Below are 55,177 nucleotides of genomic sequence, written 5' to 3' on the forward strand. Positions count from 1 at the left end.
AGCTCGTCGGTCACGGCGAGGAGGGCGGCCAGGTGTCCTGCGAGCTGGGTGTCCAGCGCTTCGCCACGGCTGCTGTGCGGGTAGTCGGCGCGGCCGCCGCCCATGCGGTGGACCGACTTGGTGCGGATCGGCTCGTACATGAGGGGGCCTCCTGCGGGGTCAGGAGACCATCCTACATTGGATCCGGTCTAAAGTTGAGCTGAATCCGGCTGCGGCTGCCGGTCGGCCCTAATGCTGGCTGTAGCCGTCCAGGAAGGTGCCGATCCGGGTCACCGCGTCGGCCAGGTCCTTCGCGCTCGGCAGGGTGACGATCCGGAAGTGGTCGGGCTCGGGCCAGTTGAAGCCCGTACCGTGCACGACCATGATCTTCTCGGCCCGCAGCAGGTCGAGGACCATCTGGCGGTCGTCCTTGATCTTGTAGACCGAGGGGTCCAGCTTCGGGAAGAGGTACAGCGCGCCCTTGGGCTTCACGCAGCTGATCCCCGGGATCTGCGTGAGCAGGTCGTAGGCCGTGTCGCGCTGCTCCAGCAGCCGGCCGCCCGGCAGCACCAGGTCCACGATCGACTGGCGGCCGCCGAGGGCGGTGGCCACGGCGTGCTGCGAGGGCATGTTCGCGCACAGTCGCATGTTGGCCAGGATCGTCAGGCCCTCGATGTAGGACGAGGCGTGCTGCTTGGGGCCGCAGACGGCCATCCAGCCGGAGCGGTAACCGGCGACGCGGTAGTTCTTGGAGAGCCCGTTGAAGGTCAGGGTCAGCAGGTCCGGCGCGATGGCGGCGGTCGGCGTGTGCGTGGCTCCGTCGAACAGGATCCGGTCGTAGATCTCGTCGGAGCAGACCACGAGGTCGTGGCGGCGGGCGATGTCGGTGAGCCCGCGCAGCATCTCGTCGTCGTAGACCGCGCCGGTCGGGTTGTTCGGGTTGATGATCACGAGCGCGCGGGTGCGGTCGGTGATCTTCCGCTCGATGTCGGCCAGGTCCGGCATCCAGTCGGACTGCTCGTCGCAGCGGTAGTGGACGGCGGTGCCGCCGGCCAACGAGACGGAGGCGGTCCACAGCGGGTAGTCGGGCGCCGGGACGAGCACCTCGTCGCCGTCGTCCAGCAGTGCCTGCATGGACATCTGGATCAGCTCGGAGACCCCGTTGCCGATGTAGATGTCCTCGACGTCCAGGTCGATGCCCTTGGTCTGGTAGTGCTGCATCACCGCGCGGCGCGCGGACAGCAGCCCCTTCGCGTCCCCGTAGCCGTGGGCCGTGCCCAGGTTGCGGAGCATGTCCTCAAGGATCTCGGGCGGGCACTCGAAGCCGAAGGCCGCCGGGTTGCCCGTGTTGAGCTTGAGGATGCGATGACCTGCTGCTTCGAGCCGCATGGCCTCTTCGAGCACGGGCCCGCGGATCTCGTAGCAGACATTGGCGAGTTTCGTTGACTGGATCACCTGCATGGCCGGAGCTTACGGGGCCGGGCGCCACCGCGCTGCGGGATTCGGCCCGCCGGGTGAAGGGTGAATTGCCCTGTTTCGCGGAATGGGCGGGGTGGGGGTGGGCCGCGCCCTTGGAAACGTGGGTGCGCCCGCGTTCCGGCCTGCGGAATGGCGTGGGGGCGGGTGCCGGGCGCGGACGGGTGTTGCGCTCGTCACGCCGGTGCGCGTGGCCGGTCGCCCGGCGGCCCGAGGGGAAACACGCCCTAGAGGACGGCGTACGTCGTCTGCATGAAGCCCGCGTCCAGGACCTTGGCGGCGGTCAGCTGGAGGTCGATGTCCCGGTCCAGGGCGCCGAAGAGGGGCAGGCCCTCGCCGATCAGGACCGGGGCGGTGGTGATGATCAGCTCGTCCAGGAGGCCCTCCCGCAGGAAGGTCTGGATCGTCCTGCCGCCGTCGACGTACACCTTGCGCGCCCCGTGCTCGGTCAGCCCGGCCAGCAGCTCCGCCACCGAGCGGTGGACGGTGACGCGCGGGTCGTCGGTGGTCAGCCCGGTGCTGAGGACCACGACGCGCTTGCCCTCGTACGGCCAGAAGCCGAAGGTGAGGACCTTCTCGTACGTGCGCCGGCCCAGGGCCAGGGTGTCGATCCCGGCCATGAACTCCAGGTAGCCCGTCTCCCCGGCCTGCGCGCCCCGCAGGGTGAGCCACTCGATGTCGCCGTCGGGACGGGCGATGAACCCGTCGAGGCTGACCCCGATGGTCGCGGCGGTCCGGAACGGCCGGCCGGTGGGGGCGGCGCCCGCGGTCGGCAGCTCGGCGGGGTCGATCCGGTAGCTGGTGGGATCGCCGGCGCCGTCGGCGTCGCTCATGAAGGGGTGCTCCTGGAGTCGAGGAACGGCTGTTCGAGCATTGAAGCACGCCGTCGACGGCTGTCGGTGGCCCCTGGCAGCATGGCCCGATGCAGCCGTTGAGGATCATCAAGGGGGACGCGACCAGCCCGCAGGCGAAGGGGCCGAAGATCGTCGCCCACGTGTGCAACGACCTGGGCGGCTGGGGCAAGGGGTTCGTCCTGGCGGTCTCGAAGCGGTGGCCGGAGCCCGAGGTCGCGTACCGGGCCTGGCACCGTGGCCGCAGCGGGAACGACTTCGGGCTGGGCGCCGTGCAGCTGGTGCAGGTCCGGGCGGACGTCCGGGTCGCCAACATGGTGGGCCAGCGCGGCATGCGCACCGGCAGCGGCGGCCCGCCCGTCCGCTACGACGCCGTCGGGCGCTGCCTCGCGGCCCTGGCCGAGCACGCCGTCGTCCTCGGCGCTTCCGTCCACATGCCCCGCATCGGCTGTGGCCTCGCGGGCGGTACGTGGACCCGTATCGAACCCCTGGTCACGGCCGCGCTGTGCGCCCGTGACGTCCCGGTGACGGTGTACGACTTCGACTGAGCGGGCCGGGGGCGGGATGGGGGCGGGCGGCCGCGGGACGGGCGACCCGTCCCCTCAGCGCTCGATGATCGCCAGTGGGATCTCGCGCGCGGTGCGGGCCTGGTCGTCCTCGAAGGGCGGCCACAGGGCGGTCAGCGCGGGCCAGTAGGTCTCGCGCTCCGCGGCGGTGGCCGGGCGGGCCTTGGCCTGGAAGGGGGCCGGGCCCGTCTGGACGCGGACCTCGGGCTCCGCTTCGAGGTTGCGGTACCAGTCGGGATGGTCCGGGGCGCCGCCGGCCGAAGCGGCGACGATCAGGCGGCCCTCGTCCTCGGCGTAGATCAGCGGGGTGCGGGCCGTGTGGCCGCTGACGCGGCCGAGGGTGGTCAGCAGGAGGGTGGGGACGCCGTGCCAGAGGTGTCCGTCGACGCCGCCGGTGGCCACGTACGCGCGTACGTGCGCCAGCTCCCGCTCGCCCCGCGGGTCCGCGGGGTGGTCCCAGTCGGCGTGGGGATTCTGCATGGGCGGGTCCTGCCCTCCGTGGTGCGGGTGCGTGCCGTTCGGTGCGGATGCGAGCGGATGTGAGGGGCTAACGAGGCGCCGCGCGTTCCGTCACGACGGCCGGCCCGTCCCGATGGCCGGCACCGGCACCGGCGCCCCCGCGGGCGGCGCTCAGGCCGGTTCAACCCGCTCGGCCCGCTCGGCCCGCTCGATCAGGACCGCCTCGGTCGGTACGTCGCCGTGGCCGCCCGCGCGGCCCGTCCTGACGGCGGCGATGGCGTCGACGACCTCCCGGCCCTCGGTGACCGTGCCGAAGACGGCGTAGCCGAAGCCGCCCGGGGTCGGGGCGGTGTGGTCCAGGAAGGCGTTGTCGGCGGTGTTCACGAAGAACTGCGCGGTGGCCGAGTGCGGGGCGCTGGTGCGGGCCATGGCGACCGTGTACTTCGTGTTCTTCAGGCCGTTGGCCGCCTCGTTCTCCACCGGGGCCCGGGTGGGCTTCTGGTTCATGTCCGGGGTGAAGCCGCCGCCCTGGTTCATGAAGCCGGGGATGACCCGGTGGAAGATCGTTCCGGCGTAGTGGCCGCTCTCGACGTAGGAGAGGAAGTTCGCCACGGTCGCGGGAGCCCGCTCCTCGTCGAGGTCGATCACGATGGCGCCGAAGTTGGTGGTCAGCCTGACCTTGGGCATGGGGGGTCCGGTCCCTTCTGGGGGCGTGGAGCTGGCGGGAGGAGCGGATCCTGGGTGCGGACCCTGGCGTGGATCCCTGTATGGATCTTCCTTTTAGCTTCGCAGACCTGGCAATACGTGCCAACGGGCAGGGGTGGTCGAGGGGTGGGGGTCGTGCGGAGGAGCGGAGGAGGGCGTGCGGAAGCCCCGGGGGCGGCGCCCCCGGGGCTGCTTCGAGGGGCGAGCTACGGGAGGTAGCGCTCGATGACCGCCGGACCCTCCTTCTCCATCAGCTCGCGCGCCTTTTCGAGCCGCTCCGGAGTCGGGTCCTGTCCACGCGCCATCACGAGGTCTTCGGGGTCGTAGGGCCGCTCTCCGCCGGAGAAGAGCTGGGCCGGCCGGCCGGGCTGCTGGTCCGCGTCACTGTCCATCGGTACCTCCTCCACTGCCCCCTGGCCCCATCCTGCGGCGCCCCGCCCTTGAACGCATGTCGGCCCGCGGGTACGTCGGCCCGCGTACGTCGGCCCGTGCGCGGCGGTCCGTACCGCCGGCGCCGGACGACCTACGCGACGGTCAGTGTCAGCAGCGCCCCGGCCGCCACCAGCGCCCCGCAGATGATCAGGTTGACCAGCTTGTGCTCCATGAACACCGCGACGAACTCGCGGATCGTCGCGCTCGGCCAGAAGTACGCCGCCGTCGGCGACCCGAGCACCTGTCCGTTGACCCGCGCCTTGCGCGCCATCATCGCGGCGCGGAAGGCGTGGAAGTTGTTCGTGACGACCACGCAGCGGTACCCCGGCACGGACCCGGACATGATCCGCTCGCTGAACAGGAGGTTCTCCTCCGTGGTCCGCGAGCGGTCCTCCAGACGCACGTGCTCGGCCGGCACGCCCTGCGCGATCAGCCAGTCCGCCATCGCCCGCGCCTCGGCGACCTTCTCGTTCGACCCCTTGCCGCCGGAGGCCAGCAGCAGCGGGGCCGGGCCGCCGCGGGCCGTCTGGGCCGCGTGGATCTGCATGCCCTTGCGCAGCCGGGACGCCAGCAGCGGCGGCACCCGGTCCCCGCCGATCAGGCCGGAGCCCAGCATCACCACGAAGTCGACGTCACCGCGCACCGTGATCCGCCCGTAGAGGTAGGCGTAGCCGAGGAAGCAGAGGAAGAGGAAGGAGACGTAGAGCGAGACCAGTACCACCGTGGCGACGGGGACGGCGAGCGCGTCCGACTCCGTGGCGAGGGCCAGCGCCGTCAGGACGAGCAGCCCGATGATCGCCAGCCCGGCGAGCAGCGACAGCAGGTTGGCCAGCGCGACGCCCTCCTTGCGGGCCATCGTCACGCCGTTGGCGATCAGGAACAGCGCCAACGCGACCACCCCGAGCGCCGGGACCGCGAGGACCAGCGGGGCCACGAACCGGCCGCTGCCGGCGGGCAGGCGGTCGATCTGGGACAGCACCGCCACCGAGAGGCTGATGCAGGTCAGGCCCAGGTAGACGGCGTTGCGAAAACGCCGCCGGTCCTCGCGGACGCTTATCCAGAAGAGCAGGAAGAACAGGGCAGACACCACGAAGGCGAACATGTCGCACATCGTAGGTGCCGGGCCCGTGGCGGCCGCGCCCGTGGTCGCGGCCGCCGCCCCACCACCGGCGGTCGCCGCGCCTCAGAAGAAGGTGCGGACGAACTCGGTGACCGTCCCGTCCGCCGCCACGACCGGGACCAGCTGCCACTTCTCGAAGATCGTGCAGGGGTGGGACATGGCCAGCCCCACCAGATCGCCGACCTCCAGGTCCCCGGCGCCGTCGGTCTCCAGCCAGGCGTGCTGGTCGGAGAGCTTCACCAGCCGCACCCCGTCGGCCGGGCGCTCCACCCCGTCGAGGGCCCCGCGCACCACCTCGGGCACCGGCAGCCCGAGGTCGTACGCCACGTCCCGCTTGCCGGCGTTCAAGAACGCCTGGGTGGGGGAGGGGCGGGAGACGACCTGGGCCCAGAGCCGGAAAGCGGGGAGCAGCCCGCCCTCCTCGGGCACCCGGTTGAAGGGGGTCAGCTTGGTGTACCAGTCGTGGTCGTGGGAGACGTACGCACCGGAGCGCAGCAGCTTCAGGACCGGCCCGGACAGCGGCGGCAGTTCGGCGAAGGCCTCGGCGACGGCGTCGAACCAGGAGCTGCCGCCCGCGCTCAGCACGATCTCCTCGCCGGGAGCGAGGGCGCCGAAGCGGCCCTCCGCGTCCAGGGCGACGGTGAGGGCGGTCAGGCGGCGGAGCCAGGCGGTGACCTTCGCGGGGTCCGCGCCGGGCACCTCGGCCTCGTAGCCCGCGACGCCGACCAGGCGCAGGGTGGCGGCGTCGGCGACCGCGTCCGCGACGGCGCGGCACTCCTCCTCGGTCCGGGCGCCGGTACGGGCCCCCTCGCCGGCGCCGAGTTCGACGACGACGTCCACGGGGCGGGTGGAGCCCGTCTCCGCGAGGGCCCGGTCCATCAGCTCGACCCCGCGCACGGAGTCGACGTAACAGATGAACCGGAACTCCGGGTCGGCCGCCAGCTCGGCGGCGACCCAGCGCAGGGCGGCGGCGTCGACGAGCTGGTTCGCCAGGAAGATCCGCTGGATCCCGAAGGCGCGGTACACGCGGGCCTGGTGGGGCATGGCGGCGGTGATGCCCCAGGCGCCGTGCTCCAGCTGGCGCTCGAAGAGCTGCGGGGACATGCACGTCTTGCCGTGCGGGGCGAAGGCGAGGCCGTGGCGGGCGGTGTAGCGGCCGAGCACGGCGAGGTTGTGTTCGAGGGCGTCGGCGTCCAGGGTCAGGACGGGCGTGGTGAACCCGCCCGTGTGCAGGTCGCGGCGCTGGGCGGCCAGCTCGCCGACGGTGAGGCCGGCGGCCTCGGCGTCCGGGGGCAGGCCCTTGAAGCGGTGGTCGACCGGTTCGTCGGCGAGCCGCGCGACGGCGTTCACGGCCTTCACGGCCTTCGCGGCCTCCGTGACGTCCGTGGCGTGCGCGTCGTCCGTGGCGTGTGCGTCGTCTGCGGCGGGCCTGGCGGCGTGGGCCGCTTCGGCGGGGGCGTGGGCCATGGGTGCCTCCTCGCGTTGCGGTTGATGCAACGGTCGTTGCCGGTTGTGGCTCCCGCTGTCTAACATCCCGGATGACGGCGGGTCAACGCGGCCCGGCCGCCACACCCGCCACACCCGCCACGCACGCCGCGCCCGGCCCGGGGGCGGAAGACGACAGGGGAGCCGCATGAGCCAGTCGGTCGACCGCGCGCTCGGCATCCTGCCGCTCCTCGCCCGCGGACCGGCGGACCTCGGCGGCGTCGCGCGCGAGCTGGACGTCCACAAGAGCACCGCCCTGCGCCTGCTGCGCACCCTGCACGCGCACGGCCTCGTCTACCGCCAGCCCGACGGCCGCTACCGCCTCGGCGCACACCTCTTCGCCCTCGCCGCCGAGGCCGTCGAGAACCTCGACGTGCGCGAGATCGCCCACCCCCACCTCGTCGAACTCGGCGCCCGCACCGGTCACACCGTGCACCTGGCGGTCCACCAGGACGACGAGGTCGTCTACATCGACAAGGTCGACAGCCGCTACCCGGTGCGCATGTACTCGCGCATCGGCAAGCCCGTCCCGCTGACCGTCGCGGCCGTCTCCAAGGTGCTGCTCGCCGACCTGCCGGAGCCGGAGCGCCGCGCACTGGCGGCGCGCGTCGAGTACCCGCGCTACACGGCCCGCTCGATCCCGGACGCCGACGCCTTCCTGCGCGAGCTGGACCTCGTACGGGAACAGGGCTGGGCGGCCGATCTCGGCGGGCACGAGGAGTCGATCAACTGCGTGGGCGCGCCGGTGCGCGGTGCGGACGGGCGGGCCGTCGCCGCCATGTCGCTGTCGGCGCCCGGCGTGGTCGTCACCGCGGAGGAACTGCTCGACCTGCTGCCGCTGGTGCGCGCCGGCGCCGAGACCATCAGCAGGGAGTACGCGGGCTCCGGCCCGGCCCCGCTGCCCGCGGAAGCCGGAGCGGGGCCTGAGTCGGGGGCCTGAGCCGGGGGCTTGAGCCCGGGGCTTCCGGCGGATCGCCGCGTCGTACGCTCGGGTCCATGCACGTCACCCTGACGGATCACGCCCGATGTCTCTTCGGGGACGAGTACCGAGCGACGCCGCCGTGCGAACGCCGGCACGATGAGGCTTTTTTCATCGAGGAGCTGACCTTCGCCGACGCCGACGCGATCCTGGCGATGCTGCGGGAACTGTGCCCGAACCTGGTCGACGGGTACCTGCCCGTGCGGATCCGCAACCTCGCGTACCGGCTCGTCCTCCTTCAGCGGCCGGACGAACCGGCGCTCATGCGGGAGGCGGCGCGCAGCCTCTACAGCCACGGGCCCGACTGGGACGACGTCGCCGCCGCTCTCGAACGGCGGGCCGACGCCCTGGACGCGGCAGCCTAGGTCCGGTGTCCGACGTTCGACGTCCGACAGCCCGCGGTCCCGCCGGACGGCGCTCATGTCCGACGGGACCGCGGGATGTGTGCCAGGCGTCACCAGGCCCTGCCGGGCGCTGCCGGCGCTGCTAAGCGGTGCAGTACTGCGCGGCCTTGCCGATCGAGCGGTACATGCAGTCGGCGTTCTCCAGGAGTTGGAGCACCGCGTCCTTGTTGCGCGCGGTCTCGCGGTCGATGACCTCGTCGGGCGGGTAGAACCCGCCGCCGCTGCCGGACTCGCCGGGGTACATCTCGAAGGTGTAGGTGAAGATCTTCTGCGAGCCCCACAGCCAGTCGTCGATCGTCCCGTCCGTGATGTACAGGTCGCTCGACTGCTCGGGGGTGTAGCCATTGCTCGCGGCCATGCTGGTGCCGATCTTCTTGTAGACCGCGAGGTCGTCCGCCGTCAGGCCCGGGGCGGTGTCGTTGTAGGTCCAGCCGTACGGCCACAGGACCAGCTGGCTGTAGGTGTGGAAGTCGATGGACGCCTTGATCTGCTGCTTGCCGCCGATGACCCGGCTGCGCACGAAGTCCGCGACCACCTTGACCTCGGGCGCCGACTCGGCCGCCGCGCCGCGGTAGGTCTCGGAGCCCTTGCTGCTGGAGGAGCCGCCGCAGCAGCCCCACTTGTAGTTCCAGTTGCGGTTCTCGTCGGTGCCGACGGCGGAGGAGCCGGAGTTGGGCTGCCGGTTCTTGCGCCAGGACCGGTAGGAGCCGGAGGCGATGTCGTACTCGCCGCCGTCCGGGTTGAGGTCCGGCACGACCCAGATCTCGCGGCCGTCGACCATGCTGGTGATCCGGGGGTCGGTGCCGTACTTGGACCCGAACTCCTTGAGCAGGTACAGGGCCATCTCGACGGTGAGGTGCTCGCGCGCGTGCTGGTGCGCGGTGAAGAGCACCTCGGGCTCGTTCTCGTCGGTCGCGACGTTGTCGCTGATCTTGATGGCGATGATGTCCCGGCCCTCGTAGGACTTTCCGATGACCTTCTTGCTCATGATCGAGGGATAGGCCGCGATGTCCTGGTTGATCTCCGCCGTGGCCTCGGCGTAGTTGTGGTACCGGGAGTCGGCCGAGGGGAAGTCGAAGGGGGCGGCGGCGATGCCGGGCATCGAGCGGTCCGGCGGCCCGGCCAGCGCGGTCAGCTCGTAGCCGCGTGCGCGCAGGGCCTTGGCCTGCATCGGGTCGGCGCTGACGACGACGGTGTGGTCGTCGACCTCGTCGATCGACACGCCGGTCGCGAGCAGCGCCGTACGGTCGGCGGCCGAGGAGGGGCCGTGGATGCGGTACTGGACGATCGCCTCGTCCTGGGTCTGGGTGGAGGGGGTGGGCGGTGGCGAGGCCGTGGCCGCGCTCATGCCGTAGGCGGGTGCGCCGAGCGCGAGCGCCAGCAGGGCCGCCGTGACGGCGGCCCTTCGGCGGGCGTGGAGCCGCATGCGTTCTCCTGGGTGGGGAGTGTGGGGGTAGCCGTGCGGACGCGCACAGCGTCCGCCCGTGGCATGTCCAGGTCAAGAGTCGGTATCCGGTCATGAGCCGGGATCCGGCCACCCCCACAGGTACCCGCTACGGCAGGCCGTGCACGTGCGGACCCACCGCGTTGGACCAAGCGCTACCCGCTTTGGCGTCCCAGTTGGTCGACCAGGTCATCGCACCGCGCAGCCCCGGGTAGGTCTTCGACGGCTTGAAGGACCCGCAGTTCGTGCCCTTGGCCAGGCAGTCCAGCGCGTTGTTCACGACGGTCGGCGAGACGTAGCCGCTGCCCGCGCCGCTGGGCGAGGCCGGCACGCCCAGGCCCACCTGCGAGGGGGCGAGCCCGCCCTCCAGCTGGATGCAGGCCAGCGCGGTGAGGAAGTCCACCGAGCCCTGCGAGTAGACCTTGCCGTCGCAGCCGAGCATCGCGCCGCTGTTGTAGTACTGCATGTTGACGACGGTGAGGATGTCCTTGACCGCGAGCGCCGTCTTGAAGTAGCCGCCCTGGGTCGACTGCATGTCGATGGTCTGCGGGGCCATGGTGAGGACGAAGGACGGACCGGCCTTCTGGGCCAGGGAGCGCAGCGCCTGGGTCATGTAGGTCGGGTTGAGGCCGTTCTCCAGGTCGATGTCGATCCCGCTGAAGCCGTACTCCTGCATCAGGGCGTAGGCCGAGTTCGCCAGGTTGTTCGCCGAGGCGGAGTCGTTGACCGAGATCGTGCCCTTCTCGCCGCCGATCGAGAGGACGACCGACTTCCCGGCCGCCTTCTTCGCCGCCAGGTCGGCCTTGAACTGCGCGACCGTGTAGCCGCCGAGGCCGGCCGAGTCGAGGGTGAAGGAGATGGCGCCGGGCGTGGAGGTGGCGTCGGCGAAGGACACCGCGATGATGTCGTACTGCGCCTGGACGTCGGAGAGCTTCTGGACGGTCGCGCCGTTGTTGAAGTTCTGCCAGTAGCCGGTCAGCGCGTGCTTGGGCACGGACGGGTTCGGGCCGGGGTCGCCCCCGCCGCCGGTCGTGGTGCCGTTGACGGGCGCCGAGCGCGGACCCTCGCCCGCCTGGTTGTACGCGCTCACCTGGAGGGAGTACGTCGTGGACGCGGCCAGGTTCTGGAGCTGGGCCGAGGAGGCTCCGGTGACCGTCTTGACCCGGACGCCGTCCTGGTAGACGTAATAGCCGGTCGCGCCGCTGACCGCCCCCCACGAAAGGGTGAGCGCGTTCTGGCTCTGGCCGGAAACCGCGAGGGCGGCCGGGGCGCCGGGGACCGAGGGCCCCGGATCGGTGCCGCCGCCCCCGTCGGGGCCGAAGACGCTGAAGTCGTCGGCGTAGTAGGCGCTCTGGCCGTACCAGCCGTGGGTCCACACGGTGACCTGGGTGGTGTTCGGGCCCGTGGCGAAGGTGGTGGACAGCTTCTGCCAGCCGGAGCCCGAGCCGGGGGTCCAGGTGGAGACGTCCTGGGTGCCGGTGCCGGTCGCGCCGAGGTAGACGTACGAGCCCTGGACCTGCGTGCTCAGGGTGTAGGTCGAGTTCGGCTTGACCGTGACGCTCTGGCTGCACTGGGCGTTGTCCTGGCCCGCCGGGGTGGCCTTGAGGGCGCCGGTCCCGGCGAAGACGGGGGAGGGGACGGCCGCGCCGCTGGAGCCCGTACAGCTCCAGTTGGACAGTCCGGACTCGAAGCCGCCGTTGCGGGCGACGTTCACGTCGGCGGCCTGTGCGGTGCCGGCGGCGAGGGCCGTGAGCCCGGCTGCCGTGAGGGTGGTGGCGCCCAGCAGGGCGAGCGTGCGCATGCGTTTCACGGAGGACTCCGGTGGGGGGAGTGGGACGGCGGGGATGGGGGAAGGCGAGGGGGAGCGACGGCGGCGGGGCAAGTGGGGTGCCCCGTCGTCGCGTTGGCGTCAAAGGTGGTAGCCAAGTTGGTCCAGACCAATCCCCGTGTCAAGGGTCTTTGCAATGTGGCCGGAACTGGCCAGTCGTCAGTTCCTTGTTGTCCCGGTTTCCAGCCACCTGTGACACGTGCCCGCGGCACGGGAATCGACAAGCCCCTGCCCCGCCAGGGAGGACGCGGATATGGTGCTCGAGCAGGAGGGAAACGCGTCGGTCGTTTGCGGTCGCGCAGCATGCGCGCGGACGCGCCGGACCCGTGAACGTCCGTGGCGCACGGGGTGAACAGGGGGATTCGCGTGCCGACCGCCATCGCTGTCACCAGTGCCGATCTGGTGCTGCCCGCCCCCGACCGGCACACCCCGGCGGGCGTCGTGCTGCACTCGCCGGAGCAGCTGGACCTGGAGGGCGCGCTCGCCGAAATCACGGCCCTGTTGGAGCGTCACGGGCACGTCGTGGCCGTCGTGCCGACCTGGTTGCCGGCCGCCACGGTCCGTCGGCTGCACACCGTACGGGCCATCCTGGAAAGCGACCGGATCGCGCTCATCGGCACCGATCTGCCGCCGCTGGCCACCGCTCTGCTGGTGCGTCAGCTGCGCCAGCTGAGCGTGTGCGATTTCAGTCCCGGAATCATTGCGTCCGCCGCTCGGCTGCTCTCCCACTACATCTACGCGGGCGCCCTCCTGGGCAGCGTGGCCAAGCTCGACCGGGTGCCGGTCGGCCTCAAGGCGCACGCCAGGTCCTGGAGTCCGAACGCCCAGTTCGCCGTACTGGCCAACCCCGAGCCCCACCTGGTCAAGCTCGGCGGTTCGGGCGGGGGCGGCGGGGCGCACGGCGCCGGGGGAGCCGTCCTGCCCCCCGGGCCCGGCTTCGCCACGCACCTCACCTTCGCCCGCGGTCAGCTCGCCTCCGACTGGGTCACCGCCGAACTCGCCCCCGCCTGGCAGGTCCAAGGGGTGATGGAGAATCCGCTGCCCGCCGACTCGCCCGCCTGGTGGGCCACCGGCAAGCTCGTCGAATTCGCCGCGGCCATCCCCGACATCGCCATGCTCTACCAGCTGGTCGCCTCCGTCCGCCGCGAGCAGTGCCGCTGGTGCGGGGCCGAACTCATCGGCGACCGCTGCGGATTCTGCGCCGCCCCGCTCGTCGCCCCCTCCGTCGCACCGTCCTCCGCTGCACCGTCCACCACCGTCCCCGGAGCCCGCTCCGCGGGCGGCCCCGCGTCCCGTCCCAGATCCTGACCGGCCCGAACGAAGAACGACGAGGTAGTCCCGGCCATGAACTCACGCCAGCGCCGCGGCGTCATCCTGCTGCTCCTGTCGGTCCTGTGCGCCCTCGGCGCCATCGCCGGGGTGCTGATGGTGATCGGCGACGTCAACTCGAAGGTCGGCCCCGAGGTCGTGGCGTACCGGGCCAAGGGCGACATAGCCCCGTACAGCCCGCTGAACGCGGGCCAGTTCGAGGAGATCAAGATGCCCAAGCGCTGGCTCTCGACGACCGCGATCACCGACCTGGGCGCCGTCCGGGACAAGATCGCGCTCACCACCCTGCGCAAGGGCTCCCTGCTCCAGAGCGACATGGTCGTCGACAAGCCGCAGCTCCAACCCGGTGAGCAGGAGATCGCCATCATGATCGACGCGGCGACCGGAGTGGCCGGAAAGATCTACTCCGGTGCCAAGGTCAACATCATCGCCACCTTCAAGGGGGCCAAGGACAACGACCCAGCCCGCTCGGTGATCATCGTGGCCAACGCCCGCGTCATCAACGTCGGCAAGCTGACCTCCCTCGACAAGGACAGCAGCCGCACCGGACCGGCCGAGGTCGTGCCGATCACCTTCGCCCTGAACACCAAGGACACCCAGCGCGTCGCCTACGCCGAGTCCTTCGCGGCGCACGTCCGCCTGGCCCTCGTGGCCCCCGGCGCCGAATCGGCGCCCGCCCCGAGCGATCGCACGTACACCCTCGACGGGGACAAGTGAGGCCCGGATGACCACCCGAATCCTCCCGGCGGTCGGTGACCCGGAGGCCGCCCGCTCCATCATCACCCTGCTCAGCCAGCTCCCCGAGGCGGAACCGGCCGCCCCGGTGCCGGACTCCACCTCGCTCCTGGACACCCTGGCCCGGCTGGCCGCGGAATCCCTCGACGAACTGCCCGAGGTGGTGCTGGTCCACGAGCGGATCGGCCCCGTCCCGGCCCTGGAACTCATCCGGGACGTCGCCCTGCGCTTCCCGGCCGTCGGCGTCATCCTGGTCAGCTCCGGAGCCGGCCCCGGCCTCTTCTCCGCGGCCATGGACTCCGGCGCGCGCGGCCTGATCGGGCTGCCGCTGGCCTACGAGGAACTCGCCGCCCGCGTCCAGGCCGCCGCCCAGTGGTCCGTGGGCGTACGCCGTCACCTGGGCCGCGGCCCCGACGTGCTGCCCGGCCCCGGCGGCCGCGTGGTCACGGTCACCGGAGCCAAGGGCGGGGTGGGCGCCACCTTCACCGCCGTCCAGTTCGCGCTGGCCGCGGCTGCCGCCGGGCGGCGCACCGCGCTGGTCGACCTGGACCTCCAGGCCGGGGACGTGGGCTCCTACCTCGACGTGCAGTTCCGGCGCTCCATCGCCGACCTCGCCGGGATCCAGGACATCTCGCCCCGGGTGCTCCAGGACGCGGTGTACGACGACCGCACCGGCCTCGCCCTGCTGCTGGCCCCCGGCGAGGGCGAGCGCGGCGAGGAGGTCGACGAGCGGGCCGCCCGCCAGGTCATCGCCGCCCTGCGCGGACGCTACGACCTCGTCGTCATCGACTGCGGCACCCAACTGACCGGCGCCGGCGCCACCGCCGTGGAGAGCGCGGACGTGGCGGTCCTGGTCACCACGCCGGACGTGGTCGCCGTACGTGCCGCCAAGCGGATGGTGCGGATGTGGGAACGGCTCCAGATCCGCAAGGCGGAGGAGACCTCCCTGGTCGTCAACCGCTGGACCAAGCACACCGAGATACAGCCCTCGCTCATCCAGAAGATCACCAAGACCCGGGCCACCCGGACCCCGGTCCCCGCGGCCTTCAAGGAGCTCCAGGCCGTCGTGGACGCGGGCCGCGTCCAGGACCTCGACAACCGCTCCACCGTCAAGCAGGCCCTGTGGACCCTGGCCGGGGAGCTGGGCCTGCTCGCCGCCCCGGACGCCGACGAGCCGCCGCCGACGCCCGGCGGCGCCCTCGCGGTGCGCGCGGGCGGACCGGTGGCCCGGTTGCGCGGCGGCGACCGCGGCGCGGTGGGCCCGTGGCGGCGCCGGGCCGGGGAGGGCTGAGGGGTGCGCGCCGGGGGGCGTGCGCGACGTACCGCGGTCCGCGATCGGGGGACCGGGGGGCCGGGCGGCGGCGGACGCGGGTACCGCGGCCGGGTGGATCCTTGCCGGGGTGACCGCGGGCAGGTGGCCATCGAGTTCCTGGGGACGGTGCCGCTGATCCTGCTGCTGGTGGTCGCGGTGTGGGAGTGCGTGCTGATCGGCTACGCCTTCTCGCTCGCGGGCAACGCGGCGGACGAGGCGGCGCGCGCGGGCGCGGCCCGCGGCGACGGCGCCTGCGCGGCGGCCGCGGGGCGGCACATCGGCGGCGCCTGGCGGATGACCTCCAGCTGCCGGACCTCCGGGGACCTCTACAAGGCGACCGTCACGCTCAACCTCCCCGTGCTCTACCCGGGGTTGAACATCGGGGTGCCCATCGTCGGCGAGGGCGGATCGGCCAAGGAGAGCGCGCGGTGAGGAGGGGCGAGGTGAGGAGGGATGAGGTGAGGAACGCGATGAGGTTCCCGAGGAGGGGAGCGGGGCGCGGGCTCCGCGGCGACCGGGGGCAAGTGGCGCTGGAGTACATCGGTTTCGTCCCCATCGTGCTCTTCGTCGGGCTCTGCGGCATCCAACTGGGCTGGATCGGCTACGTCCACGAGCAGGCCGACACCGCAGCCCGTACGGCCGCCCGCGTGGAAGCCCGTTACGGCGAGGGCGGCGAAGCGGCGGGCCGGGCCGCGATCAGCGGCGGCCTGGCCTCGCGCGCGCGGGTCGTGGTCTCGAAGAACGCCGATGCGGTGACGGTGACGGTGACGATCTCCGTCAATTCCATCGTCCCCGGGCTGAGCGTGCCCGATGCCACCCGCACCGCGATCATGCCCAACGACGACCCGAAGGTGACCGGACCATGAGCCTGCGTTCCCGGGTCAACACCCCCGACGACCGGCACGGCCCGCGCGAGGACGGCCGTCTGGTCTCCGCGTACCGCGCCAAACTGCTGGAGGAGATCGACCTCGCCGAGATGTCCGCGCTCGCGCCCGCCGAGCGCCGGGCGCGTCTGGAGCGCGTGCTCGGGCACATCATCAGCCGCGAAGGCCCGGTCCTGTCCACCGCCGAGCGCGCCCAGCTGATCCGCCGGGTCGTCGACGAGGCCCTCGGTCTCGGCGTGCTCGAACCGCTCCTCGAAGACCCCTCCATCTCCGAGATCATGGTCAACGGACCCGACCAGATCTTCGTCGAGCGCGGCGGCCGGGTCGAGCGGCTCCCGCTCCGCTTCGCCTCCCACGACCAGCTCATGCAGACCATCGAGCGGATCGTCTCCACCGTCAACCGCCGCGTGGACGAGGCCAATCCGATGGTCGACGCGCGGCTGCCCAGCGGCGAGCGCGTCAACGTCATCATCCCGCCGCTGTCGCTGACCGGCGCGACCCTCACCATCCGCCGCTTCCCGCGCGCTTTCACCCTGCACGAGATGATCGGCCTCGGCTCGCTCGACGAGCAGATGCTGCTGCTGCTCTCCGGGCTGGTGCAGGCGAAGATGAACGTGATCGTCTCCGGCGCCACCGGCACCGGCAAGACCACCCTCCTCAACGCCCTCTCGGGGCTGATCCCGGAGGGCGAGCGCATCATCACCATCGAGGACTCCGCCGAACTCCAGCTCCAGCAGCCGCACGTGATCCGCCTCGAATCGCGACCGGCGAACGTCGAGGGCAACGGCCGCATCACCATCCGCGACCTCGTCCGCAACTCCCTGCGCATGCGCCCCGACCGCATCATCGTCGGCGAGGTCCGCGGCGGCGAGACCCTCGACATGCTCCAGGCCATGTCCACCGGCCACGACGGCTCGCTCGCCACCGTCCACGCGAACAGCTCCGAGGACGCCCTGATGCGCCTGCAGACCCTCGCGTCCATGTCGGAGGTCGAGATCCCCTTCGAGGCGCTCCAGGACCAGATCAACAGCGCCGTCAACGTCATCGTCCAGCTGACCCGCTTCGGCGACGGCTCCCGCCGGATCACCGAGATCTCCATCCTCGACTCGCACGGCCGCGAACCGTTCCGGATCACCACGGTGTGCCGCTACGCCGCCCAGCCCCCGGGGCCCGACGGCCGCGTCCTCGGCTACTTCGAGTACCGCCCCCTGCCGCGCCGGATCGCGGACCGGCTGTACATGAACAACCAGCCGGTCCCGCAGGCCTTCGGCGTCGCGACGACCGGCGGCGGCCGGCCCTACGAGGCGCACCAGCCGCCGTACCAGGCGCACCCGCCGCAGTTCGAGGCGCAGCAGCCCCAGTTCGAGGCGCAGCAGCCGCCGTACCCGGCGCAGCAGTCGCCCCACCCGGCGGCGCTCCAGCCGCCGTACCCACACGATCCGCTCGATCCGCTCGACCCCCGGACCATCCTGTGAACGCTCTCGTGCTCCTCACCCTCGGAGCCACCCTGCTGGCCGGCCTGCTCGTCGTCCTCGGCGCGCACGCCTACGCCGCCGGACGCGCCCAGCGCGCGGCCCTCGTCGAACGGCTCACGGCGAGCGGCGAGCCCCCGCCCAGCGGCCGCAGGCGCCGCTTCCCGACCCTCGACCGCAGACTGCGCACGACCTCGTTGGGCCGCCGGATCGAGCAGAAGCTCGCCACGACCGGACTCGACCTGACACCGGGCGAGTTCCTCGTGTACGTACTGGCCGCCGTCACCGGGGTCTGGCTGCTGTCCGCCGCCTTCCTCGCGCCCTTCTTCGGCCCGGTCGCGGGCCTGATCGGCATCTGGGCGGGCAACGCCTTCCTGAACTGGCAGCGGGCCCGGCGCACGGAACGCTTCATCAACCAGCTCCCCGAGCTGGCCCGGATCCTGGCCAACGCCACCCAGGCCGGCCTCGCCCTGCGCACCGCCATCGGCATCGCCGCCGAGGAGCTGGAGGCCCCCGCCGGCGAGGAGCTCTCCCGCGTCGCCGACCGGCTGGCGATCGGGCACTCGATCGAGGAGGCGCTGGGGGAGATCGCCGAGCGGCTGCCCTCGCGCGAGCTCGTCGTCCTGGTGTCCACGCTGGTGCTCTCCGCCCGCGCGGGCGGCGCGATCGTGGGGAGCCTGCGCAACCTGACGGTGACCCTGGAGCAGCGCAAGGAGACGCGGCGCGAGATCCGTACGCAGCTCTCGCAGGTCACGGTGACCGCCTACCTGGTGCCCGCGATCGGACTGGCCTCGCTGCTCCTGGTGGACGCGATGATGCCGGGCGCGCTGGACCGGATGACCGGCGCGTTCATCGGACAGACCGCGGTGCTCGTCGCGCTCGGCCTCTTCGCCCTGGGTTTCGTCCTCATCCGCCGCCTGTCCAAGATCGACGTGTGAGGGCCGCCGGATGACATTTCCCCCGAGCCGCCCCGACCTCGCCCCTCTCGCCGCGTCCGTGGCGACCGGCGGCTGGCCCGGGCCCGTACTGGCCCTGGTCGTCGGCCTGTCCGTCTTCGGCGCCTTCCACGGCCTGCGCCTCTACCGCGCCGACACCAAGCTCCCCGGCGACCTGGCCCTCGCCCTGGAGGTCGGCGCCTCGCGCACCACCGCCGTCGGCTCGCTCGTCGACCGGCTCGGCATCCGCTGGGCGCCGCTGGTGCTGCGCCTGATGGGCCGGGACCGGGTGGCCCGCAAGCGCCGCCAGATCGACATGGCGGGCAATCCGGCCGGTCTGACCATCGACCGCTACGCGGCGCGGCGCGCGGTGTACGGCGCCCTCGGCGCGCTCGGCGCCTTCGCGATGCTGATCAACGGCCAGTTGGTCGCGGCGCTGCTGATGGTCGCGTTCGGGCTGTTCTGGATCGAGGTCGGCCTGTGGTCGGCGATCCGGGTCCGGCGCGACCACATAGAACGGATCCTGCCCGACTTCCTCGACGTGCTCGCCGTCGTGGTGAGCGCCGGACTGGGCTTCCGGCAGGCGCTGGAGCGGGTCGCGGACAAGTACGAGGGCCCCTGGGCCGACGAGGTGCGCATCACCCTGCAGCAGATGAACATGGGCGTCAGCCGCCGCCAGGCCTTCGACGAACTGCGCCGTCGCAACGACTCCGAGCAGGTGGCGCAGTTCGTCACCGCGCTCCAACAGGGCGAGGAACTGGGCTCGCCGATCGTCGACACGCTGATCGCGATCGCCGAGGACATGCGCCGCACCGACGCCCAGAACGCCCGCCGCCGGGCGGCCCGCGCGGTCCCCAAGGCGACCTTCGCGGTCACGATGTTCATGCTGCCCGGCACGCTGATCCTGCTGGTCTGCGGCTTCGTCTACGGCGCGAACGTCGACTTCGGCGCGATCCTGGGGGGTGGCTGACGACGATGGCCGCACTGTCCTTCACGGGGCCGGGGAGCGGACGCGCACCGCGCCTCGGGTACGCGCGCCGGGCCGCCCCGGCGCCGCCGCCGGCGCCGGCGATCGCCCTGCCCCTCCAGGCGAACGCCCTCCAGGCCCTGTGCCGCCAGGTCTTCGCCTTCCGGCTGGTGATGATCGCCCTCGGCGCCCCGCTCGCGCTCACCCACACCGCGCCCGGCCTGCCGCTGTGGCTGGTCTCGGGGGCGCTGCTGACCGTCTTCATGTTCTCGTACGCCCTCTTCCGCGACTGGGAGCGCTTCGGCCCGCTGCTGCTGCGCCACCCCTGGCTGCTCGCGGTGGACATGACCTTCAGCGCCCTGCTGCTGGTCACCGCGGGCCCCGAGTCCCCGCTCGGCTTCGTCTCGGTGTGCACCCCGCTGCTGGCCGGCCTGGTCCAGGGGTGGCGCGGCTCGGCCCTGTACGCAGCCTTCCAGGCGGTGGCCGTGGCCGCGCTGGCGCACCACGTGCCGGCGGCGTACCTGCTGGCCACCCTGTGCCTGCTCGCGGGCGCGGCCGGCTCCAGCCTGCGCGGCCTGCTGCTGCGGGTCGGCGAGGCGAGCCGGGCCCTGACCGAGACCCGGGCCCGGCTGGCGGTGGCGGAGGCGGTCCGCGACGAACGGGCCCGACTGGCCCGGGAGATGCACGACTCGGTGTCCAAGACCCTGCACGGCCTGGCCCTGGCGGCCGAGGCGCTGGGCCGGACCACCGACCCGCAGGCGGTACGGGGCCAGGCCGCCCTGATCGCCCACGCGGCCCGCCGCGCGGCGGCGGAATCCCGCGAGCTGCTGTGCGAACTGCGCGACACCGACGCGGTCCCCGTGCTCCCGACGGCCCCGCTGGCCGAGGAACTGGCCCGCTGTACGGCCCAGTTCGCCGGCGCCACGCTGGCGGCTCCGGCGGACCTCCCCGACTACCCCGCACGGGTGCGCCGCCACCTCCTGGCCGTCGCCGCCGAGGCCCTGGAGAACGGCCGGCGCCACGCGGGGGCGACCCGTACGATCGTGACGGCGTCCGTCACCGGCGGCCTGTTCACCCTCACCGTCCGGGACGACGGCCGCGGCCTCGCCGTGGACGCGTCGCCCGCGGCGCTGCGGTCGGCGGGCCACTTCGGCCTGCTGGGCATGCGGGAACGGGCTGCGGCGATCGGCGCGGAGCTGACCATCGCCCGAGCCACCCCGTCGGGCACGGAGGTCCGCCTGACGCTCCCGGCCCCGATTCCGGGGGAGGACACCGGATGACGCCCCCCGGCACGGCGCTGCGCATCCTGATCGCGGACGACAACCCGGTGGTCCGGGCGGGCCTGGCCGCCCTGCTGGCCACCCACGAGGACCTCCAGGTGGTGGCGGAGGCCGCCGACGGCCGCGGCGCCCTCCGACAGGCCCGCACCCACCGCCCGGACGTGGTCCTGCTGGACGTCCGGATGCCGGGCGTGGACGGCATCTCGGCCCTCCCGCACCTGGTCCGGCTGGCGCCCGTACTGATGCTGACGTACAGCCGGGAGTCCGACATCGTCCGCGAATCCCTCCTGTTGGGCGCGGCGGGGTACCTGGTGCACGGCGAATTCACCCCGGACCAGCTGGCGTCGGCGGTCCGCGACGCCCACGCGGGCCGCGCGAACTTCACCTCGACCCCGTCGAGCATCTTGCTCGCAGACCTCCGGGGGGCTTCGCAACCGCAACGAGTTGTGGCACAGTCTTCTGTGCAGCACCACAACCACGCGGCATACGGCCTGAGTTCGAGGGAGGTGGAGGTGATGGACCTGATCGCATCCGGAATGAGCAACCAGCAGATCGCCGCCACCTGCTTCATCAGCGAGAAGACGGTCAAGAACCACATCAACCGCATCTTCGCGAAGCTCCACAGCACCACCCGCAGCGAAGCCATAGCCCGCTGGCTGGGAACCGCCCGTCCAGGAGTGACTGGCCATGGGTAGACGCCGAGCGCATTGGGTCCGTAATTGGGCCCCGGGACCCTTGGGCACCCCCACCCCCACCCCGTACGGTCCGCAAATCGACAGCGGCACCGGACCGGGAGGGAACGCCCATGCCGAACAGCATGCTGCTCAAAGTGTGGATCGAGGCGAGGCTTCGGATGATGGACGGGCACGAGGAGGACCGGGGACAGACGGCCTTCGAGTACCTGGGCATCATCCTGGTGGTCGTGGTGATCATCGGAGCCATCGTCGGCTCGGGCATCGGGACAGCGATCACGGACCGCATCGCCGCCGCCGTCGCTGCCATTACGGCGGGTTGAGACCAGAGGTCGTGCGCGGTTCCCGCGACAAGGGTCAGGCGTTTCCGATCTACATCGTGACGGTGGCGGGCGTGCTCTTCGCCGCGTTCGCCTTCTTCGCCATCAGCCAGGCCGCCGTGGTCCGCAGCAATGCCCAGAAGGCAGCGGACTCGGCGGCCTTGGCTGCCGCGGGAGATGCGCGGGACCACCTGCTGCCCGGCCTGGACTTCGCGAAGCTGGGGCCCGCGGACTGGCGCAACATCCTCGACGGCCGGCTGTTCGATGGGGCGGGCGCGTGCGGTGCGGCCCGTGGTTTCGCGTCGGACAACGGGGCGACGGCGACCTGTGAGGCGGCGCTGCCCAGCTTCACGGTCGTGGCGACGACGAGGACAGGGGTGGGGAGTTCCGTCGTTCCGGGGATCGCCGGGACGAGGGGAACTGCCACGGCGACGGCGCGCATCGACCCCCGGTGCGCCCTTGGTTCGGCGCCCGATCCGGGGGGTGAGCCCCCTGCGGAGGGGAGTCCGCCGCCGAAGCCGGACCCCGTCGAGATCCTGTGCAGGGGTGGAGACGTCATCCATTTCGATCCGTCGAAACCGGACCCGTGGCGCACGTTGGCGAGGAGCCTCTTCGACGTCCGCCTGGTCCACTGAAAGCCAACGAGAGACAGGGAACCGGCGTAGATGAGCATGCGGCACACGGTGAAGGTCCGCGGGGGAGCGGCTGTCGCGGTTGCGGCGGTCCTGGCCCTCACACTGGCCGGATGCGGAGGCGGGGACGACAAGAAGCCACAAGGCGACGCGAAGCCGTCCGCCGCTCCATCGCAGGGCGGTACCTCGAAGAAGCCCACCACCGACACGGCCCCCAGTGCGGAGCCGACCGAGGTGCTCGCCACGACGAACGGCGATCCGGGCATCGTCCTGACGGTCAATGCGGCCGCTCGCGATCAGGGCGGATTCGTCACGGTGAGCGGCCAGATCAAGAACAACACCGACAAGGTGTTCACGAAGGTCACTGCTTGGCGTGGCGACGAGAAGAACGCCAGCGGTACCTCGGTCGCAGGCGCGACGCTGGTCGACAAGCCCGGCAAGAAGCGCTACTACGTGCTCAGGGACACCGAAAGCCGTTGCCTGTGCACGACGGGGATCACTCGCATCGAACCGGGCGCGACGATCCCGTTCTTCGCCCAGTTCCCCGCACCCCCCGCCACCACGGCGGAGGTCGACTTCAGCCTCCCCACCTTCGCCACGGCCACCATCAAAATCTCCGGGTGACCCCATGACCACACGCGCACGCACACACGCCCGCCACCGCGCGGCCGCCGCCACCGCGGTCTCCGCGCTGATCATCGCGGGGGGACACCTGCTCGGCGCGACGAGCGCCCACGCCGACGACAAGACCGGCGCGCCCGTCGGGGCCGCTCCCTCCGGCTCCCCGCGCCCCGGCGGTACGCCGACCGGCACCACGCCCCCCGGGACGGAGGCGTCCAGTGCCGCGCCCGTGGCCATCGACTCCAACTCGCCCGGGCTCAAGATCCCGCAGGGCGGCACCCTCGCCGCCGCCAAGGTGCTCGACATCGCCGAGGTCGTCGAGGACCTCGGTGGTGAGCAGCGGCGGCAGGAGACCAACCAGAACGTCATGATGGCGCTCCAGTCGGAGGTCCTCTTCCCCGAGAACAGCGCCGTGTTCAACGCCCAGGCCGCGGCCCGCATCCTGGCCATCGCCAACGAGATCAACCAGCAGAAGGCCACCCGCGTCCGCGTCTTCGGCTTCACCGACGACCAGGGCAGTTACGAGCACGGCCTGGAACTCTCCAAGCAGCGCGCCGAGGCCGTGCACACCGAGCTGGCCAAGACCGTCACCAACGCCTCCGTCGTCTTCGACATCCGCGGGTACAGCGAGGACTACCCCATCGCCGACAACGGCACGGAAGAGGGCCGCAAGAAGAACCGCCGTGTGGAGATCACCTTCCCGCGCGGCAGCGACAAGTAGCCCGACCAGGCACCACCCGCTCCGCGCCCTAGCGGGACCCGCTCCGCGCCAGGAGGAGTTCCGCCATGTCGCGCGCCCGCAGGGCGGGGGCCGGGCCGGGGTCCAGGGCCGCCACCGCCGTCGCGCCCTCGACCAGGATCATCAACCGGTCCGCCAGCTCCGTCGCCCCGGGGCCCGCCACCTCGCCCAGCAGCTCCCGCAGCTGCGCCTTGTGCCGCCGTACGATCTCCCGCACCCCGGCCGGTCCCGCGCCCAGCTCCCCGTGCGCGTTCAGGAAGGCGCACCCCCGGAAGCCGGGCTCCGCGAACCACTCGGCCAGCCAGTCGAAGACGGCCGTCACCGCGGCCGCCGGCTCGGGTCCGGCCGCGGCCACGGCGGTCCGCAGGCTGGTCATCCATCGCTGGTCGCGCCGGTCCAAGTAGGCCTCGACCAGCGCTTCCTTGGCCGGGAAGACCCGGTACAGCCGTTTGAGCGGGACCCCCGACCCGGTGCGGATGCGGTCCATGCCCACGGCCTGCACGCCTTCGGCGTAGAACAGCTCTTCCGCCGTGTCCAGCAGTCGGGTCCGGGCCTCTTCGTCGTCCATGAGGGCAGCGTAACCCTCTTTCGCTTGCGGCGAGAACGCTCGTTCTCTACGGTGAGAACGTACGTTCTCCACTCGTGCAGCGTCGAAAGGCCCCGCCATGCCGTCGTCCAGCCCCAGTCCCAGTCCCGGCACCACCACCCCGCGCCCGCCCCTGCCGCCCTTCACGCGGGAGAGCGCCCTGGCCAAGGTCCAGGCCGCCGAGGACGCCTGGAACACCCGCGACCCCGACCGGGTCGCCCTCGCCTACACCGAGGACTCGGTCTGGCGCAATCGCGACCGCTTCCTCACGGGCCGCGCCGAGATCAGGGAGTTCCTCGCCGACAAATGGACCCGCGAGCTCGACTACCGCCTGCGCAAGGAGCTGTGGTCCTACACCGGCAACCGCATCTCCGTGCGCTTCGAGTACGAGTGGCACGACGCGGCCGGCCAGTGGTGGCGCAGCCACGGCAACGAGCAGTGGGAGTTCGACCCGGACGGCCTGATGCGCCGCCGCGAGGCCAGCATCAACGACGTCCCCATCGCGGCATCGGACCGCCGCCTGCGCGCCGCCTGAGGCCCGTTCGACCCGGTCGCGGCCCTAGCCCTCCTCGTGGGCACGCGTGATCAGGTCCATCGCCACCTCCAGGGCGGCCAGCCGGGTTTCCTCCGGGTCGGCCTCCACGTGCTGGAGGAACATCATTCCCGCGTGCAGCGTGAAGATCGCGCTGACGCAGCGCACCTGGTTCGGCAGTGGGGCGTCGTCCGTGCGCAGCAGGTCGACGAGCTGCAGCATCCGCTTCTTGACGGTCTCGCCGATGCTCAGCTCGCGCATCGTCGCCTGGTTCTCCTGCATGAAGCGGTAGAGCTGGCGGCTGGAGAGCATCGCCTCGCTGTAGCGGCGCAGCATCTCCTTCTTCGTCGCCAGCGTGCGCGGCTGTTCCCCGGCCCACGCGATCAGCTCGTCGATCGGACGCGTCGTGTCGTCGAAGATGCTGATCAGGATCTCTTCCTTGGTCTTGAAGTGGTAGTACAGCGCCGCCTTCGTGACCTCCAGTCGCTCCGCGATCTCCCGCAGTGACGTCTTTTCGTACCCCTGCTCGGCGAAGAGCTCCAGTGCGACGTCCTGGATGAGCTGGCGCGTGTTGCCACGGCGCGGCTGCGGACTGCTGGACATGGGCACGCTCCAATTACTTACTTGACGCCCGGCTAGTTACGGGTCTAGTTTCCCCAGTGTAGTGAACTAGCCGGGCGGCAAGTAAGTGCCCGGGTGTCATCGGGGAGCGGACGGACATGAGCAAGACGACACAGGCGGAGCCCGGAGCGGGGACGGAGGCGCCCCAGGGCGGGGCCAAGCCGCGCAGCGTGCGCGTCGTGCTGCTCGCGCTCATGATCGCCATGCTGTTGGCGATGCTGGACAACATGATCATCGGCACCGCGATGCCGACCATCGTCGGCGAGCTGGGCGGCCTGGAGCACCTTTCCTGGGTGGTCACGGCCTACACCCTCGCCACCGCCGCCTCCACCCCCATCTGGGGCAAGCTCGGCGACATGTACGGGCGCAAGGGCTCGTTCCTCACCTCCATCGTGATCTTCCTGATCGGCTCCGTGCTCAGCGGCATGGCCCAGAACATGGGTGAGCTCATCGGTTTCCGCGCGATCCAGGGGCTCGGCGCCGGTGGCCTGATGGTCGGCGTCATGGCGATCATCGGTGACCTCATCCCGCCCCGCGAGCGCGGCAAGTACCAGGGCATGATGGCCGGCGTCATGGCCCTCGCGATGATCGGCGGTCCGCTGATCGGCGGCACCATCACCGACCACTGGGGCTGGCGCTGGTCCTTCTACATCAACCTGCCCCTGGGCGTCGTCGCCCTCGCGATGGTCAGTGCCGTCCTGCACCTGCCCAAGAAGAAGACGCAGGGCAAGATCGACTACCTGGGTGCGGCCCTGCTCACCCTCGCGATCACCTCCACCGTCCTCGTCACCACCTGGGGCGGTACGGAGTACTCCTGGGGCTCCGCCGAGATCATCGGCCTGATCGCCGTCGGCATCGTCTCCATCGCCGGCTTCCTCTTCGTCGAGACCCGCGCCGCCGAACCGGTCATGCCGCTGCACATCTTCCGCAGCCGCAACTTCACCCTCATGTCGGTGATCGGCTTCCTGACCGGCTTCGCGATGTTCGGCGGCGTGCTCTACCTGCCGCTCTTCCAGCAGTCCGTCCAGGGCGCCTCGGCCACCAACTCGGGCCTGCTGCTCCTGCCCATGCTGCTGTCGATGATGGTCGTCTCGCTGATCGCCGGCCGCGTCACCACCAGCAGCGGCAAGTACAAGATGTTCCCGATCGCGGGCGGCGCCCTGATGGTCGTCGGCCTGTTCCTGCTCTCGCAGATGGACACCGGCACCAGCCGACTGATGTCCGGCGTCTACATGGCGGTCCTCGGTGCCGGCCTCGGCTTCCTGATGCAGATCACCATGCTGGTCGCGCAGAACAGCGTCGAGATGAAGGACATGGGCGTCGCCTCCTCCTCCGCGACCCTCTTCCGCACGCTCGGCGGCTCGTTCGGCGTGGCCCTGATGGGCTCGCTGTTCACCAGCCAGGTCACGCAGACCATGACCGACCGGCTCGGCCCGGCCGCCGCCGCCAAGTCCGGCTCCGCGCAGCTCGACGCGGCGCACCTGGCGCAGCTGCCGGCCGTGGTGCGCGAGGCGTACCAGCACGCGGTGGCCGCCGGTACGCACTCCGCGTTCCTGCTCGGCGCGAGCATCGCACTGATCGGCTTCATCGCCGCCTGGTTCGTCAAGGAGGTGCCGCTGCGCGGCGCCGGACCCGCCGCCGGCGGTGCCAAGGACGCCGGCACGGACAAGGGTGCCGCGGCCGCGGCCGCCGCGCAGGCCTCCGTGGCCCACTGATACCTGCCGCGATGCCCGGCCCCCGTGGATGGACGGATCCACGGGGGCCGGGCTTTTTCACGTGCGGTCGCGTACCGGTTCCCGGCGCGTCGCCGGGTGAACCGCCCCGCCCGGTCGCGGGCTTGGGGCGCCGCTCCGCGGGGTAGGAGTTTCCGTACATGTGGTGCGGTTCCCCACGAGACCCGAAAAGGGACGATCAAGGACCAAGGTCACTAAGGTCCTATACGTAGATTTTATGGTCAAAGCAGCTGGAACCGGCCGCCGTTCACCGTCATCCTCCCTCACAGGACCTGCAAAGGCGGATGGGGAGTGGACGGTTCATGGAGCGCATCACGAGTCACATGGCGCAGCGAGGGGTTCGGGCCCGGATAGCCGTGGCGGCAGCGGCCGCCGCCGTCGCGGCCACGGTGTGGGGCGTGGCGACGCTCGTCGCACCCGCGCACGGCCCCGGCGACGGGCACGACCACGAGAACGTGTCCCGGCAGAAGGACGCCCCCGAGGAGCGGAACGACCCCGCGGACGATCCGAAGGGCGCCGGCGGGGCGCCGCACCCGGGTTCCGGTGGCGCCGAGCCGGGCCAGGTCCCCGACACCATCGCCCACGCCTCGGAAGCGGGCGGGAACGCCGTCAACATCACCATCGACGACGGCCCCGACCCGACCTGGACCCCGAAGGTCCTGGAGGTGCTCCGCAAGCACGGCGCGAAGGCGACCTTCTGCATGATCGGGCCACAGGCCAAGGCCCACCCGGACCTGGTGAAGCAGGTCGTCGCGGACGGCAACCGGCTCTGCGACCACACCATGGACCACGACATCGCGATGGCCAAGAAGCCGGTGGACTACCAGAAGCGGCAGATCCTGGACGCGAAGAAGCTGATCGAGGACGCGGCCGGGAACGGCGCGAAGGTCGAGTACTACCGGGCGCCCGGCGGGGCGTTCACCCCTGAGAGCCGGGCGCTCGCGGCCGCCGCGGGCATGCGCCCCCTCGGCTGGAACATCGACACGAAGGACTTCAAGAAGCCCGGCAGCGCCGCGATCGTGAAGACGGTCGAGCAGGAGCTGCACAGCGGCCCCACCGTCCTCTTCCACGACGGCGGCGGCAACCGCGAGCAGACCGTCGAGGCCCTCGACGAGGTGCTGACCCGGCTGGCGCAGCAGGGCCGCCCCACCGGCTTCCCGGTCCGCACCGCCCCCTGACCCGCCCCCCTGACCCGCCCCTGACACGCCGTCGGGTGGCGAACGGGTGAGGGTCGGCGCGCGGGCCCCGGCGCCGGTGTTCCCTGGTCGGCGTACGGGTCCCCCGTACGCCCCGCCCGTACGGACGCCCCGTACGCACACCGCCCAGGAGGCCCCCATGACCGTCTCGCCCGACCAGCTGGCCGACCCCGCCGTCCGCGCCTTCGTCACCGCCGTCAACGCGGGGGACAGGGCCGCGGTCTTCGCGGTACTCACCCCCGACGCGAGCATGTCCGACGACGGATCGGACCGCGACGTCCAGCAGTGGACCGACAAGGAGATCTTCTCCTCCGAAGGTCACATGGACGTCGAGTCCCAGTCCGACGACGGGCGTGCCCTCGTCGTGAACTACCGCAACTCCACCTGGGGCGAGATGCGCACCGCCTGGCGGTTCGTGGTCGACGGTGCGGGCTCGATCAGCAGGTTCGAGACCGGTCAGGCCTGATCGGCCGCCCGGGCCGCGGCCAGCACCGCCGCCGTCAGCGGGCCGTTCTCCGGGGAGGGGCCGCCCGGGAAGCCGAAGCGGCGGCGCGTGTAGCCGTACGCCACCTGGGTCACCGGGTCGGCGAAGCCGAGGCCGCCCGCAGCACCGCAGTGGCCGAAGGCCTGCGGTCCGACCTGCGGCTGCCGCTCGAAGCCCAGTCCGAAATGATCCTTCTCCGGCGTCACGAGGTCGTCACCCGGGGTGTGCAGCTTCGCGAACTCGGCGGCCGTCTCCGGCTTCAGCAGTGCGGGCCGCCCGGCCAGTTCGCCGATCGCCGCCGCGTACATCCCCGCGACGCCGCGCGCCGTGCCGACGCCGCCCGCCGACGCGGGACCCCGCGACTTCACCGCGGGGTGGTTCGCGTAGGCCACCAGGTCCATCGGGGGCCGGGTGTGCCAGTTGAACGCGGTCTCCATCAGCGCCGGCGGCGGCGGGCCGCCCGCCAGCGCCGCCAGCCCCGCGGCCGTCGGGACCTGCGGCAGCACCGGCTTCCAGCGCGGCTCCAGCTCCGCCGGCAGCCCGATGTACAGGTCCAGCCCGTAGGGCGCGCGGATCCGCTCCTCGTAGACCTGCTGGAGGGTCTTGCCGGTGGCCCGACGCACCACCTCGCCGGTCAGCGCGCCGATCACGAAGGCGTGGTAGCCGTAGCCCGTTCCCGGCTCCCAGTACGGCTTCTGACCGGCGAGCCGGGCGGCGACCAGCGCGTCGTCCGCGACCTCGTCGAGGGTGAAGCCCTCCGGAGTGTTGATCAGACCGGACTGGTGCGAGACCAGCTGGCGCAGCGTCAGGCGCTCCTTGCCGTACCCGGTGAACTCGGGCCAGTACTGCGACACCGGACGCTCCAGGTCCAGTACGCCGTCCTGCACGAGCAGCGCCACCACCAGGTGGGCCGCGCCCTTGGTGATGGAGTAGACGCCGGTCAGGGTGTCCGCCGCGGTGTCCTCGCCCGCCCACAGGTCCACCACGCGGCGCCCCTGGTGGTACACCGCCAGCTGCGCCTCGGGAGAGGTCTCCTCGGTCAGCGCGAAGGCCGCGAGCGCCTCCCGCACCGGCTCCCAGCCCGCCGCCACCGTTCCGTTCACCTGTACCGCCATGTCGTCCCCCTGCCGGATCCGCGGATCCGCGATCGCTTCGTACCGTCTCGTGTCAGTCGCGCCAACGAGCGCCGGTGGGGTGGTATTCCTGGCGCGCCGCAGTCCGTCACCTCGGTGCGCTCCCGTACGGGTGAACGCGGGCCCGGTGTCGTTCCGGCCCGCCCCGGGGGCCCGTTGGGCAGCGCATGAAGCGCACCCGTATCGCCGCCGTCGCCCTCGCCACCGCCGCCGCGGCCCTCGTGCCCGCTCTCGTGGACGCCGCGGCGGCCGAGGCTTCGTCGTACCTCCAGGACCCGTCCGGTGGCGAGAAGGCGATGAAGTCGCGCTGGACCAAGGACGAGATGCACAAGCTGGAGGCGCAGTTCCGCTTCCACCCCGGTGTCCAGTACGAGACGAGGACCGTCCCGGGCCCGTCCGGCGCCCCGGAGTGGGAGGCGAAGAAGGCCGACCCCAAGACGCTGGCCTGGCAGCCGAAGTTCGAGTTCGCGTGGTCCATCTCGGACTCCACGCTGGTGAAGAAGGCCGTCACCACCAAGAACGGCAAGCACCCCATCACGCTGTACGCGGTGGTGCGCAGGGCCGACGGGGTCGAGGCGGCGAAGGTCAGCAGCGACTCCAAGGGTCGCCCGGCCACCGGCCGCGCCACGGTCGGCGGGGACAAGCGGATCGCCTGCGACACGGGGGAGTACACGGTCGAGTGGTCGGCCACCCGCACCGGCTACGGCACCGTGAACGGCAGCCTGCGCTGGAACTCCAGCTGCGAGCAGTACCGCACCGCCTTCGCCGGCGACAACGGCCGGCACTGACTGTCGCGTCCCGAGTGGCCCGTCGCCCCGCGCGCCTTGTGGGCGCGGTGCGGGCGGCCGGGCTGCGGCCTCGGATCGAGTGCCGTGACAGCCATCCTGGCGCACGCGGGGGGTGGTGGAGCCGGGGCGAAGGTCCCTGATGTCAGGGCCGAACGGGCGGGACACGCGGGACTCAGTGGTGCTTGGACGCTTCGCGGGCCTTCTGCGCGATGCCCTCCAGGACGCCCTTCGGGTCGCCGGTGGGGTCCACGGCGCGGCCGATGTTGCGCTTGATGGTGTCGCTGACGGTCACCCAGGAGGGGTCGTTGACCGGGTAGAGCTGAGCACCGCGCAGGGCGGTCAGGAACTGCTCGTCGCCCTTGTCGAGGCCGCCGCCCGCCGGGGTGCGCGCCGCCGAGATGGTGGAGGGCAGCAGGTGGTAGCGGCCGGCGAAGTCGCTCAGGTTCTTGTCCTGGTAGACGAAGTCCAGGAACCGGCCGATCTGCTCGCGGTGGCCGTTCTGCTTGAAGGCCATCATCCAGTCGGCGACGCCGACGGCCGGCGGGGTCTCGCCACTGCCCAGGGCGTCGTTGACCGGCATGGACACGGTGCCGACGCCGATGCCCTTGGCCTTCGCCTCGTGGAGCAGCGAGGGGTAGCCGTTGAGCATGCCGACCTCGCCGCGCAGGAAGGCGGCGAAGGCGTCCTGGCGGTTGAGCTGGGCGGGCGGCACCGGCCCGAGCAGGCCCGGGGCGACCAGGTTGTCCTTGATCCAGCGGAAGGTCTCGACGTTCGAGTCGGAGGCCAGGCTGTAGTTGCCGCTGCTGTCGGCGTAGCCGCCGCCGTTGCTCAGCTCCCAGATCATCGCTTCCGCGTGGGCCTCTTCGGGGCCCAGCGGCAGGGCGTACGGGTACTTCACACCCTTGTCCTTGAGCGCCTTGGCCGCGCTCTTGAGCTCCGACCACGTCCGCGGGGCGTTCACGCCGGCCTTGGCGAAGAGGGCCTGGTTGTAGAAGAGCAGCCGGCTGCTCGCGACGAAGGGCAGGCCGTAGAGGGTGTTGCCGACCGAGCCCGCCTCGGCCAGCGGCGCCAGGAAGTTCGCCTCGGCGGTGACCGACAGCAGTTCCTCGGCCGAGTAGAGCTTGCCCTGGGCCGCGAAGTCGGAGTACCCGCCCATGAGGGCCATGTCGGGCGCTTTGCCCGCCTTCACCATTTTGCTGACCTCGCGGTCGATGTCCGCCCACGGCAGCAGGGTGACCTCGACCTCGATGCCCGGATGCGCGGCGGTGAAAGAGTCCGACATCTTGTCCCAGAAGGCCTTCGAGCTGGTGCTCGGGCCGTCTCCGTATTCGGCGGCGACCAGTCGCAGCGTCACGGCGTCCCCGCTGTCACCTGCGGTGGAACCACAGCCCGTCAGTGGGAGCAGGAGACCGAGCACGGCCGCGCCCGCGGCCGCGCCGAATGTTCTTCGTCGCACGAGAGAATTCCCCGAATTTCTTTTGTAGCCCGACGTTACTTATGGGTTGCTCCGGGTCGGGGTGTCCCCGCACGGCCCGTTGGCCGGAATTCTCTCCTGCTGAAGGGTGATTGATTCCATTGGGGCACTACTTGTGGGCAATGCTCCAAGCAATGGATTTCTGACTGGTGTTTTCCGATATGTGATCAACAATTCGGACGCGCGTAGACATGCCGAAAAGCCCGTTTCCGGTCGGGAAACGGGCTTTTCGGCAGGAGAGGCGTCGCGCCGCGGCCGCGGGTGGCGCGAAGCGGCCGTCAGTCGGCGAAGTCGCCCGCGTACGGGTCCGGCTCGCCCGTCTCGGGGTTGCGGCCCTCCTGCCAGCGGCGCTGGGCCTTGCGCCAGTGCACGAAGCCGAGCTGCTCGCCGTCCCAGAAGGTGATGCCGACGGGGCTCATGTCGAACTCGTCCGAGCACATCCGCAGCAGGAACTCCGCCATGCCGTACGGGTACACCGCGAAGACGTCGGCGGTGTGCCGCCCGCAGACCAGCACCGGCCAGCGGTCCGGGTCGGGATCGGTGGTCAGCCAGCACAGGATGTCGGCGCCGCCGACCACGCCCCAGGCCAGGATCGACTCCGGATCGACGTCGAAGGCGGCCCGGCCGCCCTCCGCCGCCCACAGGGCGCGGGCGTTGGCGGTCTCCTCGGCCATCTCGGCCGGGTCCCACTGCGGTCCCGGCTTGGGCAGCGGCAGCAGGATCCCCGCCTCGCCGTTGATCGTGCCCGCGCCGAAGCGCCCCATGAAGGCCACGTAGTCGGCGGGGAACCGGGTGCCCCAGACCGCCTCGGCGGCCGGCCAGTCGATGTCCTCGTCGGCCCCGTGTGTCGCGGACATGATCCGTTCCAACGCCTTGACCCGCGCGTTCTCCGCCACGTCCGCTCCCCGACGATCCCTGCACCCCGCCCGATGCCCAACCGTCCCAACTTACCCCGCGCCGCCGGCCGGTCCCAGTGCCGTGCTCAGCCGGGGGCGGACCCGCCCTCCGCCGGGCCCTGCGCCCCGCTCTCCGCGCCGCCCTCCGTGCGCACCCGCACGCTCACGCCCCGCCGCAGCCCCCAGCCCGCCATCGCCCCCGCCGACGCCTCCAGCACGTGCCGCGCGCGCGGCCGCGGCAGCCCGAGCCGGCCCGGGACCATCGTGCGCACCGCCAGGACCCGCAGCCGCCGGTCCAGGTAGGCCACGTCGATCGCGAAGCGCATCCCGAAGGTGTGCACGCCGGCGGCCGGGGTCAGCAGCAGCGCGCCCCCGATCCCGTCCCGCCCGAGCAGGCCCCGGGTCCGCGCGCGGTACGAGGCCGCGATCTCCAGGGCGACCGCGCCGCCCTCCGGGAGGTCGAGCGCGCCCGGTCCGTCCTGCCAACGCCGTGCCATCCGCATCCCTCGTTTCCCGGCCGCACGCCCCGGCTGGGTCCCGGCCGGGACCAGTCTCCGCCGGGGCGGGTGGCCGGGCCATGGGTCCCCGGGCCCATGACCCCGGGGGCGCGGGGGCCTACGGTCGGCGGGATGGGCGTGGTCGTGATCATCCTTGCCGCCGGCTACGGCGCGGCCGCCGGGTCGCTCCTGCCGCTGGCCGCCTACCGGCTCGGGGTCGAGCCGCAGGAGCCGTGGCGGGAGAGCTGCCCCCGGGGGCACCCGCTGGGCCGCGGGCCGCGCGGCTGGCTGGGGCCCGCGCGGTGCTCGGGCCGCCCGTACGGGCCGAGCGCCCCCCGTACGGCCGTACTCGCCGCGCTGGTCTGCGCGGCGCTGGCGGCGGTCGCCGGGGCCCGGCCGGAAACCGCGGTCTTCGTCGCGCTGGCGCCCGTACCGGTCCTGCTCGCCCTGGTGGACCTGGCCGTGCACCGGCTGCCCGACGTGCTGACCCTGCCGCTGGCGGCCGCGGTGGCCGCGCTCCTCGGGCTGGCGGCCCTGCTGCCCGGGACCGCCGGGTCCTGGCCGCTCGCGCTGCTGGGCGGGGGCGCGCTCGGGGCGGCGTACCTCGCGCTCTTCGTCGTCAACCCGGCCGGACTCGGCTTCGGGGACGTCAAGCTCGCGCTCCCGCTCGGGGTCGCTCTTGGGTGGTACGGGTGGGGGGTATGGGCGACGGGCGCCTTCCTGGGCCTGCTCTACGGCGCCCTGTACGGCCTCGGCCTTGTGCTGCGGGGCCGGGCGCGAGGTCGGGACCCCTTCCCCTTCGGTCCCTTCATGGCCGCCGGTGCGCTCACCGGAATGTTGCTCGGCGGTTTCGGAGCGTAATCCTGGCGCGGCAATGCACGCAGCAGGCTTTACGAAGGGTTATGGTGGAACCCCCCCCTCGGGCCGGTCCGTATCCCCCCCACGGACCGGCCCGTTTTTCTTCTCCGGTCCCCCGGACCCGAGGGTGCGGGGAACGCGCAGGTCATCCCCGCTGGGCCCAGATGTTGGTCCCCGGAGTCGAGACCGCGAAGGAATCGATCTCCTTCAGCTCCTCCTCCGAGAGCGGCGCCGCCGCCAGCGCGGCCACGTTCTCGTCGAGCTGCTGCACGCTGGACGCCCCGATCAGCGCCGAGGTCATCCGCTCGTCGCGCAGCACCCAGTTCAGCGCCAGCTGCGACAGCGACTGCCCGCGCCGGGCCGCGATGTCGTTCAGGCCGTTCAGGCGCCGGACCACGTCCTGCGAGAGCAGGTCCGGGTTCAGGGACTTGCCCTGCGTGGCCCGCGAGCCCTCCGGGATGCCCTTGAGGTACTTGCCGGTCAGCAGGCCCTGGGCCAGCGGCGCGAAGGAGATGCAGCCCATGCCGGCCTCCTCCAGCGTGTCCAGCAGCCCGTCCTCCTCCGTCCAGCGGTTGATCATGGAGTACGAGGGCTGGTGGATCAGCGGTCGTACGCCGAGGTCGCGCAGGATCCGCACCGCCTCGGCCGTCTGCGCCGCCGTGTAGGAGGAGACGCCGACGTACAGCGCCTTGCCCTGCTGGACCGCGGACGCGAGGGCGCCCATGGTCTCCTCCAGCGGGGTGTGCGGGTCGAAGCGGTGCGAGTAGAAGATGTCGACGTAGTCCACGCCCATCCGCTTCAGGGACGCGTCGAGGGAGCCGAGCAGGTACTTGCGGCTGCCCCACTCCCCGTAGGGGCCGGCGTGCATCAGGTAGCCGGCCTTGGTGGAGAGGACCAGCTCCTCGCGGTGGGACGCGAAGTCCTGGGCGAAGATCTTGCCGAAGTTCAGCTCGGCGGAGCCGGGGGGCGGGCCGTAGTTGTTGGCCAGGTCGAAGTGGGTCACGCCGAGGTCGAAGGCCCGCCGCAGGATCGCGCGCTGGTTCCCCAGGGACGCGTCGTCCCCGAAGTTGTGCCAGAGGCCGAGGGAGATCTCGGGGAGCTTCAGGCCGCTGCGGCCCGAGCGGCGGTAGTTCATGGAGTCGTAGCGCGAAGGCTCTGCCCGATAGGGATTGGTATCAGTCACGTTGTCCTGCCTATCACGGACCTGTGACAGACCGAGTTGGGTGAGGCCCCCGCAAGCGCAGTAATGTTGCGGCCTTGAGGGGGGACCGCAATTCGCACGGGGGCATTGCACGGAGGGGCTGGAAGATCGTGAATCTGCGCGACCTGGTGTACAGGCTCTACGCACGCCGGGTGGAAGGCCGCATCGACCATGACGCGGCGCCCAAGCACATCGGCGTCATCCTGGACGGCAACCGGCGCTGGGCCAAGGCCTCCGGGGGCACCACGGAACAGGGCCACCAGGCCGGGGCCGAGAAGATCTCCGAGCTGCTCGGCTGGTGCGACGAGTCGGACGTCGAGGTCGTGACCCTGTGGATGCTCTCCACGGACAACCTCGACCGACCCGAGAACGAGCTCGGCCCGCTGCTGACGATCATCGAGAACACCGTGCGGGGCCTCGCCGCGGACGGCCGCTGGCGCGTCCATCACGTCGGGAACATGGACCTGCTGCCCTCCCGCACGCAGTCCGTGCTCAAGGAGGCCGAGCAGGCCACCCTCGACCGCGGCGGAATACTGGTCAACGTCGCGGTCGGCTACGGCGGCCGCCAGGAGATCGCGGACGCGGTGCGCTCGCTGCTCCTGGAGCACGCCTCGAAGGGCACCTCCTTCGAGGAGCTGGCCGAGATCCTCGACATCGACCACATCGCCGAGCACCTCTACACCCGGGGCCAGCCCGACCCGGACCTCGTGATCCGCACCAGCGGTGAACAGCGGCTCTCCGGCTTCATGCTCTGGCAGAGCGCCCACTCCGAGTACTACTTCTGCGAAGTGTTCTGGCCGGCCTTCCGCAAGGTGGACTTCCTGCGGGCGCTGCGCGACTACGCGGCACGTCACCGGCGTTACGGGACCTGATCCCCGACCGCTCCCCACCCCGCCGTGACACCGGGCCCCGGACTCCGTCCGGGGCCCGGTGCGCGTTCCCGCCCCACCCCCGCACACCCGGCCCGCGGCCTTCACCAGGGATTCACCGAGCGTCCGTCATATGCCGTGGCATGGCAGTGGGTGTTCGAGGGCATACCCCATGCAGGTCGACGCCCGGTCCACGGGTGTCGAGTCTCAGCGGGCGGCACAGGGCCGTCCGCCCGGGAGGCCCTTTGCACCAGGACGCGCGTGCGGTTCGCACGGACGGATTGGAGGGCCGGTGCTCGGCCCTGGCACGGGGGCCGATGACCGGTCCGGTCTTCATGGCCCGACCTCTTCCGAGGGGGTACGTCCTTCCGTGGTGACCAGCACAAAGCGCCGCCTGCCCGACAGGCGGACCTACGTCCTCGACACCAGCGTCCTGCTGGCAGACCCCAACGCGATCTCCCGCTTCGACGAGCACGAGGTCGTGCTCCCGATCGTGGTGATCACCGAGTTGGAGGCCAAGCGGCACCATCCCGAACTCGGCTACTTCGCCCGGCAGGCGCTGCGCCTGCTCGACGACTTCCGCGTTCGCTACGGTCGCCTCGACGCCCCCATCCCGCTGGGCGATCTCGGCGGCACCCTGCGTGTCGAGCTCAACCACTCCGATCCGGGCATCCTGCCCGCGGGCTTCAGGTTGGGGGACAACGATTCGCGGATCCTCGCGGTCGCCCGCAACCTCCAGGCCGAGGGGTACGACGTCACGGTCGTGTCGAAGGATCTCCCGCTGCGCATCAAGGCCTCCTCCGTGGGGTTGATCGCCGAGGAGTACCGGGCGGAACTCGCCATCACCGATGCCGGGTGGACCGGCATGAGCGAGATCGCCCTCTCCGGCGAGCAGGTGGACCTCCTCTACTCCGAGGACCGGCTGTACGTCCCCGAGGCGGCGGAACTGCCCGTGCACACCGGGTTGGTCATCCAGTCCGAGCGCGGCAAGGCGCTGGGCCGGGTCACCGCCGACGGCAACGTGCGGCTCGTGAAGGGCGACCGCGAAGCCTTCGGGCTGCACGGCCGCAGCGCCGAGCAGCGCATCGCGCTGGACCTGCTGCTCGACCCGGAGATCGGGATCATCTCCATGGGCGGCCGGGCCGGTACCGGCAAGTCCGCGCTCGCGCTCTGCGCGGGGCTGGAGGCGGTACTGGAGCGCCGGCAGCACCAGAAGGTGATGGTCTTCCGGCCGCTGTACGCGGTGGGCGGCCAGGACCTCGGCTACCTCCCCGGTGACGCCGCCGAGAAGATGAGCCCCTGGGCCCAGGCGGTGTTCGACACCCTCTCGGCGGTCGCCGGGCGGGACGTCATCGAGGAGGTGCTGGGCCGCGGGATGCTGGAGGTGCTGCCGCTCACGCACATCCGGGGACGCTCGCTGCACGACGCCTTCGTGATCGTGGACGAGGCCCAGTCGCTGGAACGCAACGTCCTGCTGACCGTGTTGTCCCGAATCGGGGCGAACAGTCGGGTCGTGCTGACCCATGACGTCGCCCAGCGGGACAACCTGCGGGTCGGCCGGTACGACGGAGTGGTGGCCGTGGTCGAGAAGTTGAAGGGCCATCCGCTCTTCGCCCACATCACGCTCTCCCGCTCCGAGCGTTCGCCCATCGCCGCTCTCGTGACGGAGATGCTCGAAACCCTCTGAAAGGACCCATAGCGGTACGGAAGTTGGCGCCGTCCGGCAAAGGCGAAAGAGCCTAGCCGGGCGGCGCGCCGCCGCACAGGGCTTCGTCGAAAACAACGGCGTCGCAGCAGGTGTGACCTTTCCCACGCAACGGAGAATTGCCTCGCGGCGTCGAGGTCCGGCAGAGTCTGGTCTCCGTAAGGCCCCGCATACGGCACACGTGTATCCCTCGTGGCTGCACAGCTCAGCAACAACTCCACAGACGACCGCCGTATGCCGCCCGCAAGCACCATGTGGCACTCCCGACGAGGGAGTTGCCCACGGGCCCGCGCCTCCCGTGACCACAGACCATGGAGGCCAGCGTCAGGGGCACTCCTGCGTCCCCGAGGTCACCGCCCGGACGCTGCTGGAAGGACACCGTGTGAGCCGCATCTCGGTCAGGGGATTCGCCGTGGCATCCGCCACCGCGGTCACCACCGTCGGCGCCGTCGTGGGTGTTGCCACAGGCGACCCCCAGAACTCGAACAACCTCGAGACGACCGCATCGGGAGCGACTCTCCTCGCAGACATCCCCGCGGGCGAGCAGGCCCGCGTGCAGAACGCCTCGCTGACGCAGCAGGCCGACGCCCTCTCGCACGCCGCCGACACCGACGCCAAGCGCTCCACCGAGGAAGCCGCGCGCGTCCAGGCCGCCAAGGACGCCAAGGACAAGAAGTCCGAGGCCGTGGCCAAGGAGAAGTCGGACGCCGAGGCGAAGGCGAAGAAGGAGCGCGACGAGAAGGAAGAGGTCGCCAGCCGTTCGGCGAGCCGTGACGCCTCTTCCTTCACCCCGAAGAGCTCCTACACGATCGCCGAGCTCAAGTCGATCGCGCGCCAGATCGTCCCGGCGTCGCAGTTCCAGTGCTTCTCGAACATCGTCGACGCCGAGTCCACCTGGAACTACCAGGCCGTCAACTCCAGCTCGGGTGCCTACGGTCTGGTCCAGGCCCTGCCCGGCTCGAAGATGAGCTCGGCCGGCTCCGACTGGCGCACCAACCCGGCCACGCAGATCCAGTGGGGCCTGAACTACATGAACGAGCGGTACAACAGCCCGTGTGCTGCCTGGTCCTTCCACCAGGCCAACGACTGGTACTAGGCCCCACCCCCTCGCTCGACCCCGAGGAGCCCCGCACCGTCCTACGGTGCGGGGCTCCTCGCGTGTACCGTCGTCGGGGTCGCGTTGGGACGGACGGGGGGAAAGGGACGACATGTCGAAGTGGGCAGCCTGGCTGGGCAGACTCGGAAGAGGGCTGAGCCAGGTCGAGGCGAAGCTGGACGAACGCCGGGCCGAGGTGGAGGCGGAGAACGCGGAACCGGCCCTCGCCGCGCCGGCGACCGCTCCCGGGCGCGCGGCCGCCCGGGGCGCCGGCGCGGAGGCGCCCGGGAATCCCGGCGCACCAGATCCGGCGGCGCGCCTGCGGCCCGACCCGGTGGCCGTGGTGCCCTGGGGGATGCGGGTGGCCGCGGAGGTCAGCTGGCGGCTGCTGCTGGTCGCCGGGATGCTCTGGGTCGTGATGAAGGTGATCAGCGAAGTCAGGCTCGTGGTGCTGGCCTTCGCCGCCGCCCTGCTCGTCACCGCGCTGCTCCAGCCCTTCGTGGTCCGGCTGCGCAGGCTGGGCCTGCCCCGCGGGCTCGCCACCGCCGTCACCGCCATCCTCGGCTTCGTGGTCATCGGACTGGTCGGCTGGTTCGTGGTGTGGCAGGTCATGGAGAACCTCGACCAGCTCTCCGCACGGGTCCGCGACGGCATCGAGGAGCTCAAGCGGTGGGCCCTCAACAGTCCGTTCCACGTGACCGAGCAGCAGATCAACGACATCGCCAAGAACCTCAGCGACACGATCGGCACCAACACCCAGGAGATCACCTCCGCCGGGCTCCAGGGCGTCACGGTGATGGTCGAGGTGCTGACGGGCATCCTGCTCGCCATGTTCTCCACCCTCTTCCTGCTGTACGACGGCAAGAAGATCTGGGAGTGGGTGCTCGGCCTGGTGCCCACCGCCGCGCGCGCCGGGGTCGCGGGCGCCGGCCCGCGCGCCTGGCGCACCCTGACCGCCTACGTGCGGGGCACGGTCATCGTGGCCCTCATCGACGCCATCTTCATCGGCCTGGGCCTATGGTTCCTCGACGTGACGATGGCCGTGCCGCTGGCCGTCTTCATCTTCCTGTTCGCCTTCATCCCGCTGGTCGGCGCGGTCATCTCGGGAGCCCTCGCGGTGGTCGTGGCGCTGGTGACCCAGGGTCCGTTCACGGGCCTGATGGTGCTGGCCGTCGTCCTGGCCGTGCAGCAGATCGAGGGGCACGTGCTCCAGCCCTTCATCCTGGGCCGGGCGGTACGGGTGCACCCGCTCGCGGTGGTGCTCTCGGTGGCCGCCGGTGGCATGATCGCCGGTATCGGGGGCGCCGTGGTCGCCGTACCGCTGGTGGCCGTCACCAACACGGTCGTCGGCTACCTGCGGGTGTATTCCAGGGAACAGGACGCGCAGTTCGGACCGGGCCCGCACGGGGCGACGGCCGTGGACCGGGCGGCGGTCGAACAGGGGGAGTAGCGCAGTGATATCCGAGCCCGAGGCCGACGCAGGCTGGACGACGACCGAGGTGACCGGGTCGGCCGACGGGCCACCGGGGTCGCCCGCGCAGGACCGCGCCGTGGACCTCGCCGGAGGCCCCGGCAGCGTCGGCCGGGGCGCCTCGCGGGGTGGCCGGTGGGTGTGGGCCCTGGGCGGGGCGGTCGTGGCCTCCGCGCTCTGGGCGGGCTCCCTCTACGCGCTGGGGGACCGGCTGGACGCGCCGCCGGTGGCCTACGCGCTGCCGGAGAAGCTGTGCGACGCGGTGACGGCCAAGGCGCTCACCGCCGCCGTCGGGGACCTGCGCAAGGACGCCCCGACGAGCATGAAGTCGGAGCACCCCGCGCTGGACTGGGGGATGTGCTCCTTGAGCACCGCGGAGCCCAACGACGGCAGCGGTACCAAGTACGGCAGCTTCAACGTGTGGGCGACCGTCCAGCTGCACAAGAAGACCGATCCCGAGCCGGAGTTCGACGTCGAGCACCCGTGGGAGCGGGGCGCCGTCTCGATGGAGCGGGCCGCCGTGCAGGACCTCGGCGAGCGCGCGGTGATGACCCCCGCGAACGACGGCATGGGCCCCGAGCTGAAGGTGCTGGACGGAGGCGCGGTGTTCGTCCTCACCCTCTCGCCCTTCGGCAACGATCCGCGGCAGGTCGGTGGGTCGGGCCGGGTCGACTACACCCCGATCGAGGCGGCGATGATCTCCGACATGCGCGACCTGATGGCGGCCATGAAGAAGTAGCCGCGAGCGGGCGCCCGCGCAAAGGGCCCCGCTGCCGTGGTGACGGCGGCGGGGCCCAGTGCGGTGCACGCGCGGGTGGCGCGGATCCGTGGGGTGTTACACGGTGGCGGTGGCCTCGGCGAGCGCGGCCTCGGCGTCGAGGGTGACCGCGACGGCCTGGATCACCGAGGCGACCTTGAAGGCCTCCTGCACCGTCTCGCGGTCGACGCCGGCCTTGCGCAGGACCTGCTCGTGCGAGTCCAGGCACTGGCCGCAGCCGTTGACCGCGGAGACCGCGAGCGACCACAGCTCGAAGTCGACCTTCTCGACGCCCGGGTTGCCGATGACGTTCATCCGCAGGCCCGCGCGCAGCGTGCCGTACTCCGGGTCGGAGAGCAGGTGGCGGGTGCGGTAGAAGACGTTGTTCATCGCCATGATCGCGGCGGCGGACTTGGCCGCGGTGTAGGCCTCCGCGGACAGGTTCGCCTTGGCCTCCGGCTCCAGCTCACGCAGGACGCGCGGGGAGCGGGCGGCGATCGCGCAGGCCAGGACGGTGCCCCAGAGCTGCTGCTGCGAGAGCTTGTCCTGATTGCCGATGACCGAACCGAGGTTCAGCTTCAGGTCCTTGGCGAAGTCGGGGACGGCCGACTTCAGCGTGTCGAGGGACACGGGTCACTCACCGGCCAGCAGCGCGCCGGCGTCGAGGGTGCCCTCGCCCTTGTTCCAGTTGCAGGGGCACAGCTCGTCGGTCTGCAGGGCGTCGAGGACCCGCAGGACCTCCTTGGGGTTACGGCCCACGGAACCGGCGGTCACCATCGTGAACTGGATCTCGTTGTTCGGGTCGACGATGAAGACGGCGCGCTGGGCGAAGCCGTCCTCGCCCTGGACGCCGCAGTCGCGCATCAGCTCGTGCTTGGAGTCGGCCAGCATCGGGAAGGGCAGGTCACGCAGGTCGGCGTGGTCCTTGCGCCAGGCGTGGTGGACGAACTCGGAGTCGCCGGAGACGCCGAGGAGCTGGGCGTCGCGGTCGAGGAACTCGTCGTTCAGCTTGCCGAAGGCGGCGATCTCGGTCGGGCAGACGAAGGTGAAGTCCTTCGGCCAGAAGAACACCACGCGCCACTTGCCTTCGTAGGCCTTGTGGTCGATCTGGGCGAACTCGCTACCGGCCTCCAGGGAGACACAAGCGGTCAGATCGTACGAGGGGAACTTGTCACCGACAGTGAGCACGCGCACTCCAAGCGGATGGGAAAGTGGCCTTTTTGGGGGCTTTCCGAGGGGGTTGGACGGATCTCACATGCTGGCACACCTGGATTGATTACAGAAATAGCTACTCTTGTGGTGGGTGATCGGAGGTACCTATCAGTGGCTACCAGTAAGAGTGGAATGAAGGGCGCCGTGTCGGCCCCTGCCAAGAGCGGCGCGAAGTCCGGCGCGAAGGGTGGCTCGAAACAGCCCACGCTGGCCCAGCTGCGCGCCTTCGCGGTCGTCGCGGAGCACCTGCACTTCCGGGACGCGGCCGCCGCCGTCGGGATGAGCCAGCCCGCCCTGTCCGGCGCCGTCTCCGCGCTGGAGGAGGCCGTCGGCGTACAGCTCCTGGAGCGCACCACCCGCAAGGTGCTGCTCTCCCCGGCGGGCGAGCGGATCGCCGCCCGCGCGAAGGTGGTCCTGGAGTCCATGGCCGCGCTGATGGAGGAGGCCGAGGCGGTACGGGCCCCCTTCACCGGAGTGCTGCGGCTCGGGGTGATCCCCACCGTCGCCCCCTACCTGCTGCCGACCGTCCTCGGGCTCTTCCAGCGGCGCTACCCGCTGATGGACCTCCAGGTGCACGAGGAACAGACCTCCTCGCTGCTGGAGGGGCTCACCGGCGGGCGCCTCGACCTGCTGCTGCTCGCGGTGCCGCTCGGGGTGCCCGGGGTCACCGAAGTCCCGGTCTTCGACGAGGACTTCGTGCTGTTGGTCCCGCGCGAACACCCGCTCGCGGGGCGCCGGGACATCCCGCGCGAGGCGCTGCGCGGGCTCCAACTGCTGCTGCTCGACGAGGGGCACTGCCTGCGGGACCAGGCCCTGGACATCTGCCGCGAGGCCGGGCGCGGCGAGGGCGCGGACGTCACCACGACCGCCGCCGGGCTCTCCACCCTCGTCCAACTCGTCGCGGGCGGACTGGGCGTCACCCTGCTGCCGCGCACCGCGCTGCGGCTGGAGACCACCCGCAACGAGTACCTCGCCACCGGGTACTTCGCCGAACCCGCGCCCTCGCGCCGGATCGCGCTGGCGATGCGGACGGGTACGGCCCGGGCACAGGAGTTCCGGGCCGTCGCGCAGTCGCTGCGGCACGCGGTGCGCCCGCTCCCGGTCTGGATCGCCGAGTAGGCCGCGGGCCGGCCGCCGGGCGCGAGTGCGGGTGTGGGCGCGGGTGCGGGCGCGGGGCCGCGGCGCTCACTCGGTCCGCAGGCCGTCCGGTCGCATCATCCGCAGCAGCGGCGGCAGGCTGAGCAACGTCACCAGGAGGACCAGGGCGCCGCCGGCCCCCACCATCGCCAGGACCACGTTCCACTCGATCAGCACGGGCAGCCCGGTCATCCGCAACAGGACCGAGCCCAGGGCCAGGCCCACGGCGCTGGCGAGGACCAGGGCCAGCGCGATCGGCAGGGCCGTCTGCCACAGCACCGACAGGCACAGCGTGCCGCGCGGGGTGCCGAAGGCGACCAGTGAGGACAACAGCCGCGCCCGTTCGCGCAGTTGCTCCAGCTGCGCCACCAGTAGGCTCAGCCCGATCAGTACCAGCACCAGCACGGATCCGATGTACAACCCGGCCCGGATGGCGTCGTACTGGCCGTTGGTCTTGGCGTACTGGAGCTGGTACGCCCGGGCGAGCGGGTCCGCCCGGTAGGTGGCCGTGCGGACGTTCTCCACCGCCTCCGGCACCGCCGGGTCGAGCAGGACGTACACGCTCGCGAAGACCTGCGCGTCGGCCACCGGCGGCGCGGCGGACGGGGTGGTCAGCAGGCCGGTGTTGAGGCCCCCGTCCGGGTCGGGGCGGCTCGCGACCTTCCGGAGGCCCTGGGGGACCGTCCACTCGACCGGCTTGCCGTCGTCCGGGTCTCCCGACACGGCGCCCGCGAAGAGCTTGGTGCCGCTCGTGGGCGCGATCTCGTACGTCTCTCCGTTCGGCTGCTGAGTCCCGGTCAGGGCGAAGGAGTCGCCCTCGGCGCAGGTCTGGATCACCGCGACCTCGCGCAGCGCGTCACAGGTGCCCACGGTGATCTGGACGCTCGACGCGTCGGCCGGCAGTTTGGTGGCGGCGCTGATCCTGGTCAGGGCGATGGCCTTGGTGACGCCTTCGGCCCGCGCGACCTTCGTGGCGATGTCCTCGATCCGCAGGTCGGAGCCGGGCTGGCGGTCCGCGGTCACCGCCATCTGGGCCCGCGCCGGGTCCACGCCGATGAGGGAGGTGTACACGGACTCGGTGCCGGCGAAGAGGATCTGCAGCGCGATGGCCCCGGCGACCGCGACCGCGACGCCGTTGACCAGCCGGGCCGCCGTACCGCTGGCGACCTGGAGGCGGCGTACGGCCAGCTGCCAGGAGACGGGGCCGCGGGACAGCCGGGAGACGCTCCGCTCGACCAGCCAGGGCAGCACGGCGGTGATGCCCACGAGCAGCAGGACGACGCCCGTGCCCACCTGGCCCTGGTTGAAGCGCGCCGGGTCGCCGGAGTTCCGGTTCGCCAGCGGCGCGAGGAGCGCGATCCCGCCGAGCGGCGGCAGCAGCCGCCACCAGATCCGGCGCTTGGCCGGGGGCGCGGCCCGTACGACGCCCAGCGGTTCGATGCCCACGCCGCGCAGGGTGAACAGGGTGACCGCGACCGAGAGCAGCGGTACGGCGACGGCGACGAGCGCCGCCAGCCAGGGGCTCGGGTCGAGATCGGCGGGGAAGACGCTGCGTCGCCCCAGTGCCCGGCTGCCGACCAACTGCCGCGAGACGAGGAAGAAGAGGACGCCGAGGCCCAGCCCGAGGACGGACCCGGCCAGCGCCTCGCCCGCGGCGATCCGGCGCACCATCCGGACGTCGGCGCCGACCAGGCGGAGCGCGGCGAGGCGGCGGTCGCGCTGCTCGCCGCCGAAGCGGATGGCGGCGGCGATGAAGACGGTGACCGGCATCAGCAGGGCGACGAAGGTCAGGACGACCATCAGGGCCAGGACCGGGTCGAGCGGGTCGCCTTCGTCGGCGGCGCCGAAGGCGTCGTAGCGCTGGACCTGCCCGTAGCGGGCGCCGCTGGTGCGCAGGTCGTCGGTGCCCGCGTAGAAGAACAGCTCGCCGGGGCCGACCAGGCCCGCATCGCCGATCAGGGTGAAGGACTTGGCCCCGAAGCGCTCGCGGAGCTGCTGCCCGTCGGCGGACTTCAGTAGCGCGTCCAGGGCCGGGGAGACGGCGAATTCGTCCGGGCGGGGGAACCGGGAGAGGCCGGGCGGGGCGGGGGCGTCCGGCCCCTCGGCCTGGATGCGGAACCCCTCGATGGACTTGTGGTGGTACTCCTGGGAGGCCCGCGCGATCAGGAAGGTCTCCGGGCGGGGGTGCTCGGGGCCGGTCAGCGACATGTTCGTGCGGACGTCACCGCGGTCGGTACGGGCGGTCAGCGCGCTCGGCAGCGCGGCCGTGACCAGCAGCAGGGCGACGCCGAGCCCGACGCCGACCCCGGTGAGCAGCGTGCGGGTCCAGCCCTGGCGGCCGCCGTTCAGTGCGAACCGGGCGCCCATGAGGAGGTCGCGGGTCCAGCCCTGCGCAGCGGTCATACGATGCGCTCCATGTCCTGCGTCCTGCCGTCCCGCACGACGACCTCGCGGTCCGAGAACGCGGCGACCCGGGCCTCGTGCGTGACCAGGACGACCGCGGTGCTGGCGGCCCGCGCGGCTTCGGTGAGCAGCTGCATGACCAGTTCGCCGTTGAGCGTGTCCAGGGCGCCGGTGGGTTCGTCGGCGAAGACCACCCGAGGGCTGGTGACCAGGGCGCGGGCGATCGCGACGCGCTGGCCCTGGCCGCCGCTGGCCTCGCCGGGGCGCTGGGCGGCTATGTCCTCCACCTCCAGCCGGGTCATCCAGGCCAGGGCGGTGGCCTCGGCCTGCTTGCGCTTCACGCCGTTCAGGCGCAGCGGCAGGGCCACGTTCTCCAGGCAGGTCAGCTCCGGGACGAGCTGGCCGAACTGGAAGACGAAGCCGAACTCGCTGCGGCGCAGGGCGCTGCGCTGGGCGTCGTTCATGGCGGACAGCTCGCGTCCGGCGTAGGTGATGGTCCCCGCGTCGGGCGCGACGATCCCGGCCAGGCAGTGCAGCAGCGTCGACTTGCCGGAGCCGGAGGGCCCCATGACGGCGACGACCTCGCCGGGGTGGATGGAGAACTCGGCCCCGATCAGGGCGGTGTTGGAGCCGTAGGACTTGTGCAGACCCTCGGCGCCGAGCAGCGAACCGTCGGGGATCACGGGCGCACCTCGTGGCTGAGCTGGTCCAGGCGGGCCGCGGTCAGCTCCAGCCAGCGCAGGTCGGCCTCCAGGTGGAAGAGGGCGTGGTCGCAGATCAGTTGGGCGGCGAGGTCGCCCTTGCGCTTGCGGTTGGTCAGCAGGCGCATCGTGCGCAGGTGCTCGGCGCGCTGGGTGTCGAGGAGCTGTTCGGCGCTGCGGCCGGTGAGCAGGGCCAGTACGACCTTGGCGTAGAGGGTCGACTGGAGGTAGGACTCGGGCTTCTCCGGGGATCCCAGCCAGACCTCGACGTCGGTGATCCCGGCGTCCGTGATGGTGTACCGCTTGCGCTCCGGACCGTCGCCGCTCTCGACGCCGTCGACCTCGACGAGGCCGTTCTCCAGCAGCCGGGTCATGGTCGCGTGGACCTCACCGTAGGCGAGCGGCCGCCCCTGGCCGAACTTCTCGTCGAAGGCGCGCTTGAGGTCGTAGCCGTCGCGCGGCCCGGCCTCCAGGAGGCCGAGCAGTGTGTGACCTATGGACATGGCCCGACTCTACCTACGGCGCATACGCCGTACGCATACGAGGTGCGCGGGGCCGGGAGCCGGTGCGCGAACGCCCCCGGCCCGGTGGGGCGGGGCGTTCGCGCGGGTTCCCTATTCGGGAGCCGCCTTCGGGGGGCGGCCGCGGCGGGGCATGGGGCCCGGTGCGGAGGGGAGCCGGCCGGACTCGGCGAGCGCGCGGCGGAGCAGGAACTCGATCTGGGCGTTGGCGCTGCGCAGTTCGTCCCCGGCCCAGCGGGCGAGGGCGTCGTACACCTGCGGGTCGAGCCGCAGCAGCACCTGCTTGCGGGCCGCGCGCCGGGCCGGGCCGGGGGCCGCCGCGGTGCGGTCGTCCTCGCCGGCCCCCTCGGGGGCCGGCGGCTCGCCGCCCGCCCTCACTGGTAGAGGGTTCCGGTGTTCACGACGGGCTGGGCCGCGCGGTCCCCGCAGAGCACCACCATGAGGTTGGAGACCATGGCGGCCTTGCGGTCCGGGTCGAGGTCCACGACGTCCTCCTCCTGCAGGCGGGTCAGGGCCAGCTCGACCATACCCACGGCGCCCTCGACGATCAGGCGACGGGCCGCGACGACCGCGCCGGCCTGCTGGCGCTGGAGCATGGCCGAGGCGATCTCGGGTGCGTAGGCGAGGTGTGTGAAGCGGGACTCGATGATGTGGACGCCGGCCGCCTCGACCCGGGCGTGCAGCTCGACCGCGAGCTTCTCGGTGATCTCCTCGGCGTTGCCGCGCAGGGAGAGGCCGCCCTCTTCGTGGGCGTCGTAGGGGTACTCGATCGCGATGTGGCGGACGGCGGCCTCGGTCTGGGTCTCGACGAACTCGGTGAAGTCGTCGACCTCGAAGAGGGCCCGCGCGGTGTCCTCCACCTTCCAGACGACGACCGCGGCCAGCTCGATCGGGTTGCCGTAGGCGTCGTTGACCTTCAGGACGGCCGTCTCGTGGTTGCGCACGCGGGTGGAGATCTTGTCGCGGGAGGTCAGCGGGTTGACCCAGCGCAGGCCGTCGGTGCGGATCGTGCCCCGGTAGCGGCCGAAGAGCTGGACCACGCGGGCCTCGCCCGGCGCGACCGTGTTGAGCCCGCACATCGCGTAGAGCGAGCCGAGGTTGACGACGATGCCGAAGGCGATCAGGCCCGCCTTGGCGCCCACGGCGGTGAGGACGGCGCCGGTCGCGATCAGGCCCGATCCGAGCAGCAGTCCCAGCAGTCCGAGCAGCAGGGCCAGCCCGCCGCCCACGCTCTTCGCGGTGAACTCCCGTACCTGTGGCGCCGGCATTTCAGTGGTCTTCGTCATGGTTCGCCCCGTTTCATTCATGAGGAGCCGGTCGGACTCCCTAGCAAAGTGATATCACTTTTTTGGCACACCGCAACTCTTCTGGTCTCCTAGGCGTCGGTTCTTAGGGCGCGGGTGCTGATTCTCACGTCCGAATTGACCGTAATTGATCAGGATTGTGCAGCCCTTGTCACAGCCTCCGGTGTTAGCTTTCTGAGCTGACGTCGGGGGTAATCGAGCGGAGCGGGAGCGATGGGCCGAGCAGAAGCGCGACGGGCGCAGCAGCAGCGCGGGACGCGGCGCGCGTCGCGCGGTCGCGCGTCGAAGAGCGACCGCGGCAAGAGCGGTGCGGGCACGGGCAAACGGACCGGCATACGCAGGTTCTTCACCTGGAAGAAGATCCTCGGCACCTTCTTCGGCCTGATCCTGCTCGGCATGGCGGCCCTGGTCGGCCTCTACTTCTACGTCGACGCGCCCAAGCCCAACGAAGAGGCGACGCTCCAGAGCAACGTCTACCAGTGGTCCGACGGCTCCGTCATGACCCGCACGGGCAAGTACAACCGCGAGATCCTGCCCTTCGACAAGGTTCCGGAGGACGTGCGCACCACGTTCATCGCGATCGAGAACAAGAACTTCTACCAGGACCAGGGCATCGACTTCAAGGGTCTGGTGCGCGGGTTCATCTCCACGGTGACCGGCAAGGGCAAGGCCGGTGGTTCGACGATCACGCAGCAGTACGTCAAGAACTACTACCTGAACCAGGACCAGACCGCGACGCGCAAGCTGAAGGAGATGGTGATCTCCCTCAAGACCGACCAGGACATGGACAAGAACCAGATCCTGGAGGGTTACATGAACACCAGCTACTTCGGTCGCGGTGCTTATGGGATCCAGGCCGCCGCCCAGGCGTACTACGGCGTCGACGCGCAGAAGCTCACCCTGGAGCAGGGCGCCTACCTCGCCGCCGTCCTGCAGGCCCCCAGCTCCTACGACTGGGCGACCGCGGGCCCCAACGGCAAGCGCCTCGTCATGATCCGCTTCAACGCGACCCTCGACAACATGGTCGGCATGGGCAAGCTGGACGAGGCCAAGCGCAAGACCCTGAAGTTCCAGGAGCCCATCAAGCCCAAGCCCACCCCCGGGCGCGAGGGCCAGAAGGGCTACCTGATGGAGGCCGCCGACGCCGAGCTCAACCGGCAGGGCGTCCCCAAGGCCGCGATCGACGCGGGCGGCTGGACGATCAAGCTCAACATCGACAAGAAGAAGCAGGCCGCCCTGGAGAAGGCCGTCAACGACGAGCTGGAATCCAAGCTGGAGCGCAAGAACACCGCGGAGCGCCCGGTCGACCAGAACGTCCAGGCGGGCGCCACCTCCGTCGACCCGAAGACCGGTGCGATCGTCGCCATGTACGGCGGCACCGGCCAGGCCGAGAAGTGGTCCAGCAACGCCCTGCGCACCGACTTCCAGCCCGGCTCGACCTTCAAGCCGGTCGTCCTCGCCACCGCCCTGCAGAACGGCGCCAAGACGCAGGCCGGCAAGCCGATCAACCCGAGCACCCTCTACGACGGCACCAGCGGCCGCCCGGTGGTCGGCAGCGACACTCCCTTCTCCCCGCAGAACCAGGACCAGGAGAACTACTGGGAGATCGGCCACGACGTCACCGTGCAGAGCGCGACCAACTCCTCGGTCAACTCGGTGTACGCGCAGATGACCGTCGACGCGAAGCCGCAGAAGGTCAAGGAGATGGGCCTCGCCCTCGGCATGCGGGACCGCGACGGCTGGCCCTCCGACAAGCCCGCCATGGCGCTCGGCACCATGAGCGCGAGCACCGTCGAGATGGCCGGCGTCTACGCGACCTTCGACCACCACGGCAAGAAGATCACCCCGTCGATCATCAAGAGCGCGCAGAACCACGCGCGCACCTACAAGCCGGTGGTCCCCGTCGGCGACCAGGTGATCGACACGTCCACCGCCGACACCGTCACCAAGGTGCTCAGCGGCGTGGTCAAGGACGGCTCGGGCAACAAGGTCTACAGCGACGCCTACGAGGCGGCGGGCAAGACCGGTACGACCGAGTCCAACGTCGCGGCCTGGTTCACCGGCTACACCCCGGAGCTGGTCACCGTCGTCGCGATGTTCGGTGAGGAGGCCGGTAGCGGCAAGCAGGTCACCCTGACCGGTACCGCCGGTGGTGGCCGCGCGGGCGGTTCCAGCTTCCCGGCCGCCATCTGGAAGGCCTACACGCTGGCCGCGCTCTCGGGCGTGGACACCAGCAAGTTCGAGCTCCCGGACGCGGACATGGGCACCCCGCCCCCGAGCCCCACCCCGTCCACCTCGGCCTCGACCAGCCGCACCCCGTCGCCGAGCACCAGCCGCTCCTCGTCCGGGTCGAGCAGCCCGAACCCGAGCAGTTCGAGCTCGCGCAGCTCCAGCCCTGACCCCGGCCACTCGTCGCCGGATCCGGGGCACTCGTCGCCGGACCCGGGGCACTCCTCGCCGGGCCCGACCCGTAGCCAGGGCTTCCCGCCCTTCCCGTAGGCGCCCGCGGGAACGCACGAAGACCGCCGCCCGGCAGCAGGAATGCTGCCGGGCGGCGGTCTTCGTGCGTTCGCCTTCACGGGGCGCCTTGGCGGGGCGCGCGCCCGGTCACTGCCGGTCGGGCGCCGCCCCCGGCAGTGCCAGCTCGAACCACACGACCTTTCCGCTGCTCAGCCGGGTGGCGCCCCAGCGCTTCGCCATCCGGTTGACGAGGAACAGCCCGCGGCCGCCCTCGTCGGTGTCCCGGGCCCGGCGCTGGCGCGGCAGCTGCGGGGAGTCGTCCCCGACCTCGCAGCGCAGTACGTCCGTACGCAGCAGGCGCAGCGTCACGGGCCGCTCGGCGTAGCGGACGGCGTTGGTGACCACCTCGCTCACCAGCAGCTCCAGGGAGTCGCTCAGCTCCTCCAGGCCCCAACGGGTCAGGGCGCGGCGGGCGAAGCGCCGGGCGCGGCCCGGAGCGGTCTCCTCCGGGTCCAGGAACCAGTACGCGACGTCGCTCGGGGCGATCCCGTCGAAGCGGGCCGCGAGCAGCGCGATGTCGTCGTCCCGGTCGCCCGGCCCGAGCATGTCCAGTACGTCGTCGCAGAGCGCTTCCAGCGGCGGCGGGTGGTCCAGGCCGGTGAGCTGCGCCGTCGTGGCGAGGCGCTCGCGCAGCTGCTCGATGCCGGTCCACACGTCGCGCAGCCGGGACTCGACCAGCCCGTCCGTGTACAGCAGCAGGGTGGCCCCGGCCGGCGCGTCCAGCTCGACGGCCTCGAAGTCGACGCCGCCGACGCCGATGGGGGCGCCGGGCGGCACCCGGAGCACCTCGGCGCGGCCGCCCAGGTGCAGCAGGACGGGCGGCGGGTGGCCGGCGTTGGCGATGGTGATCCGGTGCGAGACGGGGTCGTAGACCGCGTACAGGCAGGTCGCCATCCGGTCCGAGCCGAGCCGCTGGGCCTGCTCGTCCAGGTGGTGCAGCACCTCGGCGGGCGGCAGGTCCAGCTGCGCGAGGGTCTGCGCGGTGGTCCGCAGCTGGCCCATGATCGCGGCGGAGGTCATCGAGTGCCCCATGACGTCGCCGACGACCAGGGCGACCCGGCTGCCGGGCAGCGGTATCGCGTCGTACCAGTCCCCGCCGACCCGGGCCGTCTCGGCGGCCGGGAGGTAGCGGCTGGCGAGGCGGACCCCGGTGGGCTGCGGCAGGCTGTCCGGGAGCATGGTGCGCTGGAGCTCGTCGGCGATGTAGGCCTCGCGGCCGTACAGGACGGCCTTGTCGATGCCGAGCGCCGTGTGGGTGGCCAGCTGCGCGGCGACGAGCAGGTCGTTCTGCTCGAAGGCGGGCCGGTCCGGCGTGCGCAGGAAGACGGCGGCGCCGATGACGCGGCGCCGGCCCCGCAGCGGGGCCAGGATCGCCCGCTGGCCGCGCGGTACGGGGTGGTCCGCGCCCAGCAGCTCGGGCAGCGCGGCGCGCGCCGCGGCGGAGGACCCGAAGACGGGCCGCACCCCGCGCAGCACCTCGGCGAGGGCTCCGCCGGAGCGGATCTCGCACAGCTCGGCCGCGGGCAGGTCGCCCTGCGGGCCGACGAGCGCCAGCTGGCTGAAGTCCAGCTCGCCCCCGGCCCCGGTGACCGCGGAGAGGTCCAGTCCGGCGCCGATGGTGTCGCCGCCGCCGCGCAGGGCGTCGGTGAGGTCGTCGATCGGCCGCAGCCGGTCGGTCCGGCGCAGCCTCAGGACGACCGGGCCGATGGGGCGCTCGTCGCCGACGGGCAGCGGATCGCGCAGGTACACGAGGATCGCGTCGGAGAAGGTGGGCACGGTGGCCCGGCACAGACCGAGGACGATCTCGTCGAGGTCGATGCCGCGGGCGATCCGGCGGGTGGCGGCGCCGACGAAGCGGAGCCGGTCGCCCTCACGACGGGCGGCCCCCGGGTCCGGGACACCGGGTATGCCGCCGGGCTCACCTGTGGCGGCGCCCCCGGCACCCCAGCCGGGACCGGAAGCGGAACCCACTGCGGACGCGTCCGCCGGGCCGCCCGCGGCGGGCGCGGGCCAGGTGTCCGCGGCGGTCTCCGGCGCGGCGGCCGGACCGGTGGCGTCGGGGCGCTCCGGCGCTGCTCCCGCCGCGGCGGCGTTGTGGGCGGCGGCGGTGTCCCGGGAGGGCGTGGTCCCGCCGCGGCGGGCGGCCGGGATCGGGGCGGGCCGGTCGGTGTCGGAACCGGCATCGCAATCAGCACCGGAACCCGAAGCGGAGCCGGAGCCGGAACCGGAGGAAGAGGAACTGGAGTCGGAGGCGCCGCAACCGGCGGAGCCGGTGTCGGGCGGGCCGGGCCGGGTGTCCTGGGCGGCCGGGGCCGGGGTCTTGCCGTGGCCCGGGTCGTGACCCTGATCGTGGCCGCTGTCGTGGCCGCTGTCGTGGCCGCGGATGTCGCCCCGGTCGTCGGAGCGGGGACCGGATCCGCCGCCCACGCCGGAAGCGGTCGCACCGGAAGCTTCCGCACCCCGCCGTGCCGGGCGGGGCCCGGGCAGGTCGGAGCCGCCCGGCGCCGGTGTCGCGGCGGCCGCGGCAGGCTGCGGGCCCTCGTAAGAGGTGGGGTACTCCGTCACGCGTGGCATTCCGTCCGTTTGCGCTGGATGTGCGCTGCACTCAACTCGGTCAGTCGCGGTATACCCGCTCAGCGGCGGGGGCACCGTCGCCCGCGGCACCTCCCCCACACTTCGTCGGGGGGACCCCCGCTTCTCGTTACCTCTCGGTCTGCGTTGACCTCCGGTCAAGTCCCGCGCACAACACGTCAATTACGGGTGTACACCCTCGCATGAAGCCCTGTCTGCACGCTTGCGGAGGCTGATCCTACGTTTGGCACCCTGGGGCGCATCAAGGGTCTCATGAGGTCATATGCGCCGGGGTGCGGTCCCAGTCCTCGGGCAGTACCGGAACGTTCCAGCCCGGATCGGGCCGCCAGTTCTCCCAGCCGGCGGAGAACGGCGCCCCCCACTCCTCGATCAGTCGCACCGCCGCCCGCCCGGCTTCCCGCACCCGCTCGGCCGTCCCCTCGTCGATCAACCCGCAGCGCAGCGCCTGCGCGAACTCGTCCTCGTCCCGCCACGTCCAGGTGCGGTCGGGGTAGACGGAGATGTCGAGGAAGTGGTCCACGGAGTCGATGCCGCCGGACCATCGGGTCCTGGGCTCCTCAAGGTTCACGTACCAGCTCCGGAAACGCCAGCCATGGTCCCAGAACAGCCAGACCGACCACGGATCGCCGGGCCGGGCCAGCTTCAGCACGCCGGCGCCGAACCACCGCGAGCGGGCGGTGGTGCGCGGGGCGGTGTAGCGGGTGGCGAGCGGCTCGTCGTGCACCGAGGTCCCGTCGGCCAGCACCGGCTTGACGAGCTCGGTGTCCGGGGCCATCCACACGGCCAGCAGCTCGGGCGTGTCCTGGACGACCGTCACCGGACGGCAGATGTGGACCGGCCCGTCCGGGCCCGGGGCGTGGTCGCGGTAGCGCCACAGGACGTGCTCCCCGGGCGCCCAGCGCGGGCCCGTGGCGGCCTCGTACGCGCCCTGGTGCGCGTCGCCGTACGGGCGGCCGCTCGCATCGCCGCGGGCGCCCCCTCGGGCGTCACCGCGCGCCCCGCCGCCCCCGCGGCCTCCGGTACCTGTCATGCACAGATCTTAGGGCTGGGCCCCCCGCGCCCGCTGCGGTGCAGGTCACGGAGGGGTTCGGGGGCGGCATTCGACCGAAATCCAGCCCTCGCCCGAGGGGGCCGTGGGTGGGTCAGGGGTGGGTCATCCGCAGCACGTCAAGGGCCTCGTCGAGCTGCTCCAGGGTGAGCGAGCCGCCTTCGATGTAGCCGGACTCCAGCACGACCTCCCGGAT

At 71.8% G+C, this 55,177-nt stretch carries 57 protein-coding genes (2 of these 57 running past the window's edge); 30 read left to right on the plus strand and 27 right to left on the minus strand.

The window, feature by feature from the left end:
* From ACIBEA_RS12020 to ACIBEA_RS12030, 3 genes are all read right to left on the minus strand, one after another.
* On the minus strand, positions 1-140 hold the 5' end (the start) of the coding sequence (locus tag ACIBEA_RS12020; RefSeq protein WP_399259718.1) for a hypothetical protein. It extends 253 nt beyond the left edge of the window; 140 of the gene's 393 nt are visible here — the first part of the coding sequence; the start codon lies at positions 138-140; the stop codon falls past the left edge of the window.
* 88 nt (positions 141-228) lie between these two features.
* Positions 229-1,440, minus strand: coding sequence for a pyridoxal phosphate-dependent aminotransferase (locus tag ACIBEA_RS12025; RefSeq protein WP_399259720.1), 1,212 nt, complete (start codon positions 1,438-1,440; stop codon positions 229-231).
* A gap of 242 nt (positions 1,441-1,682) precedes the next feature.
* Positions 1,683-2,288, minus strand: coding sequence for a dihydrofolate reductase family protein (locus ACIBEA_RS12030; protein WP_399259722.1), 606 nt, complete (start codon positions 2,286-2,288; stop codon positions 1,683-1,685).
* 89 nt (positions 2,289-2,377) lie between these two features.
* Between ACIBEA_RS12030 and ACIBEA_RS12035 the strand changes: the two genes are divergently transcribed.
* A complete protein-coding gene (locus ACIBEA_RS12035; protein WP_399259724.1) occupies positions 2,378-2,854 on the plus strand; it encodes a macro domain-containing protein in 477 nt (158 codons plus the stop codon).
* A 54-nt stretch (positions 2,855-2,908) separates the two neighbouring features.
* On the opposite strand, the gene ACIBEA_RS12040 is transcribed toward ACIBEA_RS12035, so the two are convergent.
* The 5 genes from ACIBEA_RS12040 to ACIBEA_RS12060 form a co-directional block, all read right to left on the minus strand.
* Entirely contained in the window at positions 2,909-3,352 is a 444-nt protein-coding gene (locus ACIBEA_RS12040; protein ID WP_399259726.1) for a nitroreductase family deazaflavin-dependent oxidoreductase, read from the minus strand.
* Positions 3,353-3,502: 150 nt separating this feature from the next.
* Positions 3,503-4,018, minus strand: coding sequence for a peptidylprolyl isomerase (locus ACIBEA_RS12045; protein WP_399259728.1), 516 nt, complete (start codon positions 4,016-4,018; stop codon positions 3,503-3,505).
* A gap of 224 nt (positions 4,019-4,242) precedes the next feature.
* Complete coding sequence (locus ACIBEA_RS12050) at positions 4,243-4,428, minus strand: hypothetical protein (protein ID WP_399259730.1); 186 nt, start codon at positions 4,426-4,428, stop codon at positions 4,243-4,245.
* Positions 4,429-4,559: 131 nt separating this feature from the next.
* Positions 4,560-5,570: a YdcF family protein gene (locus ACIBEA_RS12055; protein ID WP_399259732.1), complete on the minus strand. Its 1,011-nt coding sequence runs from the start codon at positions 5,568-5,570 to the stop codon at positions 4,560-4,562.
* A gap of 81 nt (positions 5,571-5,651) precedes the next feature.
* On the minus strand, positions 5,652-7,055 hold the full coding sequence (locus tag ACIBEA_RS12060) for an amino acid deaminase (RefSeq protein WP_399259734.1): 1,404 nt from the start codon (positions 7,053-7,055) through the stop codon (positions 5,652-5,654).
* Between the two features lie 166 nt (positions 7,056-7,221).
* Here ACIBEA_RS12060 and ACIBEA_RS12065 point away from each other — a divergent pair, with 166 nt between their 5' ends.
* Positions 7,222-8,013, plus strand: a complete 792-nt coding sequence (locus ACIBEA_RS12065) for an IclR family transcriptional regulator (RefSeq protein ID WP_399259736.1) — start codon at positions 7,222-7,224, stop codon at positions 8,011-8,013.
* 56 nt (positions 8,014-8,069) lie between these two features.
* On the plus strand, positions 8,070-8,417 hold the full coding sequence (locus tag ACIBEA_RS12070; protein ID WP_399259738.1) for a hypothetical protein: 348 nt from the start codon (positions 8,070-8,072) through the stop codon (positions 8,415-8,417).
* A 121-nt stretch (positions 8,418-8,538) separates the two neighbouring features.
* Here ACIBEA_RS12070 and ACIBEA_RS12075 read toward each other — a convergent pair whose 3' ends face one another.
* Both ACIBEA_RS12075 and ACIBEA_RS12080 read right to left on the minus strand, forming a co-directional pair.
* Complete coding sequence (locus ACIBEA_RS12075; protein ID WP_399259740.1) at positions 8,539-9,882, minus strand: M14 family metallopeptidase; 1,344 nt, start codon at positions 9,880-9,882, stop codon at positions 8,539-8,541.
* A 127-nt stretch (positions 9,883-10,009) separates the two neighbouring features.
* Complete coding sequence (locus tag ACIBEA_RS12080) at positions 10,010-11,701, minus strand: chitinase (protein ID WP_399260137.1); 1,692 nt, start codon at positions 11,699-11,701, stop codon at positions 10,010-10,012.
* A 393-nt stretch (positions 11,702-12,094) separates the two neighbouring features.
* Here ACIBEA_RS12080 and ACIBEA_RS12085 point away from each other — a divergent pair, with 393 nt between their 5' ends.
* From ACIBEA_RS12085 to ACIBEA_RS12150, 14 genes are all read left to right on the plus strand, one after another.
* Positions 12,095-13,036 carry a hypothetical protein gene (locus tag ACIBEA_RS12085; protein WP_399259742.1) on the plus strand — a complete coding sequence of 314 codons (942 nt, stop codon included), beginning with the start codon at positions 12,095-12,097 and terminating at the stop codon, positions 13,034-13,036.
* 36 nt (positions 13,037-13,072) lie between these two features.
* Entirely contained in the window at positions 13,073-13,774 is a 702-nt protein-coding gene (gene cpaB / locus ACIBEA_RS12090; protein ID WP_399259744.1) for a Flp pilus assembly protein CpaB, read from the plus strand.
* Positions 13,775-13,781: 7 nt separating this feature from the next.
* Positions 13,782-15,083: a CpaE family protein gene (locus tag ACIBEA_RS12095; protein ID WP_399259746.1), complete on the plus strand. Its 1,302-nt coding sequence runs from the start codon at positions 13,782-13,784 to the stop codon at positions 15,081-15,083.
* A 123-nt stretch (positions 15,084-15,206) separates the two neighbouring features.
* On the plus strand, positions 15,207-15,536 hold the full coding sequence (locus ACIBEA_RS12100) for a TadE/TadG family type IV pilus assembly protein (protein WP_399259748.1): 330 nt from the start codon (positions 15,207-15,209) through the stop codon (positions 15,534-15,536).
* Between the two features lie 38 nt (positions 15,537-15,574).
* Entirely contained in the window at positions 15,575-15,970 is a 396-nt protein-coding gene (locus tag ACIBEA_RS12105) for a TadE/TadG family type IV pilus assembly protein (protein ID WP_399259750.1), read from the plus strand.
* Positions 15,967-17,463: an ATPase, T2SS/T4P/T4SS family gene (locus ACIBEA_RS12110; RefSeq protein WP_399259752.1), complete on the plus strand. Its 1,497-nt coding sequence runs from the start codon at positions 15,967-15,969 to the stop codon at positions 17,461-17,463. Before ACIBEA_RS12105 ends, ACIBEA_RS12110 begins: the two co-directional genes overlap by 4 nt.
* Positions 17,460-18,398, plus strand: a complete 939-nt coding sequence (locus ACIBEA_RS12115; protein WP_399259754.1) for a type II secretion system F family protein — start codon at positions 17,460-17,462, stop codon at positions 18,396-18,398. The genes ACIBEA_RS12110 and ACIBEA_RS12115 overlap by 4 nt, the downstream gene beginning before the upstream one ends.
* A gap of 10 nt (positions 18,399-18,408) precedes the next feature.
* Positions 18,409-19,365, plus strand: a complete 957-nt coding sequence (locus tag ACIBEA_RS12120) for a DUF5936 domain-containing protein (protein ID WP_399259756.1) — start codon at positions 18,409-18,411, stop codon at positions 19,363-19,365.
* A 5-nt stretch (positions 19,366-19,370) separates the two neighbouring features.
* Positions 19,371-20,642, plus strand: coding sequence for a sensor histidine kinase (locus ACIBEA_RS12125; protein WP_399259758.1), 1,272 nt, complete (start codon positions 19,371-19,373; stop codon positions 20,640-20,642).
* Positions 20,639-21,337, plus strand: a complete 699-nt coding sequence (locus ACIBEA_RS12130; RefSeq protein WP_399259760.1) for a response regulator — start codon at positions 20,639-20,641, stop codon at positions 21,335-21,337. The genes ACIBEA_RS12125 and ACIBEA_RS12130 overlap by 4 nt, the downstream gene beginning before the upstream one ends.
* Before the next feature lie 122 nt (positions 21,338-21,459).
* Positions 21,460-21,657, plus strand: coding sequence for a hypothetical protein (locus ACIBEA_RS12135; protein WP_399260139.1), 198 nt, complete (start codon positions 21,460-21,462; stop codon positions 21,655-21,657).
* Between the two features lie 11 nt (positions 21,658-21,668).
* On the plus strand, positions 21,669-22,289 hold the full coding sequence (locus ACIBEA_RS12140; RefSeq protein ID WP_399259762.1) for a pilus assembly protein TadG-related protein: 621 nt from the start codon (positions 21,669-21,671) through the stop codon (positions 22,287-22,289).
* Positions 22,290-22,319: 30 nt separating this feature from the next.
* Positions 22,320-22,910 (plus strand): hypothetical protein, encoded by a 591-nt coding sequence (locus tag ACIBEA_RS12145; protein WP_399259764.1) that lies wholly within the window; start codon positions 22,320-22,322, stop codon positions 22,908-22,910.
* Between the two features lie 4 nt (positions 22,911-22,914).
* Positions 22,915-23,628 (plus strand): OmpA family protein, encoded by a 714-nt coding sequence (locus tag ACIBEA_RS12150; RefSeq protein ID WP_399259766.1) that lies wholly within the window; start codon positions 22,915-22,917, stop codon positions 23,626-23,628.
* A 28-nt stretch (positions 23,629-23,656) separates the two neighbouring features.
* Here the strand turns inward: ACIBEA_RS12150 and ACIBEA_RS12155 are convergent, their stop codons facing one another.
* Positions 23,657-24,214 (minus strand): TetR/AcrR family transcriptional regulator, encoded by a 558-nt coding sequence (locus tag ACIBEA_RS12155; RefSeq protein ID WP_399259768.1) that lies wholly within the window; start codon positions 24,212-24,214, stop codon positions 23,657-23,659.
* 97 nt (positions 24,215-24,311) lie between these two features.
* Here ACIBEA_RS12155 and ACIBEA_RS12160 point away from each other — a divergent pair, with 97 nt between their 5' ends.
* Positions 24,312-24,767 (plus strand): nuclear transport factor 2 family protein, encoded by a 456-nt coding sequence (locus ACIBEA_RS12160; RefSeq protein WP_399259770.1) that lies wholly within the window; start codon positions 24,312-24,314, stop codon positions 24,765-24,767.
* Between the two features lie 24 nt (positions 24,768-24,791).
* Here the strand turns inward: ACIBEA_RS12160 and ACIBEA_RS12165 are convergent, their stop codons facing one another.
* Positions 24,792-25,367, minus strand: coding sequence for a TetR/AcrR family transcriptional regulator (locus ACIBEA_RS12165; RefSeq protein ID WP_399259772.1), 576 nt, complete (start codon positions 25,365-25,367; stop codon positions 24,792-24,794).
* Positions 25,368-25,483: 116 nt separating this feature from the next.
* Here ACIBEA_RS12165 and ACIBEA_RS12170 point away from each other — a divergent pair, with 116 nt between their 5' ends.
* From ACIBEA_RS12170 to ACIBEA_RS12180, 3 genes are all read left to right on the plus strand, one after another.
* Complete coding sequence (locus tag ACIBEA_RS12170) at positions 25,484-27,100, plus strand: MDR family MFS transporter (protein ID WP_399259774.1); 1,617 nt, start codon at positions 25,484-25,486, stop codon at positions 27,098-27,100.
* Positions 27,101-27,420: 320 nt separating this feature from the next.
* Positions 27,421-28,296: a polysaccharide deacetylase family protein gene (locus tag ACIBEA_RS12175; RefSeq protein ID WP_399259776.1), complete on the plus strand. Its 876-nt coding sequence runs from the start codon at positions 27,421-27,423 to the stop codon at positions 28,294-28,296.
* Positions 28,297-28,453: 157 nt separating this feature from the next.
* On the plus strand, positions 28,454-28,780 hold the full coding sequence (locus ACIBEA_RS12180; protein ID WP_399259778.1) for a nuclear transport factor 2 family protein: 327 nt from the start codon (positions 28,454-28,456) through the stop codon (positions 28,778-28,780).
* Here ACIBEA_RS12180 and ACIBEA_RS12185 read toward each other — a convergent pair.
* Positions 28,771-29,913 carry a serine hydrolase domain-containing protein gene (locus ACIBEA_RS12185; protein ID WP_399259779.1) on the minus strand — a complete coding sequence of 381 codons (1,143 nt, stop codon included), beginning with the start codon at positions 29,911-29,913 and terminating at the stop codon, positions 28,771-28,773. The two genes, ACIBEA_RS12180 and ACIBEA_RS12185, sit on opposite strands and share 10 nt — an antisense overlap.
* A 185-nt stretch (positions 29,914-30,098) precedes the next feature.
* On the opposite strand from ACIBEA_RS12185, the gene ACIBEA_RS12190 reads away from it, so the two are divergent.
* On the plus strand, positions 30,099-30,719 hold the full coding sequence (locus ACIBEA_RS12190) for a hypothetical protein (protein ID WP_399259781.1): 621 nt from the start codon (positions 30,099-30,101) through the stop codon (positions 30,717-30,719).
* Positions 30,720-30,891: 172 nt separating this feature from the next.
* On the opposite strand, the gene ACIBEA_RS12195 is transcribed toward ACIBEA_RS12190, so the two are convergent.
* The 3 genes from ACIBEA_RS12195 to ACIBEA_RS12205 form a co-directional block, all read right to left on the minus strand.
* Positions 30,892-32,175 (minus strand): extracellular solute-binding protein, encoded by a 1,284-nt coding sequence (locus ACIBEA_RS12195; RefSeq protein ID WP_399259783.1) that lies wholly within the window; start codon positions 32,173-32,175, stop codon positions 30,892-30,894.
* 296 nt (positions 32,176-32,471) lie between these two features.
* On the minus strand, positions 32,472-33,089 hold the full coding sequence (locus ACIBEA_RS12200; protein WP_399259785.1) for an SMI1/KNR4 family protein: 618 nt from the start codon (positions 33,087-33,089) through the stop codon (positions 32,472-32,474).
* An 86-nt stretch (positions 33,090-33,175) separates the two neighbouring features.
* On the minus strand, positions 33,176-33,586 hold the full coding sequence (locus ACIBEA_RS12205) for a DUF192 domain-containing protein (RefSeq protein WP_399259787.1): 411 nt from the start codon (positions 33,584-33,586) through the stop codon (positions 33,176-33,178).
* Between the two features lie 132 nt (positions 33,587-33,718).
* Between ACIBEA_RS12205 and ACIBEA_RS12210 the strand changes: the two genes are divergently transcribed.
* Positions 33,719-34,447 (plus strand): prepilin peptidase, encoded by a 729-nt coding sequence (locus ACIBEA_RS12210; RefSeq protein WP_399259789.1) that lies wholly within the window; start codon positions 33,719-33,721, stop codon positions 34,445-34,447.
* Between the two features lie 142 nt (positions 34,448-34,589).
* Here the strand turns inward: ACIBEA_RS12210 and mgrA are convergent, their stop codons facing one another.
* Positions 34,590-35,627 carry an L-glyceraldehyde 3-phosphate reductase gene (gene mgrA, locus ACIBEA_RS12215; protein ID WP_399259791.1) on the minus strand — a complete coding sequence of 346 codons (1,038 nt, stop codon included), beginning with the start codon at positions 35,625-35,627 and terminating at the stop codon, positions 34,590-34,592.
* A gap of 128 nt (positions 35,628-35,755) precedes the next feature.
* On the opposite strand from mgrA, the gene ACIBEA_RS12220 reads away from it, so the two are divergent.
* The 5 genes from ACIBEA_RS12220 (at position 35,756) to ACIBEA_RS12240 (ending at position 41,525) form a co-directional block, all read left to right on the plus strand.
* A complete protein-coding gene (locus ACIBEA_RS12220) occupies positions 35,756-36,517 on the plus strand; it encodes an isoprenyl transferase (protein ID WP_399259793.1) in 762 nt (253 codons plus the stop codon).
* Between the two features lie 367 nt (positions 36,518-36,884).
* Complete coding sequence (locus ACIBEA_RS12225) at positions 36,885-38,201, plus strand: PhoH family protein (protein ID WP_354379683.1); 1,317 nt, start codon at positions 36,885-36,887, stop codon at positions 38,199-38,201.
* A 400-nt stretch (positions 38,202-38,601) separates the two neighbouring features.
* On the plus strand, positions 38,602-39,315 hold the full coding sequence (locus tag ACIBEA_RS12230) for a transglycosylase SLT domain-containing protein (protein WP_399259795.1): 714 nt from the start codon (positions 38,602-38,604) through the stop codon (positions 39,313-39,315).
* Between the two features lie 112 nt (positions 39,316-39,427).
* Positions 39,428-40,765, plus strand: coding sequence for an AI-2E family transporter (locus tag ACIBEA_RS12235; RefSeq protein WP_399259797.1), 1,338 nt, complete (start codon positions 39,428-39,430; stop codon positions 40,763-40,765).
* A gap of 4 nt (positions 40,766-40,769) precedes the next feature.
* Entirely contained in the window at positions 40,770-41,525 is a 756-nt protein-coding gene (locus tag ACIBEA_RS12240; RefSeq protein ID WP_399259799.1) for a hypothetical protein, read from the plus strand.
* Positions 41,526-41,621: 96 nt separating this feature from the next.
* Here the strand turns inward: ACIBEA_RS12240 and ACIBEA_RS12245 are convergent, their stop codons facing one another.
* Together ACIBEA_RS12245 and ACIBEA_RS12250 are read right to left on the minus strand one after the other, a co-directional pair.
* Positions 41,622-42,173: an alkyl hydroperoxide reductase gene (locus ACIBEA_RS12245; RefSeq protein WP_385782390.1), complete on the minus strand. Its 552-nt coding sequence runs from the start codon at positions 42,171-42,173 to the stop codon at positions 41,622-41,624.
* A gap of 3 nt (positions 42,174-42,176) precedes the next feature.
* Entirely contained in the window at positions 42,177-42,731 is a 555-nt protein-coding gene (locus ACIBEA_RS12250) for a peroxiredoxin (RefSeq protein WP_399259802.1), read from the minus strand.
* Between the two features lie 168 nt (positions 42,732-42,899).
* Between ACIBEA_RS12250 and ACIBEA_RS12255 the strand changes: the two genes are divergently transcribed.
* Positions 42,900-43,874 carry a hydrogen peroxide-inducible genes activator gene (locus ACIBEA_RS12255; RefSeq protein WP_399259804.1) on the plus strand — a complete coding sequence of 325 codons (975 nt, stop codon included), beginning with the start codon at positions 42,900-42,902 and terminating at the stop codon, positions 43,872-43,874.
* 66 nt (positions 43,875-43,940) lie between these two features.
* On the opposite strand, the gene ACIBEA_RS12260 is transcribed toward ACIBEA_RS12255, so the two are convergent.
* The 5 genes from ACIBEA_RS12260 to ACIBEA_RS12280 form a co-directional block, all read right to left on the minus strand.
* The gene (locus tag ACIBEA_RS12260) at positions 43,941-46,295 is read right to left on the minus strand and encodes an FtsX-like permease family protein (protein ID WP_399259806.1); all 2,355 of its coding nucleotides are present in this window, start codon (positions 46,293-46,295) and stop codon (positions 43,941-43,943) included.
* A complete protein-coding gene (locus ACIBEA_RS12265; protein ID WP_399259808.1) occupies positions 46,292-46,978 on the minus strand; it encodes an ABC transporter ATP-binding protein in 687 nt (228 codons plus the stop codon). The genes ACIBEA_RS12260 and ACIBEA_RS12265 overlap by 4 nt, the downstream gene beginning before the upstream one ends.
* Complete coding sequence (locus tag ACIBEA_RS12270; protein WP_399259810.1) at positions 46,975-47,499, minus strand: PadR family transcriptional regulator; 525 nt, start codon at positions 47,497-47,499, stop codon at positions 46,975-46,977. The genes ACIBEA_RS12265 and ACIBEA_RS12270 overlap by 4 nt, the downstream gene beginning before the upstream one ends.
* 111 nt (positions 47,500-47,610) lie before the next feature.
* Complete coding sequence (locus ACIBEA_RS12275) at positions 47,611-47,895, minus strand: hypothetical protein (RefSeq protein WP_399259812.1); 285 nt, start codon at positions 47,893-47,895, stop codon at positions 47,611-47,613.
* A complete protein-coding gene (locus ACIBEA_RS12280; RefSeq protein WP_399259814.1) occupies positions 47,892-48,803 on the minus strand; it encodes an SPFH domain-containing protein in 912 nt (303 codons plus the stop codon). The genes ACIBEA_RS12275 and ACIBEA_RS12280 overlap by 4 nt, the downstream gene beginning before the upstream one ends.
* 231 nt (positions 48,804-49,034) lie before the next feature.
* Between ACIBEA_RS12280 and ACIBEA_RS12285 the strand changes: the two genes are divergently transcribed.
* The gene (locus ACIBEA_RS12285) at positions 49,035-51,320 is read left to right on the plus strand and encodes a transglycosylase domain-containing protein (RefSeq protein WP_399259816.1); all 2,286 of its coding nucleotides are present in this window, start codon (positions 49,035-49,037) and stop codon (positions 51,318-51,320) included.
* A 108-nt stretch (positions 51,321-51,428) separates the two neighbouring features.
* Here the strand turns inward: ACIBEA_RS12285 and ACIBEA_RS12290 are convergent, their stop codons facing one another.
* From ACIBEA_RS12290 to ACIBEA_RS12300, 3 genes are all read right to left on the minus strand, one after another.
* Positions 51,429-53,312 (minus strand): SpoIIE family protein phosphatase, encoded by a 1,884-nt coding sequence (locus tag ACIBEA_RS12290; protein ID WP_399260141.1) that lies wholly within the window; start codon positions 53,310-53,312, stop codon positions 51,429-51,431.
* Between the two features lie 871 nt (positions 53,313-54,183).
* Entirely contained in the window at positions 54,184-54,963 is a 780-nt protein-coding gene (locus ACIBEA_RS12295) for a DUF402 domain-containing protein (protein WP_399259818.1), read from the minus strand.
* A gap of 112 nt (positions 54,964-55,075) precedes the next feature.
* Positions 55,076-55,177 carry the end of a class II fumarate hydratase gene (locus ACIBEA_RS12300; RefSeq protein WP_399259820.1) on the minus strand. The gene runs 1,302 nt beyond the window's last position, so only the last 102 of its 1,404 coding nucleotides appear in the window; its start codon lies beyond the right edge, outside the window; its stop codon occupies positions 55,076-55,078.

Source organism: Streptomyces sp. NPDC051555 (assembly GCF_044454405.1).
In the GTDB taxonomy this organism is placed as follows: domain Bacteria; phylum Actinomycetota; class Actinomycetes; order Streptomycetales; family Streptomycetaceae; genus Streptomyces.

Bases quoted from the DNA above. Each gene is read 5' to 3' on its own strand.
- ACIBEA_RS12155 (WP_399259768.1), bottom strand. From the start codon at position 24,214: ATGGACGACGAAGAGGCCCGGACCCGACTGCTGGACACGGCGGAAGAG.
- ACIBEA_RS12205 (WP_399259787.1), bottom strand. From the start codon at position 33,586: ATGGCACGGCGTTGGCAGGACGGACCGGGCGCGCTCGACCTCCCGGAG.
- ACIBEA_RS12185 (WP_399259779.1), bottom strand. From the start codon at position 29,913: ATGGCGGTACAGGTGAACGGAACGGTGGCGGCGGGCTGGGAGCCGGTG.
- ACIBEA_RS12235 (WP_399259797.1), top strand. From the start codon at position 39,428: ATGTCGAAGTGGGCAGCCTGGCTGGGCAGACTCGGAAGAGGGCTGAGC.
- ACIBEA_RS12150 (WP_399259766.1), top strand. From the start codon at position 22,915: ATGACCACACGCGCACGCACACACGCCCGCCACCGCGCGGCCGCCGCC.
- ACIBEA_RS12060 (WP_399259734.1), bottom strand. From the start codon at position 7,055: ATGGCCCACGCCCCCGCCGAAGCGGCCCACGCCGCCAGGCCCGCCGCA.
- cpaB (WP_399259744.1), top strand. From the start codon at position 13,073: ATGAACTCACGCCAGCGCCGCGGCGTCATCCTGCTGCTCCTGTCGGTC.
- ACIBEA_RS12065 (WP_399259736.1), top strand. From the start codon at position 7,222: ATGAGCCAGTCGGTCGACCGCGCGCTCGGCATCCTGCCGCTCCTCGCC.
- ACIBEA_RS12055 (WP_399259732.1), bottom strand. From the start codon at position 5,570: ATGTTCGCCTTCGTGGTGTCTGCCCTGTTCTTCCTGCTCTTCTGGATA.
- ACIBEA_RS12135 (WP_399260139.1), top strand. From the start codon at position 21,460: ATGCTGCTCAAAGTGTGGATCGAGGCGAGGCTTCGGATGATGGACGGG.
- ACIBEA_RS12145 (WP_399259764.1), top strand. From the start codon at position 22,320: ATGAGCATGCGGCACACGGTGAAGGTCCGCGGGGGAGCGGCTGTCGCG.
- ACIBEA_RS12260 (WP_399259806.1), bottom strand. From the start codon at position 46,295: ATGACCGCTGCGCAGGGCTGGACCCGCGACCTCCTCATGGGCGCCCGG.
- ACIBEA_RS12040 (WP_399259726.1), bottom strand. From the start codon at position 3,352: ATGCAGAATCCCCACGCCGACTGGGACCACCCCGCGGACCCGCGGGGC.
- ACIBEA_RS12025 (WP_399259720.1), bottom strand. From the start codon at position 1,440: ATGCAGGTGATCCAGTCAACGAAACTCGCCAATGTCTGCTACGAGATC.
- ACIBEA_RS12045 (WP_399259728.1), bottom strand. From the start codon at position 4,018: ATGCCCAAGGTCAGGCTGACCACCAACTTCGGCGCCATCGTGATCGAC.
- ACIBEA_RS12180 (WP_399259778.1), top strand. From the start codon at position 28,454: ATGACCGTCTCGCCCGACCAGCTGGCCGACCCCGCCGTCCGCGCCTTC.
- ACIBEA_RS12190 (WP_399259781.1), top strand. From the start codon at position 30,099: ATGAAGCGCACCCGTATCGCCGCCGTCGCCCTCGCCACCGCCGCCGCG.
- ACIBEA_RS12165 (WP_399259772.1), bottom strand. From the start codon at position 25,367: ATGTCCAGCAGTCCGCAGCCGCGCCGTGGCAACACGCGCCAGCTCATC.
- ACIBEA_RS12285 (WP_399259816.1), top strand. From the start codon at position 49,035: ATGGGCCGAGCAGAAGCGCGACGGGCGCAGCAGCAGCGCGGGACGCGG.
- ACIBEA_RS12295 (WP_399259818.1), bottom strand. From the start codon at position 54,963: ATGACAGGTACCGGAGGCCGCGGGGGCGGCGGGGCGCGCGGTGACGCC.
- ACIBEA_RS12035 (WP_399259724.1), top strand. From the start codon at position 2,378: ATGCAGCCGTTGAGGATCATCAAGGGGGACGCGACCAGCCCGCAGGCG.
- ACIBEA_RS12160 (WP_399259770.1), top strand. From the start codon at position 24,312: ATGCCGTCGTCCAGCCCCAGTCCCAGTCCCGGCACCACCACCCCGCGC.
- ACIBEA_RS12120 (WP_399259756.1), top strand. From the start codon at position 18,409: ATGACATTTCCCCCGAGCCGCCCCGACCTCGCCCCTCTCGCCGCGTCC.
- ACIBEA_RS12070 (WP_399259738.1), top strand. From the start codon at position 8,070: ATGCACGTCACCCTGACGGATCACGCCCGATGTCTCTTCGGGGACGAG.
- ACIBEA_RS12125 (WP_399259758.1), top strand. From the start codon at position 19,371: ATGGCCGCACTGTCCTTCACGGGGCCGGGGAGCGGACGCGCACCGCGC.
- ACIBEA_RS12075 (WP_399259740.1), bottom strand. From the start codon at position 9,882: ATGCGGCTCCACGCCCGCCGAAGGGCCGCCGTCACGGCGGCCCTGCTG.
- ACIBEA_RS12080 (WP_399260137.1), bottom strand. From the start codon at position 11,701: ATGCGCACGCTCGCCCTGCTGGGCGCCACCACCCTCACGGCAGCCGGG.
- ACIBEA_RS12095 (WP_399259746.1), top strand. From the start codon at position 13,782: ATGACCACCCGAATCCTCCCGGCGGTCGGTGACCCGGAGGCCGCCCGC.
- ACIBEA_RS12030 (WP_399259722.1), bottom strand. From the start codon at position 2,288: ATGAGCGACGCCGACGGCGCCGGCGATCCCACCAGCTACCGGATCGAC.
- ACIBEA_RS12110 (WP_399259752.1), top strand. From the start codon at position 15,967: ATGAGCCTGCGTTCCCGGGTCAACACCCCCGACGACCGGCACGGCCCG.
- ACIBEA_RS12050 (WP_399259730.1), bottom strand. From the start codon at position 4,428: ATGGACAGTGACGCGGACCAGCAGCCCGGCCGGCCGGCCCAGCTCTTC.
- ACIBEA_RS12175 (WP_399259776.1), top strand. From the start codon at position 27,421: ATGGAGCGCATCACGAGTCACATGGCGCAGCGAGGGGTTCGGGCCCGG.
- ACIBEA_RS12280 (WP_399259814.1), bottom strand. From the start codon at position 48,803: ATGACGAAGACCACTGAAATGCCGGCGCCACAGGTACGGGAGTTCACC.
- ACIBEA_RS12270 (WP_399259810.1), bottom strand. From the start codon at position 47,499: ATGTCCATAGGTCACACACTGCTCGGCCTCCTGGAGGCCGGGCCGCGC.
- ACIBEA_RS12105 (WP_399259750.1), top strand. From the start codon at position 15,575: ATGAGGTTCCCGAGGAGGGGAGCGGGGCGCGGGCTCCGCGGCGACCGG.
- ACIBEA_RS12130 (WP_399259760.1), top strand. From the start codon at position 20,639: ATGACGCCCCCCGGCACGGCGCTGCGCATCCTGATCGCGGACGACAAC.
- ACIBEA_RS12210 (WP_399259789.1), top strand. From the start codon at position 33,719: ATGGGCGTGGTCGTGATCATCCTTGCCGCCGGCTACGGCGCGGCCGCC.
- ACIBEA_RS12170 (WP_399259774.1), top strand. From the start codon at position 25,484: ATGAGCAAGACGACACAGGCGGAGCCCGGAGCGGGGACGGAGGCGCCC.